Raw genomic sequence first — 54,281 nt, forward strand, 5'->3', positions numbered from 1 at the left:
AAGAGGAGGTCGCCGCGCTCGGCGGCCTCGCGCGCGCCCTCGACGTTGTCGAGGATCCACTTGACCTTGGGGCCGGAGAAGTAGGTCGCCAGCGGCAGGCCGACGATCGCCTTGTACTTCTCGGGGCCCTCGGAACCGCCGAGCTCGTCGACGATCGCCTGCGTGCGCGTGTCCTGCCACACGATGGCGTTGTAGACGGGCTTGCCGGTGTTCTTGTCCCACACGACGGCGGTCTCGCGCTGGTTGGTGATTCCGATGGCCGCGAGGTCCGTGTGCGCGAGGTTGCCGCGGGTGAGCGCGAGCCCGACGACCTCGCGCACGTTGCTCCAGATCTGCTCGGCGTTGTGCTCGACCCAGCCCGCCTTGGGGAAGATCTGCTCGTGCTCGAGCTGGCCGGTGGAGACGATCCGGCCGGAGTGGTCGAAGACGATGGCACGCGAGCTCGTCGTGCCCTGGTCGATGGCGAGGACGTAGTCAGCCATGGGGGATGCCCTTCACGTCGGTGTGGTGGAAGAGGGGGACCGGCCGGGCCCGGTGGGGGCCCGGCCGGCGGGGTCGGTCAGGAGTAGGCCGCGCCGAGCAGGCCGGCGAGCACGCCACCCACGAGGGGCCCGGCGACGGGCACCCAGGAGTAGGCCCAGTCGCTGGAGCCCTTGCCCTTGATGGGCAGGAAGGCGTGCGCGATGCGGGGCCCGAGGTCACGTGCAGGGTTGATGGCGTACCCCGTGGGTCCACCGAGGGAGGCGCCGATGCCGACCACGATCAGTGCGACCGCGAGCGGCCCGAGCCCGGAGGGGGACTTGCCCGAGACGACGACGAAGAACACCAGCACGAAGGTCGCGATGACCTCGGTGATGAAGTTCCAGCCGTACGAACGCAGCTCCGGCCCGGTCGAGAACACCGCCAGCTTGGTGGCGGCGGGGGCCTCCTGGTCGAAGTGCTTCTTGTACACGATGTACGCGAGCACGGCACCGATGATCGCGCCGATCATCTCGGCGCCGAAGTAGATGAACATGTTGCTCACGGTGGGCTCGATCGTCGCGGTCACGCGGCCCTCCGGGCCGGTGAGCGTGGCGAACGGCAGCTGTGCCGAGTAGAGGCCGATGGTGACGGCCGGGTTGAGGTGGGCGCCCGACTTGTACGCGGTGAACACACCCGCGAACACCGCGAGACCCCATCCGAAGTTGATGAGGAGCCAGCCGCCGTCGAAGCCCTTGGTTCTCGGGAGTATCACGTTGGCGACGACGCCGGCTCCCAGCAGGATCAGCGTCGCGGTCCCGAGAATCTCGGACCAGAACGCCTGCATGATCAATGAGTCCATCGTCGGTTCTCTTTCTCTTGAGGGACCACGTTGTCCTCTCCGGGACCGGAGAGCCCGCGACGGGCGGCGACGCCCTGCGGGTGCCCGGCCGGTCGCCCGGCCGGGATCGGATCAGCCCCGCAGGGGCTGCATGGCGGCGACGTCGGGCGCACGGAGGCGGACGGCCTCCGCGCTCGTGTCGTCGGGCTGGAGCTCCGCCTGGTCCTCGGCCTGGGCCCGGGCGGTGTAGGCGTCGACCTCGGCCTGCCGCGCGGCGGCGTCCCAGCCGAGGAGCGGCGCGGCGATGTCGGCGATCTCGTCGAGCGCGGCCAGGCCGCGGTCGGACACCTCGTAGACGAGGCGGGTGCGGTGCAGCAGCAGGTCCTCGAGGTGCAGGGCGCCCTCGTGGCTGACGCCGAAGTGGATCTCGGCGCGCAGGTAGGCGGGGGCGTGGTCGAGCGGGCGGGCCAGCGACGGGTCCTGCTCGCACAGGTCGACCAGCTGGCGCAGGGACGACCCGTACCGGTGCAGCAGGTGGTCCACCATCGCGGGCTTCCACCCGAACTTGGCCGCCCAGGTCCGTGCCAGGCGCCGCGTGGCCTGCAGGCCGACCGCGCCGAGCAGCGGGATCTGGTGGGTGATCGACGGGAGCGCGGCCGCGCGCTGCCCGATGGCGAAGTCCACGGCGTCCTTCGCCATCACGCGGTAGGTGGTGAGCTTGCCGCCGGCGATGACGGTGAGGCCGGGCACGGGGCTCGCGACGGTGTGCTCGCGCGACACCTTGGCGGAGCTGGTGCCTTCCTTGGTGCCGGGCTGGAGCAGGGGGCGCAGGCCGGCGTACGTGCCGATGATGTCGTCGCGGCTCAGCGGGTGGGCGAGCACGGCGTTCGCGTGGTCGAGGATGTAGTCGATGTCCTGCGCCGTGGCGATGGGGTGCGTCGGGTCCTGGTCCCAGGGGGTGTCGGTGGTGCCGACCACCCAGTACCGGGACCACGGGATCACGAACAGCACGGACTTCTCGGTCTGCAGGATGAGGCCGACGGTGCCCTTGATGCGCTCGCGCGGGACCACGATGTGCACGCCCTTGGACGCCAGCACGCGCAGGCCGCCCTCGTCGCCGGCGAGCGCCTCAGTGTCCTCGGTCCACACGCCGGTCGCGTTGATGACGTGCCGGGCGCGCACGGTGATCTCCTCGCCGCTCTCGAGGTCGACGAGCACGGCACCGTTCACGGCGCCCGTCGCGCCCTTGGTGAGCCCCACGACCTGGGTGCGGGCGGCGGCGTGCGCGCCGTAGCTCACGGCCGTGCGCACGAGCGTGGTGACGAGGCGGGCGTCGTCGACGGAGGCGTCCCAGTACTGCACGGCCCCGATGGCGGCGTCGTGGGCGAGGTCCGGGAACTTGCTCGACATCTGGCGCCGGCTGAGGTGGCGGTGCAGCGGCATGGCGCGGCGGCCCGGGGCCAGCGAGGCGAGGGTGTCGTAGAGGGCGATTCCGGCGCCGACGTACGCGCGCTCCCACACCCGGTGCTCCAGGGGGTAGAGGAACGGGACGGGCTTCACCAGGTGGGGCGCGATGTCCTTGAGCAGGAGGTCCCGCTCGGTCAGCGCCTCCTTCACCAGGTGGAAGTCGAGCATCTGCAGGTAGCGCAGTCCGCCGTGGACCAGCTTGCTGCTGCGGCTCGACGTGCCGGAGGCCCAGTCCTGGGCCTCGACGATCGCGGTCGACAGGCCGCGGGTGGCGGCGTCGAGCGCGATGCCGGCGCCGGTGACGCCGCCGCCGATGACGAGGACGTCGAGCTCACCGCTCGGGGACTGGGAGTCCTTCAGCGCGGCGAGCGCCTGGGTACGCGACTCGGCCGTGAGGCGGGTGGAGGCCATCGGGGGGTTCCTTCCGATCGACGACGACGCTCCCAGGGCAGCATCCCCAGCACGTCCGCGCAAGCCAGGTGCACGAACGTGCAGGATGAGAAACTGGGGCCATGGCGAGCTACCGGGAACGCGACGTCGTCATGGCGGCGACCATGTACTACCTGCAGGACATGAAGATGGAGACGATCGCGCGCCATCTGCGCACCTCGCGGTCCACCGTCTCGCGGCTCATCAAGCGGGCCCGGGAGACCGGCGTCGTCGAGATCACGTTGCGTCCCGGACCGTCCCGGGCACCCGGCCTCAGCCAGGAGATCGCCGAGCGGCACGGCATCGACGCCTACGTGGTGCCGGTCGCCGACTCGGCCAACGACGACGACCGCCTGCAGCAGGTGTCGATCACCACCGCCCGACTCCTGGCCCGCTGGTTCGACTCCGACATGGTGCTTGGCGTCGCCTGGGGCACGACCCTCGCCGCCATCACCGAGCACCTGCCGCACAAGCCGACCCGCGGGGCCGCCGTCGTGCAGCTGAACGGCGCCGCCAACACCAGGACCTCGGGCATGACCTATGCCGGCGACCTGATCGCGGGCTTCGGGACCGCCTTCGACGCGTCCGTCCACTACTTCCCCGTCCCCGCGTTCTTCGACTTCGCCGAGACCAAGGCGGCGATGTGGCGCGAGCGCTCCGTGCGCCGCGTGCTCGACGTCCAGTCCCGCGCCGACATCGCCCTCTTCTCCGTCGGCGCGCTCACCGGCGGCGTCCCGTCGCACGTGTACTCGGCCGGGTACCTCGACCCCGACGACGTCGCCGTCCTCGACGCCGAGGGGGTGGTGGGCGACGTCTGCACCGTCTTCATGCGCTCGGACGGCACCTACCGCGACATCACCCTCAACGCCCGCGCCACCGGACCCGCGCCGGCCGAGCTGCGCCGCATCCCGCGGCGGCTGTGCGCCGTCGCGGGCGACAACAAGGTCGTCCCGCTGCAGGCGGCGCTCGCCGCCGGCGTCGTGACCGACCTGGTCATCGACGAGGCCACCGCCGTCGCACTCGTGGAGGAGTCGTGAACGTCCGTGCACCGGGACGCCCGCGCCCGCCGCGGCCCACGCTCGTAGAGTGACGCCGTGCCCCAGGACCACGGCGCGTCGTACGCCGTCCGCCCCGCTCTGCCGGCCGACATGCGGGCGGTGCGCCGCCTGGTGGAGCCGTACGCCGAGCGACGCATCCTCCTGGCCAAGGAGATGGTCGGGTACTACGAGGCCGTGCAGGAGTTCCTGGTGGCCGCCGACCCCGACGGCGAGGTCGTGGGCTGCGGCGCCCTGCACGTGATGTGGGACGACCTCGCCGAGGTGCGCACCCTCGCCGCCGACCCGGCGTGGCGCGGGCACGGCGTCGGGCACGCGATCGTCGAGGGGCTCGTCGGCCGAGCACGCCAGCTCGGGCTGCGCCGCGTCTTCTGCCTCACCTTCGAGGTCGGCTTCTTCCGCACCCACGGCTTCCGTGAGATCGACGGCACGCCCGTGACGACCGACGTCTACGCCGAGCTGCTGCGGTCCCACGACGACGGCGTCGCCGAGTTCCTCGACCTCGCGCGGGTCAAGCCCAACACCCTCGGCAACACGCGGATGCTGCTCGAGCTCTGACCGCCTCGCCCGGCCGCCCGCGACCCGCCTAGGTCGGCAGGTGGTACCGGCCGGCGTCGTCCTGCTCGACGAGGCCGTCCTCGACGAGGCCCGCGAGGCAGCGGTCCACCTGCGCCTGGTCGGGGCCGGAGTCGGCGAGGAGCGCGCGCGGCAGCGGGTCGGTGGCGGTGCGCAGCGCGGCCATGACGCGGCCCCGCACCTGGCGGTCCGTGCCGTGCCAGGCCTGGGTGCGGCGGCGGTGCGCGTGGGCGTCGGGCGGGTGCCCGGCGGCGCGCCACGCGCACAGGTCGGCGACGGGGCAGGCGCCGCAGCGGGGCGCGCGGGCGGTGCACACGACGGCGCCCAGCTCCATCGAGGCGCCGGCCCAGCGGGCGGCGGTCGCGTCGTCGCCGGGCACGACCGCGGTGGCGAGGGCGCGCTCCGCGGCCGTGGGCGACGGCGCGCCGAGCGCCGTGCCACCACGGGTGCGGGCCAGCACGCGCCGCACGTTGGTGTCGACCACCACGGAGCGGCGGCCGAACGCGAACGCGCGCACCGCCGCGGCCGTGTACTCGCCGATGCCGGGCAGCGCGCGCAGCTCCTCCTCGTCGTCGGGGACGGCGCCGCCGTGCCGCTCGACGATCGCGGCCGCGCACTGCTGCAGGCGCAGCGCCCGGCGCGGGTAGCCGAGCCGGTCCCAGGCGCGCAGCACGTCGGCGGTGGAGGCGGCGGCGAGGTCGGCGGGCGTCGGCCACCGCTCCAGCCACGCGCGCCACACCGGCTCGACCCGCACCACCGGGGTCTGCTGCAGCATCACCTCGCTGACCAGCACGCCCCACGGCGTGCGGTCGGGGCGTCGCCACGGCAGGTCGCGGGCGGCGTCGTCGAACCACGCGACCGTCCGCGCGACCAGCGGGTCGGGGGACACGGTGGCCGACGTCGGCGGGGCGGGGTGGACGGGCGGCACGGTCGCCCATTGTGTCCCATGAGGTGTCAGACCTCGCCGCCGGCAGGTCACGGGTGCGGTGGCCGGCGGCGCGGCTCCGCGAGCGGCGAACCGGCGCGTCGTACGGTGGCGCCGCAGCACGGTTCGAGACGGAGGAGTGGCCCGTGGCACGTGCGGACGACGGGCGTCGGGGTGGCAGCACCTCGCGCGGCGCCGGCGCGCGCTCCGGCGCAGGTCGGGCGGGCGGTTCCGGCGCGTCCGGGCGCTCGGGCGGCACGTCGTCGGGCAAGCGGACCTCGGCCGGGTCGTCGCGGTCGACGACGTCGCGCGGGTCGACCACCGGCGCGGGCAAGGGCGGCGCGAAGCCGGCCGCGAAGAAGCCCTCGACGGCCGCCCCCCGGAGCGGTTCGAAGGCGACGCCGAAGCCCGCCCCCCGGAGCGGCTCGAAGGCGACGTCGAAGCCCGCCGCGAAGCAGGGACCGAAGGGCGCTGCGCGCGGCGCGGGCGCCCGGTCCGGGTCCGCGGCCGGCGCGCGGTCCACGGGGACGAAGGCCTCGTCCGCGCGTCCGTCGTCGACACGCTCGTCCTCGACACGTTCGTCGTCGACGAGGTCGTCGGGGTCCCGCGGCGGCAACCGCCGGGTGGTCACGGCGTCGCAGTTCGTCGCGCCCGGTGCGTCGCGCGGCGGTGCGCGCTCGGCGTCGGCCGGCCGCACGGCGTCCCGGCCCGCCAGGTCGCGGACGGCGCCGCGTCGTTCACGCCGTTCGACCGTGGTGTCGCTCCTCGTGGTGGTGCTGCTGTGCGCGACGGGCGTGGTCGGCGGCTACGGCGTCGGGCGTGCGGTCGACGGCGTGCGGGGGATGCTCGCCGGGCCGGAGAGCCTGCCTGCGGACAAGGTCGCCGCGCCCGAGCCGCTGAACGCCGGCGGCCCGTGGACGACGTGCGCCCCGGAGAACGTGGAGCTGCGCCTGTCGTCGAGCGCGTCGACCGTGACGGCCGGCTCGCCGCTGTCGTTCATGGTGCGGGTGACCAACGTGGGCCGCGTGCCGTGCACCTTCAACGGCACCGCCGCGAGCCGCGCGGTGACGATCACCGACGCCACGGGCAAGGAGCGCGTCTGGTCGTCGTCCGACTGCGCGGACGGCTCGCGGATGCTGCTCCTGGGGCCGGGTGACCTCAACGCGGGCGAGGTGCACTGGAAGTCGCAGACGTCCGGGAAGGGCTGCACGGGGCAGCCCGCGGTGCCCGCCGGCACGTACCAGGCGACGGCGTCGCTCGTCGACGTGCCCGGCGCGAAGAGCGACCCCGTCACCTTCACCGTCGCCGCGAAGGCGAAGGCCAAGGCCGGCACCGCGACGGACGACGCCGACACCCAGGACGCGAAGGGTGACGGCGCCGCCGCGACCGATGACGCCGCGGATGACGCGAAGACCGGTGACGAGAAGGCCGGTGACGAGAAGACCGGCGACGCGGCCGACTCGTCGTCCGACGGCGCCGAGGGCGACGACGCGCAGGGCGAGGACACCGACCGGGGCGGGAAGGACGAGGGTGCCGGGCGCGCCGCCGACCGCAAGGCGGCGGCCGACGAGAAGGCGTCCGAGCGGGGCTGATCCCGACGTGGCCGACGGGCTGCCCGACCTGCGTGCGCGACCCGCAGGCCGACGCCGGGCGCCGGGTCAGGTGCGGCTCAGGTCAGACGTAGCGCTCGAGGATGCTGGACTCGGCGAGGCGCGACAGGCCCTCGCGCACGGCGCGCGCCCGCTGCTCGCCGACGCCGTCGACGGCCATGAGGTCGTCGACGCTCGCCGCGAGGAGCTTCTGCAGCCCGCCGAAGTGCCCGACCAGTCGCTCGATGATGGCGGCGGGCAGGCGCGGCACCTTGGACAGGAGCCGGTAGCCGTGCGGCGCCACCGCGGCGTCGAGGGCGACGCCCCCGCCGGGCAGCTCCAGCACGCGGCCGATGTGGCCGAGGTCGAGGAGCTGCGCGGAGTCGAGGGCGGCGAGGTCGGCCTGGACCCCGGTGAGGGAGCGGCCGCTGCGCTCGAGCTCGACGTAGTCGCGGACCACGAAGTCGCGGTCGGCGCCGATGCCGCCGATGAGCTCGTCGAGCTGCAGGGCGAGGAGGCGGCCGTCCGCTCCGAGCTCGACGACGTACCCGTCGATCTCCTCCGAGATGCGGCGCACCATCTCCAGGCGCTGGACGACGGAGCAGACGTCGCGCACGGTGACGAGGTCCTCGATCTCCAGCGCGGACAGGGTCCCCGACACCTCGTCGAGGCGGGAGCGGTAGCGCTCCAGGGTGGCGAGGGCCTGGTTCGCGCGGCCGAGGATGGTGTCCGGGTCCTCGAGGACGTGCCGGTGCGACCCGACGTAGATGGCGATGATCCGCATCGACTGGCTGACGGAGATCACCGGCAGGCCGGACTGCTTGGCGACGCGCTCCGCGGTGCGGTGGCGGGTGCCGGACTCGCTGGTCTCGATGGACGGGTCCGGCAGCAGCTGCACGGCGGCGCGGCGGATGCGCGTGGCGTCGTGGTCGAGGACGCACGCGCCGTCCATCTTCGACAGCTCGCGCAGGCGCGTGGCCGAGAACTGGACGTCGAGCTCGAAGCCGCCGGAGCACATCTGCTCCACGGTCTTGTCGAGGCCGAGGACGATGAGCGCGCCCGTGCGGCCGCGCAGGATGCGCTCGAGGCCGTCGCGCAGCTCGGTGCCGGGGGCGACCGCGGCAAGCGTCTCCCGGAGCAGGGCATCGGAGTGCACGGAGGAGGGAGCCACGGGGGAATCCTACGACGCGGAGGGCCGCTCGCCCCGGCGATCCGCCGATCGGACGCCGACCCCCGCGAGGTCGACGGCCTCGGCGAGGTGCCGGGCCTCCAGGAGCTGCATCCCCGCGGGCGCCTTGACCGACGCGCCGGCCGGCACGACGGCCCGGACGAAGCCGAGGCGCGCGGCCTCGCCGACCCGCCGGTCGAGCCCCGTGACGGGCCGGATGTCGCCCGCCAGACCCACCTCGCCGAGCGCGACCGTGCCGGTGGGCAGCGGCTCGCCGGTGCGCGCCGACACGATGGCGAGGGCGGTGGCCAGGTCGGCGGCGGGCTCGGTGACCCGGGCGCCGCCGATCGTCGAGACGTACACGTCCTGGTCGGCGAGCCGCAGGCCGGCGTGCCGGTGCAGCACCGCGAGGATCATCGCCAGGCGGGACGACTCGACGCCGCTCGTCGTGCGCCGCGGGTTCGCCAGGGGCGACGGCGCGACCAGGGACTGCAGCTCCAGCGCGAGCGGGCGCCGGCCCTCGAGCGTCACCGTGACGCAGGTGCCCGGCACGCCCGCGCCGAGGTGGGAGAGGAACAGGCCGCTCGGGTCGCTGAGGCCGATGATGCCCTTCTCGGAGAGCTCGAAGCAGCCGACCTCGTCCGTGGGGCCGTAGCGGTTCTTCACGGCGCGCACCATGCGCAGCCGCGAGTGCCGGTCGCCCTCGAACTGGCACACGACGTCGACCAGGTGCTCGAGCGTGCGCGGGCCGGCCACCGTGCCGTCCTTGGTGACGTGCCCGACGAGCAGCACCGGCACCTGCCGCTCCTTCGCGACGGCGATGAGCGAGGCGGCGACCTCGCGCACCTGGCTCACGCCCCCGGGCGCGCCGTCCACCTCCGCCGACGCGATGGTCTGCACGGAGTCCACGACCAGCAGGTCGGGCTGGTTGGCCTCGATGTGGCCCAGCACGGTGCCGAGATCGGTCTCCGCGGCGAGCAGCAGCGTCGGCGCCAGCGCGCCCACCCGCTCCGCGCGCAGGCGGACCTGCCCGGCGGACTCCTCGCCCGTCACGTAGAGCACGGTGCGCGCGTCGCGGCCGTCGGCCCCGCGCGCGTAGCTGGCCGCGACGTCGAGCAGCAGGGTCGACTTGCCGACGCCCGGCTCGCCCGCCAGCAGCACGACCGCCCCGGGCACGAGCCCGCCGCCGAGCACGCGGTCCAGCTCGGGCACCTGCGTGGGCGCCGCCTGCGCGGCCGCGACGTCGATGTCCCCGATCGGGCGCGCCGGGGCGCGGCCCGGGCTGGTCGCGACCGTGCGCGGCCCGGCCGACGCCGGGCCCTCGTCGGTGACCGTGCCCCACTCCTGGCACTCGCCGCAGCGGCCCACCCACTTGGGGGTGGTCCACCCGCACTCCGTGCAGCGGTAGCCGGGGCGGGACTGCTTGGCGCGGCTGCGGGACGACGTCGTGGTGCTCACGTCGACAGACGCTAGGCCCCGGCACCGACACCGGCGCGGGCGGCGCGCGATGATGGCCGGGTGGCCCCCGAGAACCCCGACGTGACCCGGTTCCTGCACGACGGGCGCCTGCTGGCGATGCCGCGGCGGTGGGAGCACCGCAGAGCGGTGGCGCGCTGGCTCGCGCACGCCACGCTGCCCGACCTGCTGGAGCCGCTGGGGGAGCGCGAGCTCACGGACCGGCTGGCGGAGCTCGCCGCGGACCCGGTCGGCGCGCGGCGCGCGATGGTCGACCTGGGGACGGTGCACCGCACCCGCGACGGCGCCGAGTACTGGCGCACGGAGCTCACGGAGTACGACGGGCTCACCCCGGACGAGGTCGTCGAGGACGTGGACACCTCCGAGGGCCTGCACCGCACGCTGCACCTCGACGGCCGCCGGGTCGTCTCCGTCGCCACGTTCTACGACGAGCTGAACCGCGTCTTCATGGCGGGCGAGGACTGGGACCTCGGGCCGAGCCTCGACGCCCTGGACGATCTGCTGCACGGCGGGTTCGGCGCCGCGCACGGCGCGGACCGGGTCACCGTCGTCTGGCACGCCTTCGACCGCTCCCGCGACGCCCTCGGCTTCGCCGCGACGCGCGCGTACTACCTGGCGAAGCTCGGCGACCCGCGGTTCGACGCCGCCCTGTTCCGCGGGCGCCTCGCCGACCTCGAGGCCGGGCGCGGCCGGACGTACGCCGAGCTCGTCCTGGAGGTGTTCGCCGACCACCCGGACGTCGAGCTCGTGCTGCGCTGAGCCGGGGCGCCTCGACACGCGCCGGAGGAGCCGCCGACACCGGGACGCGCGCCCTAGGCTGCGTCGTGCACCGCCGCCGACCCCGCAGGAGGACATCGTGAGCCAGGCACGCACGGGCGGGAACGGGCGCCCGTCGCCGGAGGTGTTCCGCCGTCGTCGGATCGTGGTGGCGTCGGCCGCGGGCGCGCTCGTGCTGGTGGTGGTGCTGCTGACGGCGTTCGTGTGGCCGGGGTTCGCGCGCGAGGAGCCGGAGCCGCAGGCCACGGTGACGGCGCCGGTCCCGACGCCGACGATCGCGCCGAGCGGGCGCCCGGAGTCGCAGACGGCGTTCCTCAAGGCGCAGCCCGACACCGTGCTGGCGCTGGCGCTGCAGGGCGTCACGGAGGACAAGGACCGCGAGAAGGAGGCCGACGCCGTCGAGGCGTGGCAGCTCACGTACGCGGACGGCGCGGGCGACGCCGCGACCACGGTGCAGGTCGAGGCCGGCCAGTGGGAGGACGACGACGCCGCGTCCGCGGCGTACGAGGCGCTGGTCAAGGCGGCCGGCGAGCCCACCGGCGAGGGCGACGTGACGGTGGACGGCAAGACCGTCGGGGCGTACGTCGTCACCCCGGGCTCGGCGACGGGCACCGCCGTCGTCACGTGGCGCAACGGCACGGCCGTGCTGCAGGCCACGGGCCCGGCGGACCTGGTCGAGGACTTCTACTCCGCGTACCCCCTGTAGCCCGCGCGTCGGCCCCGAGGGCCGCGCGGGACGTACCGTGGTGCCCGTGAGCGAGCAGACTGACGAGCAGGCCGGCGCCCCGACGAACAGCCGGACGGACGGCGTGAAGATGGCGTTCCTGGGGACGGGCAACATGGGCGAGGCGGTGCTCGCGGGGGCGCTGTCCGCGGGGGTCGCGCCGCAGGACGTGGTGGCCACCTCCCGCCGTGCCGAGCGCGGCGCCCACCTCACCGAGCGCTTCGGGGTGCGCGCGACGACGGACAACGTCGCCGCCGTCGAGGGCGCGCACGTCGTCGTCGTCGGCGTGAAGCCGAAGGACGCGGGGGCCATGCTCGACCGCGTGGCCGACGCGCTCGAGCCGGGCGCCGTCGTGGTGAGCGTCGCCGCCGGCCTGCCGCTGTCGTTCTTCGAGCAGCGCCTGCCCGCCGGCACCCCCGTGGTGCGGGCGATGCCCAACACCCCCGCCCTGGTGGGCGCCGGCGTGACCGCGGTCGTCGGGGGGTCGGCCGCCCGCGAGGACGACGTCGCCCTGGTGGAGCAGGTGCTCGCCGGCTCCGGCCACGTCTTCCGCGTCGCCGAGAAGGACATCGACGCGTTCGGCGCGCTCGCGGGCTCGGGCCCGGCCTACGTCTTCTACGTGGTCGACGCGATGGCGGAGGCCGGCGTGCTGCTCGGCCTCACCCGCGACGTCGCGCGGCGCCTCGCGGTCGAGACCGTGCTGGGCTCGGCGAAGCTGCTCGACGAGACGGGCGAGCACCCCGTCCTGCTCCGCGAGAAGGTCTCCTCGCCCGGTGGCACCACGGTGGCCGCGCTGCGCAAGCTCGACGACGGCGGCGTGCGCGCCGCGTTCCTCGACGCGCTCGAGGCCGCCCGCGACCGCTCGCGGGAGCTGGCCGCCGAGCACGGCTGACCCGGCGCACGGCCGACCCGGCGCGCTGCGGGGAGAGCGGGCCCGCCGGGGAGCACAATCCTCCTCATGGGGAACGACGACGACGTCGCCGTCCGGGTCCGCGGCCTGCGGGTCGAGCGGGGCGGCCGGCCGATCATCGACGGCCTGGACGTCACCGTGCCCGCGGGCCAGGTGGTGGGGCTGCTGGGGCCGTCCGGCTCCGGCAAGACGACGCTGCTGCGCGCGGTCGTCGGGGTCCAGGCCCGGGTCGCGGGTGAGGTGACCGTCCTGGGCGAGCCCGCGGGTGCTCCGGCCCTGCGCCGCCGCGTGGGCTACGTGACGCAGGCCGCCTCGGTGTACACCGACCTCACGGTGCTGCAGAACCTGCGCTACTTCGCCCGGCTCGCGGGGCTGCCGGCCGCGGGGGCGGAGGCGGCGGTGCGCCGCGCCGTCGCCGCCGTCGACCTCGGCGGGCACGAGAAGCAGCGGGTCGCCACGCTGTCCGGCGGCGAGCGGTCGCGCGTCTCGCTCGCGGCCGCCCTCGTCGGCGACCCCGAGCTCCTGGTGCTCGACGAGCCCACGGTCGGCCTCGACCCCGTGCTGCGCCGGGACCTGTGGGCGATGTTCCGCCGCCTCGCCGGGGACGGGCGGGCGCTGCTGGTCTCGAGCCACGTCATGGACGAGGCCACCCAGTGCGACCGGCTCCTGCTGCTGCGCGACGGGGCGCTCGTCGCCGACCTCACGCCCCCCGAGCTCCTCGCCCGCACCGGCGCCCCCGACGCCGAGCGCGCGTTCCTCGCGCTCATCGACCAGCAGGCGGAGGAGGCCCGATGACCCTCACCCTCACGACCGCGAGCCGGGTCCTGGCGCAGCTGCGCTTCGACCACCGCACCGTCGCGCTCATCCTCGTGCTGCCGTGCCTGCTGCTGGGGCTCATCGCCTGGATGTTCGACGGCACGCCAGTGCTCGACCAGTTCGGCCCGATGCTCGTCGGGCTGTTCCCGCTGATCGTGATGTTCCTGGTGACGAGCGTCGCCACCCTGCGCGAGCGGCAGTCGGGCACCCTCGAGCGGCTCATGACGACGCCGCTGCGCAAGGGCGACTTCGTGGCCGGCTACGCGCTGGCGTTCGCGGCGCTCGCGCTGCTGCAGTCGCTGGTGGTGGTGGGCTTCGCCCTCGTCGTCGGGATGGACGTGCTCGGCCCGCTCTGGCTCGTGATCGCCGTCGCGATGCTCGACGCCGTCCTCGGCTGCTGCCTGGGCCTCGCCGCGTCCGCGCTCGCCCGCAGCGAGTTCCAGGCCGTGCAGATGATGCCCGCGGTGATCTTCCCGCAGCTCATCACCTGCGGCCTGCTCGTGCCGCGCGACCAGATGCCCGAGGTGCTCGAGTGGCTCTCGCGCGTCTTCCCGCTCACCTACGCGGTGGAGGCCATGCAGACGCTCGCCGCCGGCGGCGAGTGGGCGGACGTGCAGGGCGCGGTGGGCGCCATCGCGCTGTTCATCGTCGGCGCCGTCGTCCTCGGCGTCGCCACCCTGCGCCGTCGGACCGCCTGAGGGTCCCGTCTCCCCGCGGGCCTCAGGGGCGGGCGGAGAACCGCTCCAGCAGGTCGGCGTGGCCGGAGCAGACCAGCAGGTCGTTGGCGCTCACGCGGGTCTCGGGCGTCGCGTAGGTGAACTCGACGCCGGGCGACTTCACGCCGATGACGGTGACGCCGTAGCGCTTGCGGATGTCCGACTGCGCGAGCGTGAAGCCCTGCATCTCCTTCGGCGGGCGCATCTTGACGATCGTGAAGCCGTCCTCGACCTCGATGTAGTCGAGCATCTTGCCGCTCACGAGGTGCGCGACGCGGGAGCCGGCGTCGGCCTCGGGGTAGACGACGTGGTGCGCGCCGATGCGGGTGAGGATGCGGCCGTGCTCCGCCGAGATGGCCTTGGACCAGATCTGCGGCGTCCCGAGGTCCACGAGGTTGGCCGTGATGAGCACGGACGCCTCGAGCTCCGTGCCCACGCCGACGACGGCGACGCCGAAGTCCTTGGCGCCGAGCTGGATCAGGGCCTCCGACTCCGACGCGTCGGCCTCCACCAGGGGCAGGCGGCCCGACCACTGCGCCACGAGCTTCTCGTCGCGCTCGACGGCGAGCACGTCCTGCCCGAGCCGGTCCAGCGTCGTCGCGAGCGACGAGCCGAAGCGCCCCAGGCCGATGACGAGCACGCCCGCGTCGCGCGCGGGAGCCTTCTTGTCCGCCACGGTTCTCCTCTTTCCGGCAGGTCGTCTTCACGCAGGTCGTCAGGTGGGGTCACCCGATGATCGGGCGTTCCTCGGGGAAGCGTACGATGCGTCGCCGGTCGCGCAGCGCCAGGGCGCCGAGCAGCGAGATGACGCCGACGCGCCCCACGAACATCAGCGCGCACAGCAGGTACTTCGCGGCGTCGGGCAGGCCCGCGGTGACGCCGGTCGACAGGCCCACCGTGGCGTACGCGGAGATGACCTCGAACAGCGCCTCGGACAGGCGCAGGTCGGTGAGACGCAGCAGGGCCAGGCACGACACGAGCACGGCCGTGGCGCCCACGAAGACGACCGCGATCGACAGGCGCAGGGTGTCTCGGGGGATGCGGCGGCCGAACACCTCGGTGTCGGCGTCGCCGCGGGCCTCGGCGACGATGGCGAGGAGCATCACGGCGAAGGTCGTGACCTTGATGCCGCCCGCGGTGGACGCGGAGCCGCCGCCCACGAACATCAGGGCGTCGGTGAGCAGCCAGGTCTCCTGCGTCATCTCGTGCACCGGCACGGAGCTGAAGCCCGCCGAGCGCGGCATCACGGACGCGAAGACCGACGACAGGATCTTGGTCGCGAAGTCCTGGTCGCCGAAGGTCGCGGGGTTGTTCCACTCCATCGCGCCGATGAGGATCGCGCCGGCCACGAGGAGCGCGAGGCTGGTGGTGACCGTCAGCTTGGTGTGCAGCGACAGGGCCCGGACCCAGTGCTTGTGCTTGCGGCGGCGGTTGGTGATGACGTTGAGGATGACGGGGAAGCCGAGCGAGCCGATGAACACGCCGAGGGCGATCGGCACCAGGACGAACCAGTCGGACGCGAACGGGAGCAGCCCCTCCTGCGTCGGCACGAACCCCGCGTTGTTGAACGACGAGATGCCGTAGAAGAGCGCGTGCCAGGCCGCGGTCCCCGCGTGGTCGCCGAGGGCGAGGAAGCGGGGGAAGAGCAGCAGCGACAGGCACAGCTCGATGGTCGTGGCGGTGATGATGATGGTGCGCAGCAGCGCGCCGACCTCGCCGAGCCGCTCGGTCTTCGTCTCCGACGCCGTCAGCAGCTTCTGCGTGAGGCCTAGCCGGCGCGACACGGCGAGGCCGAGCAGCGACGCCAGCGTCATCACGCCCAGGCCGCCCACCTTGATGCCGACGAGGATGACGACGTGCCCGAACTCCGACCAGTAGGTGGCGGTGTCCTGCACGACGAGGCCGGTGACGCAGACCGCCGACGTCGCGGTGAACAGCGCGTCGACCATGGAGGCGCCGCGGCCGGACGCCGTCGCCCACGGGGTGAGGAGCAGCAGCCAGATCACGGTGATGACGGCGGCGAACACCGTCATGGCGAGCCTCGCGGGGTACTCGCGGGCGGCGCGGTTGGCCCAACCGCGCAGCGAGAGCCCGCGACCGCCCCACGTCCCCGGCACCCTGTCCCCTCTCGCCCTTCAGTCGCTGGGCACAGCCTGCCACGCCGTCGGCTACCGTGACGGGATGCGCGTCGCCCGGCTGCTGTGGAGCCCTGAGCTCCTGCGCTACGACTTCGGCCCCGGGCACCCGATGGCGCCCGCCCGGCTCGACCTGACCATGCGGCTCGTGGCGGAGCTCGGCCTCCTCGACGAGCCCACGCTGGAGCTGGCCGACGTCGAGCCGGCCCCCGACGAGGTCATCGAGTCGGTGCACGACGCCGCCTACGTCGCGGCGGTGCGCCGCGCGGCCGCGACCGGCGCCCCGGACCTCGCGCGCGGGCTCGGCACCGAGGACGACCCGGTGTTCCCGACCATGCACGAGGCGGGCGCCCGGCTCGTCGCCGCGTCGGTGGACGCCGCGGAGTCGGTGTGGTCGGGGCACGTGCAGCACGGCGTGAACATCGCGGGCGGCATGCACCACGCGCAGCGCGGCGCGGCGTCCGGGTTCTGCATCTACAACGACGCCGCGGCGGCCGTGCAGCGGCTGCTCGACCTCGGTGCGGAGCGCGTCGCGTACGTCGACCTGGACGCCCACCACGGCGACGGGGTCGAGTCGATCTTCTGGGACGACCCGCGCGTCCTCACGGTGTCGGTGCACCAGGACGGGCACACGCTGTTCCCGGGCACCGGCAACGCGGGCGACACGGGCGGCACCGCGGCGCAGGGCACGGCGGTGAACGTCGCGCTGCCGCCCCGCACCGACGGGGCGCACTGGCTGCGGGCCGTGGACGCCGTCGTGCCGGCGGTGGTCCGCGAGTTCCGGCCGCAGGTGATCGTGTCGCAGCACGGGTGCGACGCGCACGGCAACGACCCCCTCACGGACCTCGACGTGGGCGTGGCGGCGCAGCGCACCGCCGCCCGGTGGGTGCACGCCCTCGCGCACGAGCTCGCCGACGGCCGCTGGGTGGCGCTCGGCGGCGGCGGGTACGCGGTGGTCGACGTCGTGCCGCTGGTGTGGGCGAGCCTCGTCGCGGAGGCCGCGCACGCGCCCCTGCCCGCGTGCCTGGAGCTGCCCGAGTCCTGGCGCCGCGAGGTGGAGGAGCTCTCCGGGCTCGACCCGGCCGAGCGGCTCGCCGGCGGCGAGATCTCCTGGCGCCCCTGGGGGGACGGCTACGACCCGGCCGACGACGTCGACCGTGCGATCCTCGCCACCCGCCGGCACGTGTTCCCCACGTGGGGGCTGGACCCGTACCGGGACTAGGGGACCGGCCGGCCGGACGGCCCCGCGGCCCCACGAGGGTCACGTGGTCCGGCGCCCGCGCGGTCCCCGCCGCGGTGCCGCGAGGAGCAGGGCGGCGGCCGTCACGAGCCCGGCGACGATCGCGGCGGCGCTGAACACCCGCAACGAGGCGGTGCCGACGACGACGCCGGCGAGCAGCGGGCCGACGGCGGAGCTGGTCTGCCCGAGGGCGGTGACGACGCCGAACACGTGGCCCTGCTGGTGGCGCGGCACGGTCGCGTACTCGACGTTGACGAACATCGTGCCGTAGACCCCTCCCGCGGTCCCGAAGACGAAGGCCACGGGGAGGAGGACGCCCAGCGGCGCGGCGGTGCCGAGCGCCAGGAACATCGGCACGACCGCCGTCACGACGGCGAGCGGCGCGAGGCGGCGGCGGGACAGGCGGCGCTCGACCCGTGCGCTCGACCACGCACCCAGGATGCTGCCGACACTCTGCGCGGTGAGCACGAACCCGAGGGCGGCCGGGCTGCGCAGGACCTCCGTCCCGTACACGGGAGCGATCACGGTGGCCCACGCGGACGACAGCAGCCCCAGCACCAGGGACCCCGCGAGCATCAGCCGCAGCACCGGGCTCCGCCCGATGACGCGCAGCGCGCCGGCGACCGTCGGCGGCCGCTCCTGCGTGTCCTCGGGCTCGAACCGGGGCAGGAAGCCCCGGACCAGCAGTGCGGACACCAGGAACGTCACCGCGTCCCCGACGAGGACCAGCGGCGCGCCCGCCGCGGCGATCGCCGCGCCCGCGACCGGTGCCCCGATCGCCCCGGCGAGCGCGAGGGACGCCAGGTACGGCCCGCTCACGGCGCCGGTCGTCGTCCCGCCGCGCTCGGCGGCTCCCGCGAGCAGCAGGTAGCTCGCCGCCACCGCGGGAGTCCGCAGGAACCCGTTGACGGCGACGAGGGCGAGCAGGAGCCCGAAGGGGAGCGCGCCGAGCTCGAACAGCGCGGGGACGGCCAGGACGGCGACGCCGCTGACCACGTCCGACAGCACGCGCGTGCCGCGGGCGCCGAGCCGCTGGATGAACCACCCTGCGCAGGCCGAGGCGACCACGACGGCGGTGAACTCGCACGCGGCGACGACACCGGTGAGGGCGGGGTCCCGGGTGATCGAGAAGGCGAACCACGGCAGCGCCACCAGGCTCATCGCGCCGCCGACGGTGGACACGAGGTTGGCCACGACCAGCATCACGAGCGGCACGCGCGACGGCGCACGCACGAGCTCGGGGAGTCCGGACCGGGTCATGCGTACACTGTATACATGACGGGGAAGAAGCAGCAGACGGCCGTCCGGCGCGAACAGATCCTCCGGGCGGCGCTCGAGCTCACGGACGAGGTCGGGGTGGAGCGGCTCTCCATGCGGACCGTCGCCGAGCGGGTGTCGCTGTCGGCCATGGGGCTCTACCGGCACTTCGCCGACAAGGCGGAGATCCTCGACGCCCTCGTCGGCCGGGTGCTCGCCGACGTCGCCACCGGCGACCTCCCCGCCGAGTGGCGGCCCCGCCTGCACGCCGTCGCGCAGCAGCTGCTCGACGCCGCCGTCCGGCACCCCGAGGCGTTCCTGCTCGTGCTCAACCGGCCGTACCGGGCTCCCGAGGCGATCCGCGTCATGGAGGCGACGTACGGGATCCTGCGGGACGCCGGCGTCGACCCCGACCAGCTGCCGCGCGTCGAGCGCCTCGTGAGCACCGCCCTGATCGGCTACGCCGCCGCGGTGGGCAGCGGGGCGTTCTGGTCGGGCGGTTCCCCCGACGGCCCCCCGATGGAACCCGGGGCGCCCGAGTGGAGGGACGAGCTGCGCCGGAACGTCGACGACCTCGGTGCCGTCATCCTGCGCGCGCGGTAGCCGCCGGGTCAGGCAGCCCCTCAGCATCGGGTACCCTGGGGGACGGACTTTTCCGCGTTGGTCGGCTGCTCCTGGAGACAGGGCTCCTGGGACCAACCGTGTTCCACCGACCGACAAGCATTGTGAGGACCTCATGGGCTCCGTCATCAAGAAGCGCCGCAAGCGCATGGCGAAGAAGAAGCACCGCAAGCTGCTGCGGAAGACGCGTCACCAGCGTCGCAACAAGAAGTGAGCTCGTCCGCCGGCTGATCCCGGCGGGCAGCGAGCACGAACGGGCCCGGCACCTCCACGGAGGCGCCGGGCCCGTTCGCACGTCCGGACCGGTGTCGCCCGTCCGGACGTGCCGCCGGCGTGGCGAGGGTGCCGTCAGCGGCCGCGCAGGCGCTTCTGGATGCTGCGCAGGGCCAGGCCCGCCACCCAGGCGGCGCCCGCCCACGACGCGGTCTTCATGCCCCGGCCCGCGACGCGGCGCCCGCGCCCGCGGAACTCGCGGATGGGCCAGCCCACCTCCTTGGCGTGCCGGCGCAGGCGGGTGTCGGGGTTGATGGGGCACGGGTGCCCCACGGTGCGCATCATCGGCAGGTCGTTGAGCGAGTCGCCGTACGCGTACGAGGCGGACAGGTCGATGCCCTCGCGCTCCGCGAGCTCGCGCACGGCGGCGGCCTTCGCCTCCCCGTGCATGAGGTCGCCCACGAGGCGGCCGGTGTAGAAGCCGCCGGAGTGCTCGCCGATGGTGCCGAGGCAGCCGGTCGCGCCCAGGCGGCGCGCGATGAGGCCGCCGATCTCCACGGGGGTCGCGGTCACCAGCCACACCTGGTCGCCGGCGGCGAGGTGCTCGTCGAGCAGGCGCTTGGTGCCCGGGAAGATGCGCAGCTCGAGGACGGTGTCGTACACGTCCTCGCCCACGGCGGTGATCTCCGCCACGGAACGGCCGGCGATGAGCGACAGGGCACGGCTGCGCACCGACTCGATCTGCGTGCGCGACTCCCCGAACACCAGGTACTTCGCCTGGATGAGCGCGAACCGCACCAGGTCGCGGGTCCCGAAGAACCGGCGCTGGTAGAGGGCGCGTGCCAGGTGGAACGCGCTGGCGCCGCGGATGATCGTGTTGTCGACGTCGAAGAACGCTGCGGCGCGCACCGGCGTGGACGACTCGGCGGGCGACGGCATGCGGTCCACTGTATCGGCGCGGCTAGGCTTGGTAGGTGAGCATGCCGCAGGGATCCGCAGGTGAACCCCGGGTGCTGCTGTACACGAAGCAGGGCTGCCACCTGTGCGAGGACGCTCGGGCGGTCGTCACGGACGTGTGCGAGGCGGCGGGGGAGGCATGGCGCGAGATCGACATCGAGGTCGACGACGCGCCGGGCGGTGATCTGGTGGGAAGGTACGGGGACTACGTGCCCGTCGTCGAGGTGGACGGCGTGCAGCAGGGTTTCTGGCGGGTGGACGGCGCGCGGCTGGCGCGCCGGCTGGCGCGCTGAGCCCGGGGAGGACGACGGAGTGATCGAGCTCGGTGAGGCGACGGTGCCGGCCGCGACGGTGGCGCGGCTGCCGTACTACCTGCGCGCCCTGCGTGACCTGGCGGAGGCCGGGGTGACGACGACGTCGTCGTCGGAACTGGCGGAACGGTCCGGGGTGGGGTCGGCGCAGCTGCGCAAGGACCTGTCCTACCTGGGGTCGTTCGGCACGCGCGGGGTGGGCTACGACGTGCAGTCGCTGGCGCAGTACATCGCGACGGCGCTGGGGCTGGAGTCCGAGCACCGGCTGGCGATCGTCGGCATCGGCAACCTGGGGCACGCCCTGGCCAACTACTCGGGCTACGCGGCGCGCGGCTTCCAGGTGGTGGCGCTGCTCGACGCGGACCCGCAGGTCGTGGGCCGGACGGCGGCGGGCCTGACCATCGAGCACGTCGACCGGCTCGAGGAGGTGCTGGCGCGCACGGGGGTGTCGATGGTGGTCCTGGCCACCCCGGGGCCGGTGGCGCAGCCGATCGCCGAGCGCATCGTGGGCTGCGGCGTGCGCGAGATCCTGTCGTTCGCGCCCGTCGCGCTCCAGCTGCCCGACGACGTGGTCGTGCGCTCGGTGGACGTGGCCGGCGAGCTGCAGATCCTGGCGTTCCACGCCGCCGCCCGCGCGGCGACGAACGGCACCGCCGCGAGATAGCGGTCGCGCCGGGCCGGTACGAGAGAGCGCCGAGGTCGTCCGGCTCGGACGACCTCGGCGCTCTGCGAGCTGCCTCGCGGGGAGGGAGCGGGCTCAGGCCTGCTTGATGGCCGAGACGTCGAGGGCGATCTTGACCTTGTCGCCCACCAGGACGCCGCCGGTCTCGAGCGCGGCGTTCCACGTGAGGCCGTACTCCTTGCGGGAGATCTCGATCTGCGACTCGAACCCGGCGCGGGCGTTGCCGAACGGGTCGGTGGCGGTGCCGGTGAACTCGGTCGGGAGCTCCACGGAGTTGGTCACGCCGTTGATGGTGAGGTCGCCGGCGATCGTGTAGTCGTCGCCGTCCGTCGAGATGCCCTTGGAGACGAAGCTCCAGACCGGCTTCTCCTCCGCGTGCCAGAAGTCGGCGCTGCGCAGGTGGTTGTCGCGGTTCTCGTCGTTCGTGTTGACCGACGCCGCGTCCAGCTCGGCCGCGACGTTGGAGGACTCGAGGTCGTCGCCCACGGTGATCGAGCCGCCGGTGATCGCGATCGTGCCGCGCACCTTGGCGATCCCCGCGTGACGCACGGAGAAGGAGGCGGTGGAGTGGGCGGTGTCGATGGCGTAGGTACCGGTGTTCAGGCCTGCGGGCAGCGCGGTCATGGGTGTCTCCTCGGAGTAGGTCGTGCGGTCGGTGTCACTAGGTAGTTGAGCACTCAACTACCGTCACGAGGGGGAGAACACGCCGGTCTCGTAACCTATTCCCGTGGGCGGGACGAACGAGGCGCGGCAGCGCGAGGACGCGGAGACGCGATGGCTCGACGAGAGCCAGCAATGGGCGTGGCGACGCTTCCTGGAGGGGACGGCACGCTTCTTCGAGGCGCTGGGCACCGCGCACGACGAGGGGCTGCCGGTGACGCTCGGCGAGTACCACCTGCTGGTCCAGCTCTCCGAGGCGCCCGAGCGCACGCTGCGGATGTCGGCGCTCGCGGAGTTCCTCGCCCTGTCGCGCAGCCGGCTCACGCACACCGTCGACCGCATGGAGCAGCGCGGGCTCGTGGTCCGCACCCCCGTGCCGGGCGACCGGCGCGGCGTGAACTGCGTCATGACCGACACCGGGTACGCCGCGCTCGTCGACGCCGCGCCGGGCCACGTCACCGCCGTCCGGCGGCTGCTGGTCGACGCCCTCGACCCCGCCGAGATGGCGGTCCTGGGCCGCGCGATGGCGAAGGTCGCCGCCACCGCGAAGGGTCTCGACCCCGCCGTGGAGCTCGCGGGCGAGCCGGGTGCGGGCGTGCCTCCCGCCGAGTCGCCGCAGGACGGTCCCGCACCCGGGGCGTGAGCGCCGTCACCCCTGGCTGGACGGGACCTGGGTACCCCGGAGTTCTGGGACACTGGGACCCATGGCCACCACCACCGTCCATCTCGTGCGGCACGGCGAGGTCCACAACCCGGACGGGGTCCTCTACGGGCGCATCCCCGGCTACCGCCTGTCCGATCGCGGTCAGGCGATGGCGCGCCGCGTGGCGGAGCACCTGTCCGGGACGGGCCACGACGTCGCCGGCGTCGTCGCGTCCCCGCTGCAGCGCGCGCAGGAGACCGCGACCCCGACGGCCCAGGCCTTCGGCCTGACCCTCGCCACCGACGACCGCCTCGTCGAGGCCGGCAACCACTTCGAGGGCACGACGATCGGGAGCAACCCGGCGCAGCTTGCCCACCCCCGCTACTGGCGCTTCCTGTGGAACCCGCTGCGCCCGTCGTGGGGCGAGCCGTACGCCGCGCAGGTCGCGCGCATGCGCGCCGCGGTGGACGACGCCCGCCGCGCGTACGCCGGCCACGAGGTGGTGCTGGTCAGCCACCAGCTGCCCGTGTGGGTGACGCGGCGCTCGTTCGAGGCCCGCTCGCTGGCGCACGACCCGCGCCGGCGCGAGTGCTCCCTGGCGTCCATGACGTCGCTGCGGTTCGAGGGCGACACGTTCGTCGGCCTGCACTACACCGAGCCCGCCGCCGACCTGCTCGCGGGCGCCGACCCGGTGCCGGGGGCATGATGCGCACCACCTCCTCGCGCGCGCTCCGGCGCGCGTCCGCGGCGGTCGGCGCCGTCCTCGGCCTCGGCCTCCTCGCCGCGTGCGGCGCGCAGGACTCGGGCGCCGGCGACGTCGTCGGCCAGGGCTTCGTCTCCGGCGACGGCTCGGTGAAGCAGTGGGACGCGGGCGACCGCGGCGACGTGGTCACCGTGCAGGGCACCACCTTCGAGGGCGACGACGTCAGCACCGCCGACTGGCTCGGCGACGTCGTCGTCGTGAACACCTGGTACGCCGGCTGCGCGCCGTGCCGCGCCGAGGCCCCCGACCTCGTGGCTCTCGCGAACGACCGCGAGGCGGACGGCGTGCGCGTCCTGGGCATCAACACGGAGGACGAGGCAGGCGCCGCCACCTCGTTCCAGCGCACCTTCGACGTCCCGTACCCGTCCGTCGCGGACAGCACCGGGAAGGTCGTGGCCAAGCTCTCGGGCGTCGTGCCGCTGCAGGCCGTCCCGTCAACCGTCGTGCTCGACGCCGAGGGCCGCGTCGCGGCGCGCGTCATCGGGCAGGCGGAGGCGTCCACGCTCGACGCGATCGTCGACGAGGTGCTCGCCGAGTCGTCCGGCGGCTCGGGCGACGGCGCGGCGAAGGGCGCCTGATGGGTGACACCTTCGCGGTCACGGCGTTCAGCGGCTCGATGCTGCTGGCGCTGCCGGTGGCGTTGATCGCCGGCCTCGTGTCGTTCGCCTCGCCGTGCGTGCTGCCGCTCGTGCCCGGCTACGTCGGGTACGTCAGCGGGATGGCCGCCGCCACGGCCGGCGGGTCGCAGGCCCGCCCCGGGGCGCCGCGGGACCCGGGCCGCCGGCGCGTCGTCGCGGGCGTGGCCCTGTTCGTGCTCGGTTTCACCGCGGTGTTCGTGGCGCTCATGGCCGCGGCCGGGGCGCTCGGCTCGTACCTCGTGCAGTGGGAGACCACGATCATGCGGGTCCTCGGGGTCGTCGTGATCCTCATGGGTCTCGCGTTCCTCGGGGCGATGCCGTTCCTGCAGCGCGAGCGGCGCATGCACCTCAGCCCCCAGGCGGGCCTGTGGGCAGCGCCCCTCCTCGGCGTCGTGTTCGGCCTGGGCTGGACGCCCTGCATCGGCCCCACCCTCGCCGCCGTCCAGGCGCTGTCGCTCGACCAGGCGTCCGCCGGGCGCGGCATCGCGCTGGGCATCGCGTACTGCATCGGGCTGGGCGTGCCGTTCCTCCTGGTCGCGCTCGGGCTGCAGTCGTCGCAGCGCATGCTCGGCTTCCTGCGTCGCCACCGCCTGGCCATCCAGCGCGCCGGCGGCGCCCTGCTGGTGCTGGTCGGCCTGGCGCTGGTCACGGGCCTCTGGGCCGCGTGGACCAGCCAGCTCCAGGGCTGGGTCAGCGGATTCGCGACGGTGGTGTGATGAGCGAGAAGGCGACCTACCGCCCCGAGGGCATCAACGACGCGTTCGTCGAGGGCCGTCCGGACGACGCCCCGTCCGCGCCCGCGGACGGGCCGCAGAAGCCCGGTGGCACCCCGACCCTGCCCTCCCTGGGCTGGCGCGGCACGCTCCGCTGGACGTGGCGTCAGCTGACGAGCATGCGCGTGGCGCTCATGCTGCTCATGCTGCTCGCCGTCGCGGCCGTGCCCGGCTCGATCCTGCCCCAGCGGGGCCAGGACGCCGCGGCCGTGCTCGAGTACCTCGGCGACCACCCGACCCTGGGGGAGTGGCTGGACCGCTTCGGCTTCTTCGAGGTCTACAGCTCCGTCTGGTTCTCCGCGATCTACCTGCTGCTCTTCATCTCGCTGGTGGGCTGCATCCTGCCGCGCACGATCGCGCACGCCCGCGCCCTGCGGAACCGCCCGCCGAAGACCCCGGTGCGGTTCGGCCGCTTCCCCGCGACGGCGGAGGCCGGCACGACGGCGTCGCCGGACGAGGTGGTCGACGCCGTCGCCACCCACCTGCGCGGGCCGCTGCGCCGGCTGCCCACCTTCCGGGTGGACGTCGGCGCCGAGGAGCCCCGCCTCGGGCGCCCGGCCACCCGCACCGTCGCCGCCGAGCGCGGCTACCTGCGCGAGTCCGGCAACCTCCTGTTCCACCTGGCGCTGCTCGGCCTGCTCGTCTCCGTCGCCCTCGGCCAGCTCATGCACTACCGCGGCCAGGCGATCGTCACGGAGGGCCGCGGCTTCGCCAACGCCGTCGTCGACTACGACACCTTCGACAAGGGCGCCTGGTTCCGGCCGTCGTCGCTGTCGCCGTTCTCCATGACCCTCGACTCGTTCGAGTCGACGTTCGCCTCCGACACGGTGGCGTTCGCCCAGGCGCGCGACTTCACCGCGTACGTGACGGCCACCGAGCCCGACGGCTCGTCGCACGCCGAGACGATCAAGGTGAACGAGCCGCTCACGGTCGACGGCGCCAAGATCTACCTGCAGGGCAACGGCTTCGCGCCGGAGATCACAGTGAAGGACGGCGCCGGCGAGCTGGCGTTCTCCGGCCGGGTCCCATTCCTGCCCGAGGACACCATGTACACGTCGCGCGGCGTCGTGAAGGTGCCGGACGTGTCGAAGGGCCAGGAGCAGATCGGCCTGGTCGGCTACTTCCTGCCCACCGCCGTCGTCGACGCGGACGGGTCCGCCCGTTCCGTCTTCCCGCAGCCGCAGAACCCGCTGATGGTGCTCGAGGTGTACCGCGGCGACCTGGGCCTGGACGACGGCGTGCCGCAGAACGTGTACCGCCTCGACACCGCGAGCCTCACCCCGTCGGTGGACGAGGACGGCGCGACGATCAAGCTCCTGGTGAAGCCGGGGGAGACCGTCGAGCTGCCGGACGGCCTCGGCACGGTGACGCTCGGCGAGGACGTGCCGCGGTACGTCGCGCTCGACCTGCGCCACGACCCGTCGCTCGCCTGGGTGCTCACCTTCGCCCTGCTCGCCCTGGGCGGCCTCGCGATCTCGCTGTTCACGCCGCGCCGTCGCGTGTGGGTGCGATCATGGGAGACCACGGACGACGACGGTCGGTCCGTCACGCACGTCGAGCTCGCCGGGCTCGCGCGCGGTGACGACGCCGGCCTGCAGCGTGAGGTCGACAAGGCCCTGGCGGCGGTGCCGGGCCGGGTGGACGACACGCCCGACGACAACCCGAAGACAGCCACGGAGGACTGACCATGCAGATCGCCGAGCTGAGCGTGCTGCTCGTGTGGGGCGCGGCCACGGCGCTCACGATCGCGCTCGTCGCGTTCGCGATCGACCTCGGCCGCCGCACCGAGCAGCGGGCCGACGCCCGCGCCGAGGCGCGCACCCCGGTCGCGGTGGGGGCCGGTGCTCCGGCGCCGGAAGCTCCCGCCGACGCGAAGGGCGGTGGGGCGGCGCCGCCGGCCCCCGCCCGCCGACGCGCGGCCGGGATCGCGATGTCGACGACGTGGCTGGGCACCGCCATGCTGCTCGTGGCGATCGTGCTGCGGGGCATCGCCGCGGGCCGCACGCCGTGGGCCAACATGTACGAGTTCACGCTGGTGGGCTCCTTCATGGCCCTCGCCGTGTTCCTCGGCATGAACGTGCGCAAGGACTTCAAGTTCCTCGGCGCGTTCGTCACCGGCCTGGCGGTGCTGTTCCTCGTGCTCGGCCTGAACGTCTTCTACGTGGCGGCCACCGGCGTGCAGCCGGCGCTGCAGAACTACTGGCTCGTCATCCACGTGGGCGTGGCGATCAGCGCCACCGGCATCTTCACGGTGGCGTTCGTCTCGTCGGTGCTGCAGCTCGTGCGCGACAGCCGCGACTCGGGCTCGCCGTACCTCCAGCGCCCGGGCTTCCGCTGGCTCGACCGCGTGCCGACGCCGACGTCCCTGGAGGCGCTGTCCTTCCGCCTCAACGCGGTGGGCTTCGTGCTGTGGACCTTCACCATCATCGGCGGCGCCATCTGGGCCGAGCACGCCTGGGGCCGCTACTGGGGCTGGGACCCCAAGGAGGTCTGGAGCTTCGTCATCTGGGTCGTCTACGCGGCCTACCTGCACGCCCGCACCACGCGGGGCTGGGACGGCCGCCGCGCCGCCTGGTTCGTGATCGTCGGCTACCTGTGCGTGCTGTTCAACTTCACCGGCGTGAACCTGATCTTCAACGGCAAGCACTCGTACTCGGGCCTCAACACCGACGCCTGACCCACCAGGGCTTCGGGGCACGACAGTTCGGGGCACGACAGAGGGGACCGTCCGCACCGGACGGTCCCCTCTGTCGTGCCCACGGTTCAGGGCCGTCGCCCTCACGCCTCAGGGGCGTCGCCCCCAGTGCCCCAATGCCCTCAGGGGGCGTCGCCGTTGCCGCCGGACTCGCGCTGGCGGCGGCGCTTCTCCTGCTCCAGGCGCCAGAGGAACTCGGGGTCGTCGTCGGGGGCCACGGGCCCGGAAGGGCGGCGCGGGCCGGAGGGGCCGCGACGGCCCGGCCGCGAGGAGTCCCCACGGCCGCCGGAGGCGCGGCGGCTCGCCTGCTTGACGACGATCCACGCGACGGCGCCGAACAGCGGCAGCAGCACGATGATCACCGCCCACAGCCACCGGGGGAGGCCACCGCGCTCCTCCTCGTCGGAGCCGGCGAGGTCGAGGAGGGCATACAGGGCGAGCCCCACCACGAGCAGCGGCAGGATCACACGCGCGAACATGCCCCCAGCCTAGTTCGGCGTCGGAGTGCTCAGGAATCGCGCCTACCCTGGACGGGTGCCCCTCGTGATGTACACCGTCTGGCGGATCCTGCTGTTCGTCGCCGCGCTCGGCGCCGGCTACGTGCTCGGCCTGCGCAGCTGGCTCCTCGTCCTCGTCGCCGCCGTCGTGGCGTTCGCCGTGTCCTACCTGGCGCTCGCCGGGCCGCGCGAGGCCGCGGCCGTCTGGCTCGCGGAGAAGGAGCAGCGCCGCAAGGACGGCTCGGCCAAGCACGACGTGGACACCGACTTCGAGGACGCCGTCATGGACCGGGAGTCCGCTGAGTCGGCTGAGTCGGCTGAGTCCGCTGAGTCCGCTGAGCCCACGGAGCCCGCGGACGGTGCCGGCAGCGCCGGGACCGCCGCAGGCGGTTCCGAGCGCCGGGCCTAGAGCGCCAGGCCCAGCCCCAGCAGCACGCCGTACGCCAGCTCGAACATGCCGGTGCCGGCGAGCACCCGCACCAGCAGCGGCCCGCGGGCCCCGGCCATGACGGGGACCACCAGCAGCGCGGCCGGCAGCAGCAGCACGGTGACGAGCATCGCCCACGGCGACCACGCCGCGCACACCATCCCCAGCACCACGGGCAGCACGATGCACGCCGCGTACCAGCGGCGTGCGCGGTGGTCGCCCAGCCGGACGGCGAGGGTGCGCTTGCCCGCGACGACGTCGGTCGGGATGTCGCGCACGTTGTTCACCATGAGCAGGCCGCAGGCGATCATCCCGACGCCGACGGCGCCCAGCACGGACGGCCAGGTGAGGGTGTCGGCCTGCGTGTACGTGGTGCCGAGCGTCGCGACGAGCCCGAAGAACACGAACACGCCGACCTCGCCGAGGCCCGCGTACCCGTAGGGGTGCTTGCCGCCGGTGTAGAACCAGGCCGCGAGCACGCACAGCACGCCCACGGCCAGCAGCCACCAGTGCCCGGTCACGGCGCACAGGGCGAGCCCCAAGACGCCGGCGACCGCGAACGAGCCGAACGCGGCGCCCTTGACGCGGCCCGGCGCCGCGATGCCGGAGGCCGTGAGCCGCAACGGGCCCACACGGTCGACGTCGGTGCCGCGGACGCCGTCCGAGTAGTCGTTGGCGTAGTTGACGCCCACCTGCAGGGCGAGCGCGACGCCGAGCGCGAGCACGGCGGGCAGCCAGGCGAAGGCGTCGATGTCGGCCGCGGCCCCGGAGCCGATGAGCACGGGGGCCGCCGCCGCCGGCAGCGTGCGGGGTCGTGCGCCGGCGATCCACTCGCTCGAGCTGGCCATGGTTCTCCGTCCGTCGGTGCGGCGCCCGGGCGTCGCGGGTCGCGAGCAGGTCAGGCGCGCGCCTCGTGCTCGCGGACGAGGGCGACGACGCCGCCGCGGTCCACCTTGCCGGGACCGCGCAGGGGGAGCGCGGGCGCCCGGTACACGCGGCGGGGCGCAGACGGCGCACCCAGCCTAGTCGCGACGGCGGCCCGCACCCGCGCCACGTCGTCGGGGGCGAGCGGCGCGAGCACGCTCGATGCGGAGGGGAGCGCGACGACGGCGACGAGGGCCTGCCCCCACTCCGGGTCCGGGACGCCGACGACGCACGCCTCGCCCCCCAGCAGCTCGCCGACCAGCGCCTCCACGGGCGCGGGGGCCACGTTCACGCCGCCGGTCACGACGACGTCGTCCGCGCGACCGAGCACCTGCAGCGTGCCGTCGGGGGCGAGCCGGCCGAGGTCGGAGGTGCGGAACCAGCGCGACCCGTCGTCGTCGGTGCGGAACGCGGCGGCCGTGGCGGCGTCGTCGCCCAGGTACCCCGCGGCGAGCGTGGGCCCGCCGAGCTCCACGACCCCCACGGCCCCCGAGCCGTCAGGCTCGGTGCTCGGTACACCCCGCGCCGGACCTGACGGGTCGGCGGGACGCACGCGGACCCGCACGCCGCGCAGGGGCGCGCCGTCGTAGACGCACCCGCCGGCGGTCTCGGACATGCCGTACGTCGTGACGACGCGCACCCCGGCGTCCGCGGCCTGCGCCAGCAGCGCGGGCGGGGACGCGGCGCCGCCGAGCAGCACCGCACCGCACCGGGCCAGCGCCGCCAGGCCGCGGGCGGCGCCGTCGCGGGCCGCGGCCAGCAGCCGGTGCACCTGCGTGGGCACGAGGGAGACGTACACGGGCCCGTCGCCGGCGAGGGCGGGCTCCAGCAGGTCGGCCAGGCCGTCGGGCGTGAAGCGGGCGTCGGGGTCGGCGGCCGTCAGCGGCGTCCCGGCCAGGGCCGACCGCACCAGCACCTGCAGGCCGGCCACGTGGGTGGGCGGCAGCGTCAGCACCCAGTGCCCGGCACCGCCGAGCCGCTCGTGCGTCGCCGTCGCCGACGCGCGCAGGGCGTCGGCCGTCAGCGCCACCTCGCGGGGCGTGCCCGTCGAGCCGGACGTGCGCACGACGAGGGTCGTCCCGGCGGGCGGCGCGCCCGTCGTCGTCCGGGGGAGCGGGACGACGGCGGGGCCGCCGTCGAGGGCGGCGCGCAGGGCGTCGCGGAGCGCGCCGACGGGCGGGGGGAGCGAGGGACCGGGCACCGCACCAGGGTAGGTCCGGGCCGGCGGCGGGCTGCCGTAGGGTGGTCCGGTCCCGGCCCGGGGAGCCCGCGGGCCGACGCCGGACGCACGTCGAGGAGGACGTCGAGGATGCCCACGATGCCCCGCACCCCGGCCCGCGGTGCCCGCCGCGCCCGGACCGGAGCCGCCGCCGCGCTCGTCGCGCTCGCGCTGGTGACCACGGCCGCCTGCGGCGCGGGCAAGCCGGCCGCCCCGCCCACCGTCACCGCGGCCCCTGACGTCGCCGTGCCCAAGGCGACCCCGCCCGACCCCGTGAAGCCCAAGCCCAAGCCGAAGCCGAAGCCGGTGGTGTGGCCGCTGACGGGCAAGCGGACGGGGACCGCGAAGGTCCCGGCCCGCCCCGCCGTCGCCGTGAAGATCGAGAACTCCACCGCGGCGCGCCCGCAGCGTGGCCTGCAGTCGGCAGACATCGTGTGGGAGCAGGTGGTCGAGGGCGGGATCAGCCGCTACGTCGCCGTCTACCACTCGTCCCTGCCGTCCACCGTCGGCCCGGTCCGGTCCGTGCGCCCGATGGACCCGGCGATCGTGGCCCCGATGCACGGGATCCTCGCCTACTCGGGCGGGCAGCCGCCGTTCATCCGCGCCGTGGGGAAGGCGGGGGTGCAGTCCGTGACGATGGACAGCGGTGACCCGGGCTTCTGGCGCAGCGGGGACCGCTACGCGCCCCACAACGTCTACGGCTCGGTGAAGACGTTCGCCAAGCAGGCGAACAAGAGCCGTGCGACGCCGCCGCGCGCGCAGTTCTCGTACGCGGCGAAGGCCGGGCAGGGGTCGGCCGCGACCCACGACCGCCGCGGTCACGTCGCCGACGTCCGGCTCTCGCCGGCGCAGCGCACGGTGTGGCGGTGGAAGGCGAAGACCGCGACCTACGCGCGCTACGACGGCTCCACCCCGTCGATCTCCTCCGGGAGCCAGCTGCGGGCCCGCAACGTGCTGGTCCTGTCCGTCGCGATGAAGAACACGAAGTACCGCGACCCCAGCGGCGCCCCCGTCCCCGAGACGCAGATGGTCGGCACGGGGAAGGGCGTGCTCCTCACCCGGGGCAAGGCGCTGAGCGTGACCTGGAAGAAGAAGGGCACGCGCTCGCGGATCGTCCTCACGACGCCCGGCGGGAAGCCGGCGAAGCTCGACCCGGGCAACCTGTGGATCGAGCTGGTGCCGCGCGGGAGCGGGTCCTGGCGGGTGAGTTGACGCCGGAACCGGGGGCCGGCGACATACGGTGAGGTGTGACCGCGAGCACAGCCCGCCGCCCTCCGGAGGACGCATGACCGCCACGCACCGCACGCCCCACGTCCGCGCCGCGGCCGCCCTCGCGGTGGCCGCCGTCCTGGCGCTCGGGGCGTGCTCGTCCGGCGGGCCCGCGCCCACCGCGTCGCCGGACACGACCGCGGACAAGGGCGCTCCGCCCGCGCCGGAGATCCCGCCGGCCTGGCCTCTCACCGGCGTGCCGTCGGACGAGGTCGCCGCCCGTCCGGCGCTCGCCGTCAAGATCGAGAACGCGCCGCAGGCCCGGCCGCAGACGGGCCTCGAGGACGCGGACATGGTCTGGGAGGAGGTCGTCGAGGGCGGCATCACGCGCTTCGTCGCCGTCTACCACTCGCACGTCCCGAAGACGGTGGAGCCCGTGCGCTCGGTGCGGCCGATGGACCCCGACGTCGTCGCCCCGCTCGGCGGCATCCTCGCCTACTCGGGCGGGCAGGCGCCCTTCATCAAGGAGGTCGAGAAGTCCGGCACGCAGTCCGTGATCATGGACCGCGGCGACGCCGGCTTCTCCCGCGACCCGGACCGCGCCGCCCCGCACAACGTCGTCGGCGACATGCAGGCCTTCCTCGACCAGGCGGACGGCGACCGGAAGGCGCCCCCGCCCGCCCAGTTCCGGTACGCGGACGCGGCGGGAGAGGGCACGGCGAGCGCGGACGGGTCGGCGGCCGCCACCGTCGACGCGAAGCTCAGCCCGGCTCAGCACAGCGTGTGGGACTGGTCGGGCAAGCAGAAGCAGTGGCTGCGCAGCGAGGGCTCGCAGGAGTCGGTCTCGTCGGCGGGGAAGCGGCTGGCCGCCACCAACGTGCTGCTGCTGTCCGTCGACGTGGTGAACACGACGTACAAGGACCCGGCCGGCAACCCCGTGCCCAAGACCGAGCTGGTCGGGAAGGGCAAGGGCGTGCTCGCCACGGGCGGCAAGACGGTCCCGGTGCAGTGGTCGAAGAAGGACCAGAAGTCCCCCGTGGAGCTGACGCGGGACGGCGAGCCCGTGGAGCTCGACCCGGGCAACACGTGGATCGAGCTCGTCCCGAAGGACGGCGGGAGCTGGGAGATCTCCTGAGCGCGCCGCCCCTGCGCCGCCCTCAGCCCAGCCCTCAGCCCAGCCCGGACACGGTCTCGCCGCCGGTCACGAGGTGGCCGCCCACCGCGTACATGCCCCACAGGTCGTGGTCGTCGGCGCGCGACTCCCACGCGATCGTGCCGTCCCGGAGGTCCACGGCGACCAGGCGGAAGCCGGACCGCGTCTCGCCGGTCTCGGCGTCCTGGGCCGTGGGCGACGGGATCGCCAGGAGCAGCCGCGTGCCGTCGGTCGCGGTCCCGGTGACGTACTCCCCGGCCTCGGGACTGTCGGAGAGCAGATCGGCCAGGCGCCACCGCTCCTCCCCGGTGGCGGCGTCGAGACCGGCGACCGACGTCTCGTCCACGACGACGAGCGTGTCCCCGACCCGCGCGAGGGGCAGGGTGAGCATCGTGATCGGGTGGGCCCACAGCGCCTCGTCCTCCTCGCCGACGGCGACGAGCGCCGTGCCGTCACCGTCCGTGCCGGCGCGCAGGGCGAGCACGGGACCGCCGGGCTCCGTGTCCAGGGCGGGCGTCAGGACCCACCCGTCGACCGTCGACCGGACCGTGCCGTCGGCGTCGAGCAGCGTGCTGGTGTCGCCGGGCACGAGATAGCCGCCCTCGGCGATCGAGGAGATCGACGTCGCGACGTCGTCGCCCTCGATCTCCGCCCCGGTCGTCGTGAGGACGCGGTGGACCTCGCACACGCTGAGGACGGTGTAGGTGGGCGCGGTCATGACCCAGGCGTCGGGGGTCAGGCGCGACTCGCCCGCCTCCTCGACGACGGAGCCGCACCCCGCGAGGTCCTCGGGGCTCAGCACGACCGTGACCTCGGCGCGGACCTCGCCGGTCAGGGCGTCCTCGAGCCGCAGGGTCGGGTCGTGCCAGCCCGCGGCGCGCAGGCTCCGCAGCGCGGCCGCAGGGTCGTCCCCCTCCTGCCACTCGACGGAGGACGTGCCGTCGGTGCGGGTGTCGAGCAGCGCGACGGCCCCGCCCGCCGCCGGCCACGCCTGTCGGTCGCCGGGGGCGGCGTCGGGCGGGGTGAGGCCGTCCCAGTCCAGCTCGCGCTCGGCGACCACGGCGCCCACCGCGTCGAGGACGGTCACGGTGGATGCGTCGTCGCTGACGCAGGCGACTGTCTCCACGGTCACCGGCATCTCGGTCCGGAAGGCGGGAGAGGTCCCGCACCTGCCGCCCCCGTCGAGCGGGTGCTCCCAGACCGTCTCGCCGGTGCCGGCGTCCACCGCGGTGACGCCTCGCCCGTCACCGGCGACGAGCACCCCGTCCGGGAGCACGGCTTCCAGGTCCGAGCCCCCGGGCAGCGACCAGGTCGGGGCGACCGGCTCCGACAGGTCGTCGACGGCGCCGGGCAGGCCGCGGACGGCGTCGGCGCGCTGGCGCTGGTCGTGGGCGTCGAGCACGCCGGGGCCGACGGCGGCGGTGGTCGCGGCGAGCAGGACGACGGCGGTGGACGCGGCGATCGTGGCACGGCTGCGTCGGGACAGGCGCCGCCATCGTGTGACGGCGCGGTCGCGGAGCGCGGCGAGGCGGCGGGGCCGGTCGTCGTCGGGGTCGGGCATGCCGGGCAGGTCGTCGGGCTCGCGCTCGTCGTCGGGCACGAGCTCGAACGTGGTCATCGGCTCGGGGCGACGGAACCTCGGCGGCATGGAGGGAGGGTATCGACCCTGCTCAGCCGAGGCCGCGGGCGCCCGTCCCGGTGCCCGAGATCATCACCACGTGCCCGTCGACGGCGACGAGCGTGCCCAGGTTCCCCCGGAGGTCCGCCTGCCAGACGGTGCGGCCGTCGCGGGCGTCGAGGGCCAGCAGCCGCGGGTCGGAGCCGGTCTCGTCGGAGATCGCGAGCAGCACGCGGGTGCCGTCGGTGACGACGCCGTCGACCTGTTCGCCCACACCCTGGTCGTCGCGCTCGAGGGTGTCGTCGAGCGACCAGCGCTCGGCTCCGGTCGCGGCGTCGACGGCGAAGACCCGGGCGTCGTCCGTGACCACGACCGTGCCGGCCACCCGTGCCGCCACCGACGGGAAGCCCTCGGTCGGCACCGACCACAGCGCGCTGCCGTCGCGGCCGGACGCCGTGAGGCGGAGGCCGCTGCCGCCGTCCCCCGTGGCGGCCCCGCTGTCCACACCGAGGCCGGCCTCGTCCTGCGCAGGGCCCTCCAGCGAGAGGAACGCGCCGTCGGGGTCGGTGTCGACCGGCGGCGGGAGGGGCCAGCCGGGCACCGTGGCGACCTCGTCCCCGGCGGCGTCGTAGTAGGTGCTGCTGCTCTCGCCGGGAACCACGGTGCCCCCTCCGGGCAGGGTCTCGGGAGCGCCTCCGGCCGTGGCGAGGTCGCGCACCGCGCCGTCGGCGGCGACGCTGACGCCCCCGCCGCAGACGTAGAGGTTGGTCCAGGTGGCCGACGTGTCGACCCACGGCACGGCTTCCACGGTGACCTTGCCGTCGTGCTCCTCGTAGCGCTCGCAGCCTTCGAGCTGGTCGTTCAGCAGCCGCACCGTGGCCTCGGCGACGGTCTCGCCGGTGAGCGCGTCCTCGAGCCGCAGGGTGGGGTCGGCCCACCCCGCGCCGCGCAGGGCGCGCACGAGGGCGTCCGGGGAGTTGTCGTCGGGCTTCGGCACGGTGACGGCGGTCAGGGGGGCGACGACGGCGATCGTCCCGTCCGCCGCCGGCCACGCCTGCGGCTCGGTGGAGGCGACCCCGACGAGAGGGTCTCCCACGCCGTCCAGGTCCCGCGTGCCGACGACGGTGCCCGCGGCGTCGAGCACGGTGACGACGCGGCTGCGGTCGGGGCCGCCGAAGCACACGACGCGCTCCGCCGGGAGTGCGCCGCGCGGCCCGAACGTCTGTCCGGGCGCGCAGGTCGGGTTCTCCCCGACGTCCTGCTGCCAGATCTCCGTGCCGGTGCCGGAGTCGATCCCGGTGAGGACCGTGCCCTCGGAGGTGAGCAGCACGCCGTCGGCGAGGACGGCGACACCCCCCTCCCCGGCCGCCACCTTCCACGTCTCGGCGAGCGGCTCGGTCAGGTCGGTGACGACGCCGGGCAGGCCCCGCGCGGCGTCGGCGCGCAGGCGCTCGGCGCGGGCCTCGAGCATCCCGGGGACCACGGCGGCGGCGGCCACGGCGACCACGACGACGGCGGCCGACCCCGCGACCAGGACGCGCCCACGGCGGGAGAGCCCGCGCCAGCGCTCGGCGGCGCGGTGCCGCAGCGGGGCCGCGTCGGGGGCGTCGTCACCCGCCGGGCCGGGGCGGCCGTCGTCCTCCCGCTCGTCGTCCGGCACGAGCTCGAACGTCGACATCGGCTCGTGGCGACGGAACCTGGGCGGCATGTCCGGAGGCTACCGGCGACGGGCGCCGGCAGCCCCCGCAGGGTCGGCCGTCAGAAGGCGTACGGGAAGCGCGACCAGTCGGGGTCGCGCTTCTCGAGGAAGGCGTCGCGACCCTCGACGGCCTCGTCCGTGAGGTAGGCCAGGCGGGTGGCCTCGCCGGCGAACACCTGCTGGCCCATGAGGCCGTCGTCGGCGAGGTTGAACGCGAACTTCAGCATCCGCACGGCCTGCGGGGACTTGCCCGCGATGGTCCGCGCGTACTCGATCGCGAGGTCCTCGAGGTCGGCGTGCTCGGCCACCTCGTTGACGCCGCCCCAGCGCTCGGCGTCGTCCGCGGAGTACTCGCGGGCGAGGAAGAAGATCTCCCGTGCCCGCTTCTGGCCCACCTGGCGCGCGAGGTACGCCGAGCCGTAGCCGCCGTCGAACGAGCCGACGTCCGCGTCGGTCTGCTTGAACCGCGCGTGCTCCCGGCAGGCGATCGAGAGGTCCGCCACGACGTGCAGGGAGTGCCCGCCGCCCGCGGCCCAGCCGTCCACGACGGCGACGACCACCTTGGGCATGGTGCGGATGAGGCGCTGCACCTCCAGGATGTGCAGCCGACCGGCGCGGGCGGGGTCGACGGCGTCCGCGCCGTGCTGCTCGCCGCCGCCGTCCTCGGCCGTCGTGTACTGGTAGCCGGACCGGCCGCGGATGCGCTGGTCGCCGCCGGAGCAGAACGCCCAGCCGCCGTCCTTCGGCGACGGCCCGTTGCCCGTGAGCAGCACGGTGCCGACGTCGGACGTCATGCGGGCATGGTCGAGGACGCGGTACAGCTCGTCGACGGTGTGCGGGCGGAAGGCGTTGCGCACCTCGGGCCGGTCGAAGGCGACGCGCACCACCGGCAGGTCGCGCACGACGGCACCGTCCGCGTCACGCTCCACCCCGCGGTGGTACGTGAGGTCGGTGAGCCCCTCGAACCCGGCGACCTCGCGCCAGCGGGCGGGGTCGAAGGTCTGGGACACGGGCCGGGGGAGTGGTGCGCTGCTCACGGCGTCACCCTAGCCTCGGGCCGGCGACGGCGGCGGGGTCAGGGCGCCGCCGGCTCGCCGGACGCGTGGCGGCGGTCGTACTCGGCGTGATGCCGCTCGATCTCGGGGTTGTGCTCGACGGCCCACTCGGCGAGCGTGACGGCGGGACCGATCAGGGTGCGGCCCGTGGCGGTGAGGTCGTACTCGACACGCGGCGGCACCTCGGCGTGCACGGTGCGCCGCACGAGCCCGTCGCGTTCGAGCCCGCGCAGCGTGCGCGTGAGCATGCGCTGGGAGATTCCGGAGACGCTTCGCTGGAGCTCGGTGAAGCGGAGCGAGCCGCCGTCGAGGGTGGCGATGACGAGCAGGCTCCACTTGTCCGCCACGCGGTCGAGCACCGCGCGGATGGTCCGGCCGCCGTCCCCCCGGATCAGGCAGGCCTTCTCGTACGACGACATGTGGACCTCCCTGGCCGTCACGCACACGGGTGTGCCTTTTGTGAGCTCTGCCCCACGGACTCATCATGGGGCCACTTACCAAGCGTAACCAAGGAGCTCGTCATGGCCGTCGCCTACTGGGTCGTCGTCGCACTGCTCGCCGTCGTCTACCTCTATTCCGGGGGGAAGAAGGTCGCGCAGAGCCGCGACCGGCTGCGCCCGATGATGGCGTGGGTCGACGACCTGCCGCTGGGCCTGATCCGGACGATCGGTGCGCTCGAGCTACTGGGCGTGGTCGGCCTCGTCGTGCCGCCCTTGACGGGCGTGGCGCCATGGCTCGCGCTCGTCGCCGCCGTCGGCCTCGTCGCGCTGCAGGTCGGGGCCACCACGCTGCACCTCGCGTCGGGAGGCCGGGGCGATCTGGCTCAACGTCGGCCTGCTCGTGCTGGGCGGGCTCGCGGCCTGGCTGGCGACGGTCTGGCTCTGACGGTCGCGACGAACGGGGTCGCGGCGCGCCCGACGTCATCCTGGTCCTGGGTGCTCCCGGGGCGCACCCTGGAGGCATGAGCACGCGGGAACCCGACGACGACGTGGTCGACCCGGAGGACGTGGCGCACGAGATCTTCGTGTACGACGCCGAGACGGTCCGCCGCGACGCGCAGCGCATCGGTGGACGCCCCGCTCCCAGCCCGCTGTCGTTCGAGCCGGGTCTGACGGAGTTCACCGACTGACCGGAGCGTCCCCGCGGACGGGGCCACCCGGCGTCCCGGCGCGCGCGCCGCGTAACCTGAACGCGTGCAGCTCCTCCGTGAACTGGTGTACCGCACCCCGCTGACCACCCGGTTCCGGGGCCTCGACGTCCGCGACGGCCTGCTGCTGCGGGGCGACGCCGGCTGGGGCGAGCTGTCCCCCTTCTGGGACTACGACGACGTGGAGTCCGCGACGTGGCTGCGCGCCGCGCGCGAGGCCGCCGACGTCGGCTTCCCCGCCCCCGTGCGCGACCGGGTTCCCGTCAACGTCACCGTGCCCGCCGTCGGCCCCGAGCGGGCCCGCGAGATCGTGCTCGCGTCCGGCGGCTGCCGCACCGCCAAGGTGAAGGTCGCCCAGCGGGGCCCCGTCGCGGGCGGCCGGCCCGGGCCCCTCGAGCCGCTCGCCGAGGAGGAGGCGCGCGTCGCCGCGGTCCGCGCCGCGCTCGACGAGCTGCACGGCCCGGGCGTCGGCGCGGTCCGCGTGGACGCGAACGGGGGCTGGTCCACCGCCGAGGCGCTGGCCCGCATCCCCGTGCTCGACGCCGCCGCCGGCGGCCTGGAGTACGTGGAGCAGCCGTGTGCCACCGTCCCCGACCTGGCGGCCGTGCGCCGCGGGCTGCGCGCGCCCGTCCCGGTCGCCGCGGACGAGTCGATCCGCCGCGTCGCCGACCCCTTGCGCGTGGTGCGCGAGGACGCCGCGGACGTCGTCGTGCTCAAGGTCCAGCCGCTCGGCGGCGTGCGCGCCTGCCTCGACCTCGCCGAGCAGGTGGGGCTCCCCGTCGTGGTGTCGTCGGCGCTGGAGTCGTCCGTGGGCCTCGCGGCCGGGGTGGCGCTCGCGGCCGCGCTGCCCGACCTGCCGTACGCGTGCGGCCTGGCGACCTCGCAGCTGCTGGTGCACGACGTCGTGGCCGAGCCCCTGCTCCCTGTCGACGGCGCCCTGCCGGTCCGGCGACCCGCGCCCGACGCCGACGCGTTCGCGGACGCCGAGGCCGATCCCGGGACCCGCGACCGCTGGCTCGCCCGCTACGGGCGCCTCGCCGCGCTCCTCGAGGAGGCCGCATGAGCGCTGCCCTGCCGCCGTCGGTCGTCGCCGCGCGGGCCGTGGTCGCCGACCTCGTGCAGCAGGGCGTGCACGACGTCGTCCTGGCGCCGGGCTCGCGGTCCGCGCCGCTCGCGTACGCCCTGGCCGAGGCGGCCGAGCGGCGGTGGCTCACACTGCACGTGCGCGTCGACGAGCGGTCCGCCGGGTTCCTGGCGCTCGGCCTCGCGCGGGGCAGCGAGCCCCTGCTGCGGCACGCCGGCGGAACGCCGGTCGAGGTGACGCGCCCGGTGGCCGTCGTGACGACGTCCGGGACCGCGGTGGCCAACCTCCACCCGGCGGTCCTGGAGGCGCACCACACGGGCGTGCCGCTGGTGCTGCTCACCGCCGACCGGCCCCACGAGCTCCGCGGCACCGGCGCCTCGCAGACCACCGACCAGGTGGGGATCTTCGGCACCGCCGTCCGGTACGCCGTCGACGTGCCCGCCCCGGACGGACGCGACGGCGAGGTGCGCGACCTGCTCGGCACGCTCGGTCGCGCGCTCGTCGCGGCCCAGGGGCTGCGCGACCGCCACCCCGGCCCCGTCCAGGTCAACCTCGCGTTCCGCGACCCGCTGCACCCGCCCGCCCCGCTGTCCCCGCTCCCGCCCGAGGAGACGTGGCCCGAGGGCTTCCGCCGCACGACCGTCGTCCCGCCCGCCCCCGGACCGGGGAGCGACCCGGCCCTGCAGGGCGACCCCGCCCGCACGCTCGTCGTGGCGGGAGACGGCGCCGGGCCGGACGCGCGCGCCGTCGCGGAGGCGCAGGGCTGGCCGCTCCTCGCCGAGCCGTCCTCCGGGGCGTGCGGAGGCCCGAACGCCGTCGCCGCGTACCGCTCGGTGCTGGGGGTCGCGGAGCTGGTCCAGGACGTGGAGCACGTGGTCGTCTTCGGCCGCCCCACGCTGTCGCGGCCCGTGCAGCGGCTGCTGGGGCGGCCGGGCGTCGTGGTCACGGTCGTGGCGCCCGACGGCGGACCGTGGCCGGACGCCGCCCGGAACGCGGAGGCCGTCGTGCCCCGGCTCGCCGACCGATGGTCGTCGCCCGCGACGAGGTCCGGGAGCGACGACGGCTTCCTCGCGCGCTGGCAGGCCGCCGGTCGGGCGGCGGCCGACGTCGTGGCCGCGGCGACGAGCGACGACGCCCTGGCGTCCGGGCTCCACGAGTCGCGGCACGCGGCGCTCGCCGTCGCGCGGGCGGTGGCCTCCGTCCTCGGCCCGGACGACGTCCTGGTCGTGGGGTCCTCCAACCCGGTCCGCGACCTCGACCTCGTCCTCGGGCTCGACCACCCGCAGGCGGGCGACCTGCCGGACGTGCTCGCCAACCGCGGCCTGGCCGGCATCGACGGCACGGTCTCGACCGCGACCGGCGTCGCGCACGCGGTCGCCCGCCAGGGCCGCCGCACGCGGGCGCTGGTCGGCGACCTCACGTTCCTGCACGACGTCGGTGGGCTGCTGCGCGGTCCGCACGAGCCGCCGGTCGACCTCGAGATCGTGGTGGTCAACGACGACGGCGGGTCGATCTTCGCCACGCTCGAGCACGGCGAGCTGGCGGCGTCGGACGACGGCGCGGCCACGTTCGAGCGGGTCTTCGGCACGCCGCACGGCGCGAGCCTCGGGCCGCTGTGCGCGGGGTACGGGGTCGACCACCAGCTGGTGCTGGACGTCGGGTCGCTGCGGCACGCGCTGCAGGCGCCGACCCGCGGCGTCCAGGTCATCGAGGTGCGGGTGCCGCGCGCCGACCGCCTCGCGGAGTCCAGGGACCTGGCCGCGAAGGTCGCGGCCGCGGTCCGTGCGACTCTCTGACCTGCTACGACATGATTCGCAGGAACTTCTCAGGTTGATTCAAGGACCACATCAGGATGGGCTGGTGTCCTAGGGGCACACATCGAGGAGGGCATCATGAGCACCGACAACCCGGGCGCACCGCAGCCGTCGGGCGCCGACGAGCCGAACCGCAGCGCGAACCAGCCCGCCGAGCACCCGGCCGAGCAGCCGGGCGCCGCGGAGCAGGCCGCCCCGCAGCCGGCCTCGCAGGACACCCAGCACCTCGCCGTGCAGCCGACCCAACAGCTGCCGACGACCCCGGCGCAGCAGCCGACGCCGCCGCAGCCCACGCAGCAGCAGCCCGCGCAGCAGGCCGCGGCGCACCAGCAGCCCGCGGCGCCGCAGCCGCGCTACGGGCAGATGGCCGGCGGATCGCCGTACTACGCGCAGCAGCAGCACCAGCAGCAGCCGTACGGTCAGCAGCAGCCTTACGGGCAGCAGGCCCAGCAGGCCCAGCAGGCCCAGCAGGGCCAGCACGGCCAGCACGGCCAGCAGCCCGGCCAGCCCTACGGCCGGCCCGGTGACCCGTACGCGACCTCGCAGCACCCGTCCCAGGGCGGGCCTCAGGGCGGCGCGACCGCGCAGCGCCAGCGCCCGGTGTGGGTGCCGGTGACGGTCGCCGCGGTCGCGGCCGCCATCCTGGCGAGCCTCGGCACCGCCGCCGCGACCGGCGCGTTCGACGCGGGCAACCCGTCGTCGCTGGCCAGCGTCGGCTCGTCGTCGAACCAGTCGGCCGACGAGGCACCGGTCAAGAACTCGACGTCGACCAACCCGAACTGGGAGGCCGTCACGACGGCCGTCGCCCCGTCCGTGGTGGCGATCCAGGTGCAGAGCCAGGCCGGCGGCGCCGAGGGATCGGGCGTGGTGTACGACGACAAGGGACACATCCTCACCAACAACCACGTCGTGTCCGGCGCCCAGAACGACACGGTGCAGGTCACCCTGTCCGACGGTCGCCTGTTCGAGGCGACCATCGTGGGCACCGACCCCACCACCGACCTGGCCGTCGTCCAGCTGAAGAACCCGCCGGACGACCTGAAGCCGGCGTCGTTCGGCACGAACGACGAGGTCAAGGTGGGCGACGCCGTGCTGGCCGTCGGCAACCCGCTGGGGCTGGCGAACACCGCCACGACGGGCATCGTGTCGGCGCTCGACCGGCCGGTGTCGGCCTCGGGCGAGGACGGCAGCACGCAGGTCGTCACCAACGCGATCCAGATCGACGCCGCGATCAACCCGGGCAACTCCGGCGGCCCGCTGTTCAACGCCCAGGGCCAGGTCATCGGCATCACGTCGTCGATCGCCACCCTGTCGGGCGGCTCGAGCAGCAGCCAGTCGGGCTCGATCGGCCTCGGGTTCGCCATCCCGGTGGACCTCGCGACCAACATCGCGGACCAGCTGATCAAGGACGGCACGGCGCAGCACGCCTTCCTGGGCGTGACGATGCAGGACGCGACGGCCACGGCCGACGGCGTCACGCGCCGCGGCGCCGAGGTGATCGACGTGTCCTCCGGGTCGCCGGCGGCCGACGCCGGCCTCAAGCAGGGCGACGTCATCGTCGCGATCGACGACAACGCCGTGAACGGCGCCGAGTCGCTCACCGCGTACGTGCGGGAGAAGGCGGCCGACCAGAAGGTGACGCTGACCTACGTCCGCGACGGCAAGACGCAGACCGTCGACGTCACGCTGGCGGTCAAGGACGAGTCGTCGACCACCGGCCAGGGCGGCCAGGACCAGAACGGCCAGAACGGCCAGGACGGTCAGGACGGCCAGAACGGTCAGGACGGCCAGGGGCAGGGACAGGACGGCCTGGACCAGGGCGGCCAGAGCCAGGGCGACGGCTCCGGATCGACCGACCCGGGCAGCCTGCCGAGCTGGCTGCAGGATCTCCTCCAGGGCGGCAACGGCAGCTGACCGGACCACAGACAGCCCCGCGGGCCCGCGACCACCTCCCCCTCCCCGTCGCGGCCCGCGGGGCTTTGCCGTGCCCGGCGCCGCGTCGACGTCGCGGCCGGCGGGGTCAGCCGGCGGTGGCGGGCGTCGGCCGCAGGGCGGCGAGGACGCCCAGGGCGCTGCGCTCGAGGAAGTCGGCGAGGTCCGACGGAGGGATGCGGGGGTCGGTCGCGGCCTCCACGAGAGCCTGCTCGGCGAACGAGATCCAGGCGTGGAGGGCCACGTCGAGCAGGGGGCTCGGGGAGACGCCGATCTCCTGGAAGGCGTCGCGCAGGTGGCCGGCGAGGACGTCGCGGGCGTGCTGCACCGTGGTGCGCACCTCCTCGTCGCCGGAGGCCGCGCCGCGCACCAGGGAGTAGAAGGTCGCGTCGTGGTCGTGCACGAACTCCACGAACCGGTCCAGGGTGTCGCGCAGGCGCTCGCGGGGCGGCAGCTCGGGGCGTGGCTGGGTCGCGTGCAGCATGGCGTCGCGCGCGGTGCGGACGATGGCGGAGTGCAGGCCCTGGCGGTTGCCGAAGTAGTAGTGCACGAGGCCGGGGGAGACGCCCGCCTGGGCCGCGAGGTCCTCGACGGTGACGGCCTCCAGCGGCCGGTCGGCGAGGGCCGCGACACCCAGGGCGACGAGCTGCTGCCGACGTTCGTCGGGGCTCATCCGGGTGCGTCGCGCGGCTGCCATGACCAGAGCATATGACCGTTCCGTGAGGTCGTGGGCGTGCCGGGACCCGGGCCGGCACATGCCGCTGGGGTTCTATTGACGGCGCCTCAGTAAGGGGCGTACCGTCGCCACTCGTCGGCGACACAGGGGTCGCCATGTCGTCTGTGGAGGGGAAATGAAGCTCAGCGCACTGACGCGCACGCGCCGAGGCCGTGCCATGCTCGCCGCGGTCCCGACGGTCGCGGTCATCGGTGTCCTCATGGGCGGCGTCGCCCAGGGAGCGGTGCCCGTGTCGATGGCCATCTCGGGCCAGCAGTTCAAGATCGCCGCGGACTCCCTCGAGGGCACCGGCTTCTCGCAGTACGCCGGCCAGGCCAAGGACGCCGACGGCAAGGCGCAGCCGGTCGCGATCGCGAACATCAAGGACGCGACGCTGCACAACCTCTGCCAGTCGGTGAAGGTGCCCGGCATGCCGCTGGGCCTGCTCATCTCGGCGGGCACCAACCCGAAGAACCCGGTGAAGGCCACGGACCTCCAGATCGGCATGAGCGACCTGCGCGGCACCGCGACGTTCAACCAGATCCGCATCGGCGTGGACGCCTCGACGGTGAACACCAAGGAGCACGGGAGCAAGGGCGACTTCGCCATGGACTCCGACGCCATCGACATCCAGAACCTCAAGCAGGTCTCGTCGAGCACGTCGGCCGCGGTCTTCAAGCTCACCGACCTGCACCTGAAGATCTCCGACGGCACCGAGTGCTTCTGAGCCGCCCCGGAGCCATGGAGGAGTCCGCGTGAGCGACGAGAACACCTCGACCCCCGAGGCGCCGGCCGCGACCCGCCGTCAGCGGTTCGCCGCCTGGCGGAGCGGCCGGCCCTTCTGGGGCGGCACGCTGGCGGTCCTGGCCGGCCTGGTGCTGTGGTTCTCCGGCCGGCTGCAGCTCGACAATTTCGAGATCCAGCTCGGCATCGAGGGCATGCAGACCACGCTGCTCCCGGTGGCCCTGGTGCTCCTCGGGGTGCTGGTCACGACCCAGCCGCAGTTCCGGGTGTTCTACGGCGTCATCACGCTGGCGATCTCGGTGTACTCCCTGCTGGCGGTCAACCTGGGCGGGTTCGGGGTCGGCATGATCCTGGGCGTCGTCGGCGGCATCCTCGCCGTGTCGTGGATGCCGCGCACCGCCGCGGGGCCCGAGGAGGCCACGGCCTCCGACGACGAGGCGGTCGCACCCTCGGCGGACCCCGCCCCCGAGGCGGGCGTCGAGCCCGCCGACCCGCGGGCCGACGGCGAGGAGGTCACGCTCGCCGAGCTCCTGCCCTTCGAGGAGAAGCCGGCCCGGAGCGGACGGCACGCGGCCGTCGCGGCCGCGGTGGTGGTGCTCGCCCTCGGCAGCACGGGTGCGACGGCGGTCCAGTCCGGCGCCGTCGTCCCGGCGCAGGTGCGCACCGCGTCGGACTGCTGGGACCCGCTCGGCTGGCTCGAGTGGATCTGCGGCACCGCCGACGAGCCGGAGGCGACGCCCAGCCCGTCGCCCTCGGCGACGGGCGACGCCGGCGGGTCCGGCTCGACCGACGACGGCACGGCGACCGACGGGGGCGCCGCCACGGAGCCTGGCGGCTCGTCGTCCGACGACGGCACCGCGACCGACGCCGGCGAAGGAGCCGACGGCGGCTCGACCGCCGACGCGGCCGGTGACGCGGCGGGCGGCAAGGACGCGAAGGGCGACAAGGCCGACGAGAAGGCCGACGGCGAGCAGCCGACGGAGAAGGAGGCGAAGGAGTCCGTCCAGGAGGAGGCCCGCCTCGAGCTCGGTCCGTGTGCGCGGATCACGTTCGGCGGCGAGTACGACATCAACGTCTCGCTCCCGGGCGACTGCGGGAAGCGCGAGGACGCGAACACCTTCTCGCTCGACGGCGACCTCGAGACGCGCGACCTGCAGCTCCCGCTCACGGGCATCAACGGGATCGACGTCGTCAACGTCCCGGTGACGAACGACGGCCCCCGGCGCGACGCGCTGCGGCTCTCCGTCGACTCCGTCAAGGTGCCCGGGTTCTGGCTCAAGACGTACGCCGACAACGACGGCACGCTGGGCGGCACGGTCACGGACGCCGACTACGTGTCGATGCAGGGCAACGCGCAGATGTACATCTCCTCCATCCACGCGAACCTCCCGGACGGCGACGACTGGGCGGAGCTGGGGGAGCAGCTGACCAGCGGCGCGTCGCTGGTCGAGATGCTGCTGGCCCTCACGGACGCGCGGATCGGCCTCATGGGCGCCACCTCCGACGTCCAGGTCTGGTCCGACTTCCGCGAGCAGGTCTGGGAGGACTGACCGCCGAGGAGGTCCGAAGGGCGTCGAGGTAGCTCGCGCCGGCGGGTGGGCATCGTGCCCCACGTCGGCACGCGAACCACCTCGACGCCCTTCGTGCTCCCCCGGCCTCGGGGGAGCGGGCGGGTCAGTCCGCGCCGAGCGCCCAGCGCATGGGGACGAGCTTGGCCTCGGACTCGGCGAGCTCGGCCTCCGGGTCGGAGGCGGAGACGATGCCGCACCCGGCGAACAGGCGCACGTGCCGCGGGTCGGTGGGGGAGAGCTCCGCGGAGCGCAGCGCGATGCCCCACTCGCCGTCGCCGTCCGCGCCGACCCAGCCGACGGGCCCGGCGTACCGGGACCGGTCCATGCCCTCGATCTCGCGGATGAGGTCGCGTGCGACGACGGTCGGCGTGCCGCAGACGGCGGCCGAGGGGTGCAGCGCGGCCGCGAGCGTCAGGGACGACGGCGGCCGGTCGTCACCGCCCGGCGCCACGCGGTCGAGGACGCCCGTGACGTCGGACGCGAGGTGCATGACGTTCGGAAGGTGCAGCACGAACGGCGCGTCGGGGACGTTCATCGAGGAGCAGAAGGGCTCCAGGGCGCGGGCCACGGAGCGCACGGCGTACTCGTGCTCCTCGAGGTCCTTGGAGGAGCGCGCGAGCTGCGCGGCGTGCAGCAGGGCGTCGTCGTCCGACATCCCGGCCTCGCGACGGATCGTGCCGGCCAGCACGCGTGAGGTGACCAGCCCCTTCTCGCTGCGCACCAGGAGCTCCGGGGTGGCGCCGACCATGCCGGAGACGGAGAACGTCCAGCAGGCCTCGTACCGGTCGGCGAGGCGGCGCAGCAGCCACCGGGGGTCCAGCGGGTGCTCGGTGGTCGCGAGGACGTCGCGGGCGAGCACCACCTTCTCGAGCGCGCCCGACTGGATGCGGGCCACGCCCTCGCGCACCACCGCGGGCCAGTCGTCCGCCGCGACGGCGCCGTCGGAGAACCGGACGCGGCCCGGCGCGGGCACCTCCGTGCGGGGCTCCCGGCGCAGCGCCTCGGTGCCGGGGGCGGCGTCGATGCTCGCGCCGGGGGCGATGGTGGTCATCCACGTCACGCCGCCGCGCCGTCCCACGACGACCCGCGGCACCACCAGGGATCCGTCGGGTCGTCCGTGACCGACGTCGTCGCCGTCCTGGTCGTCGAGCTGGCCGGCGTCGTCGAAGGCGAAGGTGCCGAAGGCGACCGGGCCGGTGCCGGGCAGGTGCACCTCGTCGCGGACGACGGCGCGCGCGAGCGTGGCCTGCCAGGCGGCCTCGGCGTCGGCGAACCGGCCGGGCCCGAACGTGTCGAACCGCAGGGCCTCGCCCCAGCCGACGATGCCGTCGCCGCGCCGCACCCAGCTGAGCGGCCGGGCGTCGGGCAGGAGGTCGACGAGGGCGGTGAGGCCGCCGGGGAGGTCGTCGATCCGGGAGGTGCGGACCAGGAGCGCGAGGGGCTCGGTCGCGGGATCCGGGGTGGTGCCGGTGGCCGCGCCCGGGAGGGGTCGCGGAGCCGGCAGGGGCGTGGCGGACATCGGCTCCAGGGTACGCCCGGAGGCCCGCCACGCCCCGCTCACGGTGCGCTGCTCACCCGCGCCGCGCGGGTCAGGAGGTGGACGCGCCGTCGCGCCGCTCGTTCGAGCGGTTGAGGACTCCGTCGTCGGCCAGGTCCTCGAGCTGGTCGTCGTCGACGGCCTTGCTCGCGGTGCCCTTGACGAACACCGAAGGGTTCTCCGGCGTGCCCGCCTTGATGTGGTTGAACAGGATGTTCAGCAGGATCGCCATCAGGGCGGCCGAGCTGATCCCCGAGTGGAAGATCGTGCCGAACCACGTCGGGAACTGGTCGTAGAAGTCGGGCTTCGCGATCGGCACCATGCCGAACGAGATCGACGCCGCCACGATGACGAGGTTCATCGAGTTGCTGTAGTCCACCTTGGCGAGCGTGCGGATGCCCGACGCCGCGACGGAACCGAACAGGACGACGCCGGCGCCGCCCAGCACGGGGGTCGGGACGGCGGCCACGACGCGGCCCAGGATGGGGAGCAGGCCGAGGACGACGAGGATCGCGCCGCCGGCCGACACCACGAACCGCGACTTGATGCCGGTGATCGCGACCAGGCCGACGTTCTGCGCGAACGCGGACTGCGTGAACGAGCCGAACACCGGCGACACGACCGACGACGCCATGTCGGCGCGCAGGCCGTTGGCGATCCGCTTGCGGTCGACCTTGGTGCCCACGATCTCGCCGACGGCGATGATGTCCGCCGTCGTCTCCGTGAGCGTCACGAGGATGACGATGAGCATCGACACGATCGCGGCGACCTCGAAGGTCGGGGTGCCGAACGCGAACGGTGCGGGGAAGGCGAAGATCGGGCCCTCGCCCACGCCGGCGAAGTCGGCCTTGCCGAGCGCGAGGGCGATGAGCGTGCCGGCCACGATCGCGATGAGGATCGACAGCCGCGAGACCGTGCCGGAGCCGACCTTTGACAGCAGGATGACGATCGCGAACGTGAGGAACGCGAGGCCGATGTTCCCCACCGAGCCGTAGTCGGGTGCGTCGGCGTTGCCGCCCATCGCCCAGTTCGCCGCCACCGGCATCAGCGTGAGGCCGATGGTCGTGATGACGACACCGGTGACGACCGGCGGGAAGAACCGGATGATCTGCGCGAAGAACGGCGTGATGAGGAACCCGATGGCGGAGGCGACCAGCACCGCGCCGAGCACGGCCCGGATCCCGCCGCCGCCGCCCACGATGGCGACCATCGTCGACACGCCGGCGAACGACACCCCTTGCACCAGCGGCAGCTGGGAGCCGAAGAACTTGATGCCCCACGTCTGCAGGACGGTCGCGAGCCCGCCCATGAACAGCGAGGCGGCGACGAGCGTCCCGATCTCGGCCGGGGTCAGGCCGGCCGCGCTCCCGACGATGAGCGGCGGGGCGATGATGCCGCCGTACATCGTGAGGACGTGCTGGAAGCCGTACCCGAACGTGGCGCCGAGCGGCAGGCGCTCGTCCTCGGGACGGGTCGGGCTGGTCGCCGGCCGGGTGGTTGCGGACCGTGACATAGCGGACCTCCTTGTTCGCTATCAGAGTCGTCTATCTTCCGGCTAGTGGAAGAAGCCTTCCACTATTCGACCGGCAAAGTGTGATCTGTGTCAACCCCTTCCGGATCGCGGATCGGGGTCTTCGTGCGGTGTGCGGTGGGGGGCGCCGCGTGTCAGCCGGCGACGAGGCGGCGTGCGGCGTCGCGGTGCTCGGCGAGCAGCGCGGGCAGGTCGAGGTCGACGACCGCGCCGTCGACGACGCGCCAGTCGCCGCCGACCATCACGCGGTCGGCGCGGTCGGCGCCGCACAGGAGGAGGGCGGCGACCGGGTCGTGCGAGCCGGAGAACCTCGGCTCGTCCAGGCGCCACAGTGCGAGGTCCGCCTGCCTGCCGACGGCGAGCACGCCGAGGTCGTCGCGGCCCAGCACGCGGGCCGAGCCGCGGGTCGCCCACCCGAGGGCGCGCGCCACCGGCACCGACGCGCCGTATTTGAGGCGCTGCAGGTAGAGGGCCTGGCGCGCCTCGAGGATCATCGTCGACGCGTCGTTCGAGGCCGAGCCGTCGACCCCGAGCCCGACGGGCACGCCCGCGTCTTCGAGCTCCAGGACGCGCGCGATGCCGGACGCGAGCCGCATGTTCGACGTCGGGCAGTGCGCCACGCCCGTGCCCGCCGCGCCGAGGCGCGCGATCTCCTGGTCGTCGAAGTGGATGCCGTGGCCCAGCCAGGCGCGGTCGGTCAGCCAGCCCACCGACTCCAGGTAGTCGACGGTGCGCATGCCGAAGCGCTCGCGGAGGAAGTCCTCCTCGTCGATCGTCTCGGCGAGGTGGGTGTGCAGGCGCACGTCGAGGCGGGTGGCCAGCTCGGCCGTGTCCTGCATGTTCTGCGTCGTCACCGAGAACGGCGAGCACGGCGCCAGCGCGATCTGGACCCGCGCCCCCGGGCCGCGCTCGTGGTAGGCCGCGACCAGGCGCTCGGAGTCCGCCAGGATCGTGTCGGCGTCCTGCACCACGGACTGCGGCGGCAGGCCGCCGTCGTCCGTGCCGAGCGTCATCGAGCCGCGCGTGAGCGTCGCCCGCATCCCGAGCTCGCGGACCGCCGCGACCTGGATGTCGATCGCGTCGTCCAGGCCCGCGGGGAAGACGTAGTGGTGGTCCGCGGCGGTCGTGCAGCCGGACAGCAGCAGCTCGGTCAGCGCGACCTTCGTCGCGAGCTCGTGGGCGCGCGGCGTGAGGCGCGCCCACACCGGGTACAGGTTGACCAGCCAGGGGAACAGCTCGGCGTCCGCGACGGGCCCCCAGGCCCGGGTGAGGGTCTGGTAGAAGTGGTGGTGCGTGTTGATCAGGCCGGGCGTGACCACGTGCTCCGACGCGTCGAACGTCTCGTCGACCGTGGTGGCGGGGGTCCCGCCGGCGGCGACCAGCTCGGTGATCACGCCGTCGTCCACGACGACGCCGCCGCGCGCGTCGGGCGCCTCGGGGGAGTCGTCCGCGGTGAAGACGGCCAGCGGGTTCTTGATCCAGGTGCTCATCGGTGCCTCCTGACGGCGGCGTCCTGGGACCGGCGCCGCGTCGCGCCGGCTCAGTGGGCCTGTCTGCCGATCCAGGGAGCCACGGCCGCACGCCGTCCTCGACCCGGACGCTAGGCGAGGCGCGCGGCGCCGTCAACGGGTCGCGCGGGTCGTGCGGGCCGCCGTGCGACGATGACGTCCATGTCGCGCGCCAGCCTGGAGAAGAAGCCCGCCGAGGTCGCGTCCATGTTCGACGGCATCGCGCGGCGCTACGACCTCGTCAACGACCTCGTCTCTCTCGGGCAGGACCGCCGCTGGCGCCGGGCCGTCGTCGAGGCCGTCGCCGCCGTCCCCGGCGAGAAGGTGCTCGACCTGGCGGCCGGCACCGGCACGTCCAGCGAGCCGTTCGCCGCCGACGGCGCGCTCGTCGTCCCCTCCGACTTCAGCCTCGGCATGCTCACGGTGGGCAAGGCGCGCCGCCCCGACCTCTCGTTCGTCGCGGGCGACGCCACCCGGCTGCCGTTCGCCGACGGCGCGTTCGACGCCGTGACGATCAGCTTCGGGCTGCGCAACGTGGTCGACACGGACGCCGCGCTGCACGAGATGCTGCGGGTCGTGCGGCCCGGCGGGCGGGTCGTCGTCTGCGAGTTCTCCACGCCCACCTGGGCGCCGTTCCGCGTCGTGTACCAGGAGTACCTGATGCGGGCGCTGCCCGTGGTGGCGGGCGCCGTGACCCGCGACCGGGGCTCGTACGACTACCTGGCGGAGTCGATCCGCGCCTGGCCCGACCAGGCCGCGCTCGGCCGCCGGCTCCTCGCCGCCGGGTGGGAGCGGGTGTCGTACCGCAACCTCGCCGGCGGCGTCGTCGCCCTGCACCGGGGGGTCCGCCCGGCCTGAGGCGGCGCCGGGGCCCGGCGTTGCTCTTCGGCAGGTGGCGGATCTCTTCGGTCCGCGGTCGTGCCGAACAGGTCCACCACCTGCCGAGCGGATGCCCTCAGCTGCCGGCGGTGCGCTCCTTGGCGAAGTCCGTGACCGTCGAGGTGACGTCCGAGACCTTGGCCTGCACGCGCGGGTCGTTCCACGTCTCCGTCGCCCAGTCCTTGGCCTTGTCGAGCTGCTGCCGGCCCTTCTCGGTGCCGAGCAGGTAACCGAGTGCTGCGCCGACGACGAATGCGGGTCCTGCCTTCATGGGTGGAGCCTCCTGGAGATCTCGCTGCGGTCGATGTCGCGGGTCGTGGGCACGACCGTAGGCACGTCGTGGCGGGCACGCACCCCGCGACATGCCGATGTCCGCACCCTTGCGGACCTGCGGCGACGCAGGCCCGGGGCCGTGCCGGGGGAGGGGCCGCGGCAAGGAAGGGTTACCTTCCTACACATCGCCCCGCGAACGTGACTAGAGTGCTCGACAAGAGTTGTGATGGGGTTCACAAATCGACTCCGGCACCGTCGCCGGGGCGCTCGAGGGAGCGAGGTGAGCACGTGCGCGCAGGTCGTTCGGACGACGCTGACGTGATCGTGGTGGGCGCCGGCCCGGCCGGGACGTCCACCGCTCACTGGTGCGCGTCCGCGGGCCTCGACGTCCTCGTGCTCGACAAGGCGTCCTTCCCCCGCGACAAGGTCTGCGGCGACGGGCTGACGCCCCGCGCGGTGGGGGAGCTGGCCCGCATGGGCCTCGGCACCCGCGCCGAGGACGGGTGGATCCGCAACGAGGGCCTGCGGGTGGTCGCCGGTGCGCGCTCGTGGGAGCTGCCCTGGCCCGACCTCGACTCCTACCCCGGCTACGGCATGGCCCGGGCCCGCATGTCGCTCGACCACCGCCTCGCCCAGCACGCGCAGGCCAGCGGCGCCAAGCTCCTCGAGCGCACCAAGGTGACCGGCCCGCTGCTCGACGACCGCGACGGCCGGGTCGTGGGCGTCCGCGCGCAGCCGCTCGACGGCCGGGGCCGCGCCGACGGCGACGAGGCCGTGTACCGCGCGCCCGTCGTCGTCGCGGCCGACGGCGTCTCGTCGCGCTTCGCGACCGGGCTCGGCATCACGCGCCGCGACGACCGCCCGCTGGGCACGGCGGTGCGCACCTACTTCCGCACGGAGGGCACGTCCCGCCACGAGGACGCGTGGATGGAGTCGCACCTCGAGCTCTGGGACGGGGCGCCCGGCGCGTCGAACCTGCTGCCCGGCTACGGCTGGATCTTCGCCCTCGGCGACGGCACGGCCAACGTCGGCCTCGGCTCCGTGAGCTCGACGCCCGCCCGCCAGTCCGCCACCGGGCACGACTACCGCGGCATGCTCCAGGCCTGGATGCGCAACGCCCCCGAGCACTGGGGGTTCACCCCGGAGAACCAGGTGGGTCCGGTGCGCGGCGCGGCGCTGCCGATGGGCTTCAACCGCAGCCCGCTGTACTCCGGCGGCGCGCTCCTGGTGGGCGACGCGGCCGGCATGGTGAGCCCGTTCAACGGCGAGGGCATCGCCTACGGCCTCCAGGCCGGGCGGGTCGCCGCCGACGCGATCGCGCAGGCGCGCACCCGCACCACCGACGACGCGCGGGAGCGGACGCTCGCGTCCTACGCGGACCGGATGCGGGCGGACCTCGGCGGCTACTACACGCTGGGCCGCTGGTTCGTGCGGCTCATCGAGCACCCGCAGATCATGCGGCTGTGCGTCCGGTACGGGCTGCCGCGGCCGGTGGTCATGCGGTTCGTGCTCAAGCTGCTGTCCGACTGCTACGAGCCGCGCGGCGGTGACTGGGTGGACCGGGTCATCGCGGGGCTCACCAGGGTGGTCCCGGCGGCATGAACGCACACGAGCACAAGGGAGTGGTCGAGATGCACGAAGTCGGTCGCGGCAGCGGCGAGGCGGCGCGGACGGGGGGCCTGCGATGACGAACCCGTACGTGCCGGTCCTCATGCTCATGGGCGTGGCCCTGGTGCTCGCCGTGGGCGGCGTGGCGGCGAGCGCCGTCATCGGCCCCAAGCGCTACAACCGCGCCAAGCTCGACGCGTACGAGTGCGGCATCGAGCCGACGCCGCACGCGGTGGGCGGCGGGCGCCTTCCGGTCAAGTACTACCTGGTCGCGATGACGTTCATCGTCTTCGACATCGAGGTGGTCTTCCTCTATCCGTGGGCGGTGGACTTCGCGGCGCTCGCCGGCTTCGGCGTGGTGGCGATGCTGTCCTTCCTCGCCCTCATCACCGTGCCCTTCGTCTACGAGTGGCGACGCGGCGGCCTGAGCTGGGTCTGACCCGGCGCACGGCAGCACCACCCGGCACGACCTGCACGACCTGCACGACCAGCACGACCCAGAACGACACGGCACTACGGACGGCGACGATGCCGGCACGATCCGGCACCGATGCTCACGAAGGGGAGGGGTCATGGGCCTGGAAGAGGCTCCGTCGGGCTTCCTGCTGACGACGATCGAGG

56 protein-coding genes (2 of these 56 only partly in view) are annotated in these 54,281 nt (G+C 74.4%); 33 read left to right on the top strand and 23 right to left on the bottom strand.

The annotated features are described in order from the left end of the window. The 3 genes from glpK to ACFU5J_RS12955 form a co-directional block, all read right to left on the bottom strand. Positions 1-482, bottom strand: partial view of a glycerol kinase GlpK gene (gene glpK, locus ACFU5J_RS12945; RefSeq protein WP_430574453.1) — the start only. It extends 1,033 nt beyond the left edge of the window; only the first 482 of its 1,515 coding nucleotides appear in the window; it begins with the start codon at positions 480-482; its stop codon lies beyond the left edge, outside the window. A 77-nt stretch (positions 483-559) separates the two neighbouring features. Next, on the bottom strand, positions 560-1,321 hold the full coding sequence (locus ACFU5J_RS12950; RefSeq protein ID WP_430574454.1) for an MIP/aquaporin family protein: 762 nt from the start codon (positions 1,319-1,321) through the stop codon (positions 560-562). Positions 1,322-1,432: 111 nt separating this feature from the next. Then, complete coding sequence (locus tag ACFU5J_RS12955) at positions 1,433-3,178, bottom strand: FAD-dependent oxidoreductase (RefSeq protein WP_430578975.1); 1,746 nt, start codon at positions 3,176-3,178, stop codon at positions 1,433-1,435. A gap of 101 nt (positions 3,179-3,279) precedes the next feature. Between ACFU5J_RS12955 and ACFU5J_RS12960 the strand changes: the two genes are divergently transcribed. Then, positions 3,280-4,233: a sugar-binding transcriptional regulator gene (locus ACFU5J_RS12960; RefSeq protein ID WP_430574456.1), complete on the top strand. Its 954-nt coding sequence runs from the start codon at positions 3,280-3,282 to the stop codon at positions 4,231-4,233. Between the two features lie 57 nt (positions 4,234-4,290). Beyond that, positions 4,291-4,809 carry an amino-acid N-acetyltransferase gene (locus tag ACFU5J_RS12965; protein WP_430574457.1) on the top strand — a complete coding sequence of 173 codons (519 nt, stop codon included), beginning with the start codon at positions 4,291-4,293 and terminating at the stop codon, positions 4,807-4,809. 28 nt (positions 4,810-4,837) lie between these two features. Here ACFU5J_RS12965 and ACFU5J_RS12970 read toward each other — a convergent pair whose 3' ends face one another. Beyond that, positions 4,838-5,716: an A/G-specific adenine glycosylase gene (locus ACFU5J_RS12970; protein WP_430579009.1), complete on the bottom strand. Its 879-nt coding sequence runs from the start codon at positions 5,714-5,716 to the stop codon at positions 4,838-4,840. A gap of 788 nt (positions 5,717-6,504) precedes the next feature. Here ACFU5J_RS12970 and ACFU5J_RS12975 point away from each other — a divergent pair. Next, the gene (locus tag ACFU5J_RS12975; protein ID WP_430578976.1) at positions 6,505-7,344 is read left to right on the top strand and encodes a hypothetical protein; all 840 of its coding nucleotides are present in this window, start codon (positions 6,505-6,507) and stop codon (positions 7,342-7,344) included. Between the two features lie 82 nt (positions 7,345-7,426). On the opposite strand, the gene disA is transcribed toward ACFU5J_RS12975, so the two are convergent. Both disA and radA read right to left on the bottom strand, forming a co-directional pair. Next, the gene (disA, locus tag ACFU5J_RS12980; RefSeq protein WP_380321471.1) at positions 7,427-8,512 is read right to left on the bottom strand and encodes a DNA integrity scanning diadenylate cyclase DisA; all 1,086 of its coding nucleotides are present in this window, start codon (positions 8,510-8,512) and stop codon (positions 7,427-7,429) included. 9 nt (positions 8,513-8,521) lie between these two features. Beyond that, entirely contained in the window at positions 8,522-9,967 is a 1,446-nt protein-coding gene (radA, locus tag ACFU5J_RS12985; protein ID WP_430574460.1) for a DNA repair protein RadA, read from the bottom strand. Between the two features lie 60 nt (positions 9,968-10,027). Between radA and ACFU5J_RS12990 the strand changes: the two genes are divergently transcribed. The 5 genes from ACFU5J_RS12990 (at position 10,028) to ACFU5J_RS13010 (ending at position 13,910) form a co-directional block, all read left to right on the top strand. Further along, positions 10,028-10,744 carry a DUF2087 domain-containing protein gene (locus ACFU5J_RS12990; RefSeq protein WP_430578977.1) on the top strand — a complete coding sequence of 239 codons (717 nt, stop codon included), beginning with the start codon at positions 10,028-10,030 and terminating at the stop codon, positions 10,742-10,744. A gap of 97 nt (positions 10,745-10,841) precedes the next feature. Continuing rightward, positions 10,842-11,468 carry a hypothetical protein gene (locus tag ACFU5J_RS12995; protein ID WP_430574462.1) on the top strand — a complete coding sequence of 209 codons (627 nt, stop codon included), beginning with the start codon at positions 10,842-10,844 and terminating at the stop codon, positions 11,466-11,468. Between the two features lie 46 nt (positions 11,469-11,514). Further along, on the top strand, positions 11,515-12,378 hold the full coding sequence (proC, locus tag ACFU5J_RS13000; RefSeq protein WP_430578978.1) for a pyrroline-5-carboxylate reductase: 864 nt from the start codon (positions 11,515-11,517) through the stop codon (positions 12,376-12,378). Between the two features lie 66 nt (positions 12,379-12,444). Further along, positions 12,445-13,191, top strand: a complete 747-nt coding sequence (locus tag ACFU5J_RS13005; protein ID WP_430578979.1) for an ABC transporter ATP-binding protein — start codon at positions 12,445-12,447, stop codon at positions 13,189-13,191. Further along, complete coding sequence (locus ACFU5J_RS13010) at positions 13,188-13,910, top strand: ABC transporter permease (RefSeq protein ID WP_430578980.1); 723 nt, start codon at positions 13,188-13,190, stop codon at positions 13,908-13,910. Before ACFU5J_RS13005 ends, ACFU5J_RS13010 begins: the two co-directional genes overlap by 4 nt. Positions 13,911-13,932: 22 nt before the next feature. Here the strand turns inward: ACFU5J_RS13010 and ACFU5J_RS13015 are convergent, their stop codons facing one another. Both ACFU5J_RS13015 and ACFU5J_RS13020 read right to left on the bottom strand, forming a co-directional pair. Then, entirely contained in the window at positions 13,933-14,604 is a 672-nt protein-coding gene (locus ACFU5J_RS13015; protein ID WP_430574467.1) for a potassium channel family protein, read from the bottom strand. Between the two features lie 49 nt (positions 14,605-14,653). Next, positions 14,654-16,045 carry a TrkH family potassium uptake protein gene (locus ACFU5J_RS13020; protein WP_430574468.1) on the bottom strand — a complete coding sequence of 464 codons (1,392 nt, stop codon included), beginning with the start codon at positions 16,043-16,045 and terminating at the stop codon, positions 14,654-14,656. A gap of 64 nt (positions 16,046-16,109) precedes the next feature. On the opposite strand from ACFU5J_RS13020, the gene ACFU5J_RS13025 reads away from it, so the two are divergent. Further along, on the top strand, positions 16,110-17,285 hold the full coding sequence (locus tag ACFU5J_RS13025; protein WP_430574469.1) for an acetoin utilization protein AcuC: 1,176 nt from the start codon (positions 16,110-16,112) through the stop codon (positions 17,283-17,285). Positions 17,286-17,324: 39 nt separating this feature from the next. Here the strand turns inward: ACFU5J_RS13025 and ACFU5J_RS13030 are convergent, their stop codons facing one another. Further along, the gene (locus ACFU5J_RS13030; RefSeq protein ID WP_430578981.1) at positions 17,325-18,563 is read right to left on the bottom strand and encodes an MFS transporter; all 1,239 of its coding nucleotides are present in this window, start codon (positions 18,561-18,563) and stop codon (positions 17,325-17,327) included. A gap of 15 nt (positions 18,564-18,578) precedes the next feature. Between ACFU5J_RS13030 and ACFU5J_RS13035 the strand changes: the two genes are divergently transcribed. Together ACFU5J_RS13035 and ACFU5J_RS13040 are read left to right on the top strand one after the other, a co-directional pair. After that, positions 18,579-19,163: a TetR/AcrR family transcriptional regulator gene (locus tag ACFU5J_RS13035; protein WP_430578982.1), complete on the top strand. Its 585-nt coding sequence runs from the start codon at positions 18,579-18,581 to the stop codon at positions 19,161-19,163. A 133-nt stretch (positions 19,164-19,296) separates the two neighbouring features. After that, positions 19,297-19,395 (top strand): 30S ribosomal protein bS22, encoded by a 99-nt coding sequence (locus ACFU5J_RS13040; RefSeq protein ID WP_003792170.1) that lies wholly within the window; start codon positions 19,297-19,299, stop codon positions 19,393-19,395. Between the two features lie 134 nt (positions 19,396-19,529). On the opposite strand, the gene ACFU5J_RS13045 is transcribed toward ACFU5J_RS13040, so the two are convergent. Beyond that, on the bottom strand, positions 19,530-20,333 hold the full coding sequence (locus ACFU5J_RS13045) for an HAD family hydrolase (RefSeq protein ID WP_430574472.1): 804 nt from the start codon (positions 20,331-20,333) through the stop codon (positions 19,530-19,532). Between the two features lie 41 nt (positions 20,334-20,374). On the opposite strand from ACFU5J_RS13045, the gene ACFU5J_RS13050 reads away from it, so the two are divergent. Both ACFU5J_RS13050 and ACFU5J_RS13055 read left to right on the top strand, forming a co-directional pair. Beyond that, positions 20,375-20,644: a glutaredoxin family protein gene (locus tag ACFU5J_RS13050; protein ID WP_430579010.1), complete on the top strand. Its 270-nt coding sequence runs from the start codon at positions 20,375-20,377 to the stop codon at positions 20,642-20,644. A 19-nt stretch (positions 20,645-20,663) separates the two neighbouring features. Continuing rightward, positions 20,664-21,326 (top strand): redox-sensing transcriptional repressor Rex, encoded by a 663-nt coding sequence (locus ACFU5J_RS13055; protein ID WP_430574474.1) that lies wholly within the window; start codon positions 20,664-20,666, stop codon positions 21,324-21,326. A 93-nt stretch (positions 21,327-21,419) separates the two neighbouring features. Here ACFU5J_RS13055 and ACFU5J_RS13060 read toward each other — a convergent pair whose 3' ends face one another. After that, the gene (locus tag ACFU5J_RS13060; protein WP_430574475.1) at positions 21,420-21,968 is read right to left on the bottom strand and encodes a YceI family protein; all 549 of its coding nucleotides are present in this window, start codon (positions 21,966-21,968) and stop codon (positions 21,420-21,422) included. Positions 21,969-22,071: 103 nt separating this feature from the next. On the opposite strand from ACFU5J_RS13060, the gene ACFU5J_RS13065 reads away from it, so the two are divergent. The 6 genes from ACFU5J_RS13065 to ccsB all read left to right on the top strand — a co-directional run bounded on the left by ACFU5J_RS13065 (position 22,072) and on the right by ccsB (position 27,498). Then, a complete protein-coding gene (locus ACFU5J_RS13065) occupies positions 22,072-22,647 on the top strand; it encodes a MarR family winged helix-turn-helix transcriptional regulator (RefSeq protein ID WP_430574476.1) in 576 nt (191 codons plus the stop codon). 61 nt (positions 22,648-22,708) lie between these two features. Then, positions 22,709-23,353, top strand: a complete 645-nt coding sequence (locus ACFU5J_RS13070) for a histidine phosphatase family protein (RefSeq protein ID WP_430578983.1) — start codon at positions 22,709-22,711, stop codon at positions 23,351-23,353. Continuing rightward, positions 23,350-23,988, top strand: a complete 639-nt coding sequence (locus ACFU5J_RS13075) for a TlpA family protein disulfide reductase (protein ID WP_430574478.1) — start codon at positions 23,350-23,352, stop codon at positions 23,986-23,988. Before ACFU5J_RS13070 ends, ACFU5J_RS13075 begins: the two co-directional genes overlap by 4 nt. Beyond that, on the top strand, positions 23,988-24,764 hold the full coding sequence (locus tag ACFU5J_RS13080) for a cytochrome c biogenesis CcdA family protein (protein WP_430578984.1): 777 nt from the start codon (positions 23,988-23,990) through the stop codon (positions 24,762-24,764). The genes ACFU5J_RS13075 and ACFU5J_RS13080 overlap by 1 nt, the downstream gene beginning before the upstream one ends. After that, on the top strand, positions 24,764-26,506 hold the full coding sequence (locus ACFU5J_RS13085; protein WP_430578985.1) for a cytochrome c biogenesis protein ResB: 1,743 nt from the start codon (positions 24,764-24,766) through the stop codon (positions 26,504-26,506). Before ACFU5J_RS13080 ends, ACFU5J_RS13085 begins: the two co-directional genes overlap by 1 nt. Before the next feature lie 2 nt (positions 26,507-26,508). Then, the gene (ccsB, locus tag ACFU5J_RS13090; protein WP_430574481.1) at positions 26,509-27,498 is read left to right on the top strand and encodes a c-type cytochrome biogenesis protein CcsB; all 990 of its coding nucleotides are present in this window, start codon (positions 26,509-26,511) and stop codon (positions 27,496-27,498) included. Positions 27,499-27,638: 140 nt separating this feature from the next. On the opposite strand, the gene ACFU5J_RS13095 is transcribed toward ccsB, so the two are convergent. Next, entirely contained in the window at positions 27,639-27,995 is a 357-nt protein-coding gene (locus ACFU5J_RS13095; RefSeq protein ID WP_430574482.1) for a PLD nuclease N-terminal domain-containing protein, read from the bottom strand. Between the two features lie 55 nt (positions 27,996-28,050). Between ACFU5J_RS13095 and ACFU5J_RS13100 the strand changes: the two genes are divergently transcribed. Continuing rightward, complete coding sequence (locus ACFU5J_RS13100; RefSeq protein WP_430578986.1) at positions 28,051-28,422, top strand: DUF4229 domain-containing protein; 372 nt, start codon at positions 28,051-28,053, stop codon at positions 28,420-28,422. Here ACFU5J_RS13100 and ACFU5J_RS13105 read toward each other — a convergent pair. Both ACFU5J_RS13105 and ACFU5J_RS13110 read right to left on the bottom strand, forming a co-directional pair. Continuing rightward, entirely contained in the window at positions 28,419-29,288 is an 870-nt protein-coding gene (locus ACFU5J_RS13105) for a 1,4-dihydroxy-2-naphthoate polyprenyltransferase (RefSeq protein WP_430574484.1), read from the bottom strand. The genes ACFU5J_RS13100 and ACFU5J_RS13105 overlap by 4 nt on opposite strands. Before the next feature lie 50 nt (positions 29,289-29,338). Continuing rightward, positions 29,339-30,565 carry an AMP-binding protein gene (locus ACFU5J_RS13110; RefSeq protein ID WP_430578987.1) on the bottom strand — a complete coding sequence of 409 codons (1,227 nt, stop codon included), beginning with the start codon at positions 30,563-30,565 and terminating at the stop codon, positions 29,339-29,341. 117 nt (positions 30,566-30,682) lie between these two features. Here ACFU5J_RS13110 and ACFU5J_RS13115 point away from each other — a divergent pair, with 117 nt between their 5' ends. Together ACFU5J_RS13115 and ACFU5J_RS13120 are read left to right on the top strand one after the other, a co-directional pair. Then, positions 30,683-31,795, top strand: a complete 1,113-nt coding sequence (locus tag ACFU5J_RS13115) for a DUF3048 domain-containing protein (RefSeq protein WP_430578988.1) — start codon at positions 30,683-30,685, stop codon at positions 31,793-31,795. 73 nt (positions 31,796-31,868) lie between these two features. Beyond that, positions 31,869-32,927, top strand: coding sequence for a DUF3048 domain-containing protein (locus ACFU5J_RS13120; protein ID WP_430574487.1), 1,059 nt, complete (start codon positions 31,869-31,871; stop codon positions 32,925-32,927). 34 nt (positions 32,928-32,961) lie between these two features. On the opposite strand, the gene ACFU5J_RS13125 is transcribed toward ACFU5J_RS13120, so the two are convergent. From ACFU5J_RS13125 to ACFU5J_RS13140, 4 genes are read right to left on the bottom strand one after another with little or no spacing between them, the layout of a single operon-like run. After that, on the bottom strand, positions 32,962-34,593 hold the full coding sequence (locus ACFU5J_RS13125; RefSeq protein WP_430578989.1) for a PQQ-binding-like beta-propeller repeat protein: 1,632 nt from the start codon (positions 34,591-34,593) through the stop codon (positions 32,962-32,964). 22 nt (positions 34,594-34,615) lie between these two features. Beyond that, positions 34,616-36,271, bottom strand: a complete 1,656-nt coding sequence (locus ACFU5J_RS13130) for a PQQ-binding-like beta-propeller repeat protein (protein WP_430578990.1) — start codon at positions 36,269-36,271, stop codon at positions 34,616-34,618. Positions 36,272-36,321: 50 nt separating this feature from the next. Beyond that, on the bottom strand, positions 36,322-37,299 hold the full coding sequence (locus ACFU5J_RS13135; RefSeq protein WP_430578991.1) for a 1,4-dihydroxy-2-naphthoyl-CoA synthase: 978 nt from the start codon (positions 37,297-37,299) through the stop codon (positions 36,322-36,324). Between the two features lie 38 nt (positions 37,300-37,337). After that, entirely contained in the window at positions 37,338-37,736 is a 399-nt protein-coding gene (locus tag ACFU5J_RS13140; protein ID WP_430574492.1) for a winged helix-turn-helix transcriptional regulator, read from the bottom strand. Positions 37,737-37,838: 102 nt separating this feature from the next. On the opposite strand from ACFU5J_RS13140, the gene ACFU5J_RS13145 reads away from it, so the two are divergent. The 5 genes from ACFU5J_RS13145 to ACFU5J_RS13165 all read left to right on the top strand — a co-directional run bounded on the left by ACFU5J_RS13145 (position 37,839) and on the right by ACFU5J_RS13165 (position 43,276). Beyond that, positions 37,839-38,282 carry a DoxX family protein gene (locus ACFU5J_RS13145; protein WP_430578992.1) on the top strand — a complete coding sequence of 148 codons (444 nt, stop codon included), beginning with the start codon at positions 37,839-37,841 and terminating at the stop codon, positions 38,280-38,282. Next, on the top strand, positions 38,279-38,446 hold the full coding sequence (locus ACFU5J_RS13150; protein WP_430574494.1) for a hypothetical protein: 168 nt from the start codon (positions 38,279-38,281) through the stop codon (positions 38,444-38,446). Before ACFU5J_RS13145 ends, ACFU5J_RS13150 begins: the two co-directional genes overlap by 4 nt. A gap of 64 nt (positions 38,447-38,510) precedes the next feature. Then, a complete protein-coding gene (locus tag ACFU5J_RS13155) occupies positions 38,511-39,527 on the top strand; it encodes an o-succinylbenzoate synthase (RefSeq protein WP_430578993.1) in 1,017 nt (338 codons plus the stop codon). Beyond that, positions 39,524-41,344: a 2-succinyl-5-enolpyruvyl-6-hydroxy-3-cyclohexene-1-carboxylic-acid synthase gene (gene menD / locus ACFU5J_RS13160; RefSeq protein ID WP_430578994.1), complete on the top strand. Its 1,821-nt coding sequence runs from the start codon at positions 39,524-39,526 to the stop codon at positions 41,342-41,344. The genes ACFU5J_RS13155 and menD overlap by 4 nt, the downstream gene beginning before the upstream one ends. Before the next feature lie 96 nt (positions 41,345-41,440). Further along, on the top strand, positions 41,441-43,276 hold the full coding sequence (locus tag ACFU5J_RS13165) for a S1C family serine protease (protein WP_430578995.1): 1,836 nt from the start codon (positions 41,441-41,443) through the stop codon (positions 43,274-43,276). 106 nt (positions 43,277-43,382) lie between these two features. Here ACFU5J_RS13165 and ACFU5J_RS13170 read toward each other — a convergent pair whose 3' ends face one another. Beyond that, a complete protein-coding gene (locus tag ACFU5J_RS13170; RefSeq protein WP_430574498.1) occupies positions 43,383-43,991 on the bottom strand; it encodes a TetR/AcrR family transcriptional regulator in 609 nt (202 codons plus the stop codon). A gap of 154 nt (positions 43,992-44,145) precedes the next feature. Here ACFU5J_RS13170 and ACFU5J_RS13175 point away from each other — a divergent pair, with 154 nt between their 5' ends. Next, entirely contained in the window at positions 44,146-44,736 is a 591-nt protein-coding gene (locus ACFU5J_RS13175) for a DUF6230 family protein (protein WP_430574499.1), read from the top strand. A gap of 28 nt (positions 44,737-44,764) precedes the next feature. Further along, positions 44,765-46,303, top strand: coding sequence for a DUF6114 domain-containing protein (locus ACFU5J_RS13180; RefSeq protein ID WP_430578996.1), 1,539 nt, complete (start codon positions 44,765-44,767; stop codon positions 46,301-46,303). 124 nt (positions 46,304-46,427) lie between these two features. Here the strand turns inward: ACFU5J_RS13180 and ACFU5J_RS13185 are convergent, their stop codons facing one another. From ACFU5J_RS13185 to ACFU5J_RS13195, 3 genes are all read right to left on the bottom strand, one after another. Continuing rightward, complete coding sequence (locus tag ACFU5J_RS13185) at positions 46,428-47,843, bottom strand: isochorismate synthase MenF (RefSeq protein WP_430574501.1); 1,416 nt, start codon at positions 47,841-47,843, stop codon at positions 46,428-46,430. Between the two features lie 70 nt (positions 47,844-47,913). After that, positions 47,914-49,374: a nucleobase:cation symporter-2 family protein gene (locus ACFU5J_RS13190; RefSeq protein ID WP_430578997.1), complete on the bottom strand. Its 1,461-nt coding sequence runs from the start codon at positions 49,372-49,374 to the stop codon at positions 47,914-47,916. 152 nt (positions 49,375-49,526) lie between these two features. Beyond that, positions 49,527-50,882, bottom strand: coding sequence for an 8-oxoguanine deaminase (locus tag ACFU5J_RS13195; RefSeq protein WP_430578998.1), 1,356 nt, complete (start codon positions 50,880-50,882; stop codon positions 49,527-49,529). A gap of 180 nt (positions 50,883-51,062) precedes the next feature. Between ACFU5J_RS13195 and ACFU5J_RS13200 the strand changes: the two genes are divergently transcribed. After that, positions 51,063-51,758: a demethylmenaquinone methyltransferase gene (locus ACFU5J_RS13200; protein WP_430574504.1), complete on the top strand. Its 696-nt coding sequence runs from the start codon at positions 51,063-51,065 to the stop codon at positions 51,756-51,758. A 97-nt stretch (positions 51,759-51,855) separates the two neighbouring features. Here ACFU5J_RS13200 and ACFU5J_RS13205 read toward each other — a convergent pair whose 3' ends face one another. Next, positions 51,856-52,050, bottom strand: coding sequence for a YtxH domain-containing protein (locus ACFU5J_RS13205; protein ID WP_430574505.1), 195 nt, complete (start codon positions 52,048-52,050; stop codon positions 51,856-51,858). A gap of 290 nt (positions 52,051-52,340) precedes the next feature. Here ACFU5J_RS13205 and ACFU5J_RS13210 point away from each other — a divergent pair, with 290 nt between their 5' ends. From ACFU5J_RS13210 to ACFU5J_RS13220, 3 genes are all read left to right on the top strand, one after another. Further along, complete coding sequence (locus tag ACFU5J_RS13210; RefSeq protein ID WP_430578999.1) at positions 52,341-53,654, top strand: geranylgeranyl reductase family protein; 1,314 nt, start codon at positions 52,341-52,343, stop codon at positions 53,652-53,654. Between the two features lie 82 nt (positions 53,655-53,736). After that, positions 53,737-54,099: an NADH-quinone oxidoreductase subunit A gene (locus tag ACFU5J_RS13215; RefSeq protein ID WP_430574507.1), complete on the top strand. Its 363-nt coding sequence runs from the start codon at positions 53,737-53,739 to the stop codon at positions 54,097-54,099. Between the two features lie 133 nt (positions 54,100-54,232). Then, a protein-coding gene (locus ACFU5J_RS13220; RefSeq protein ID WP_380245150.1) for a NuoB/complex I 20 kDa subunit family protein crosses the window boundary here: on the top strand, positions 54,233-54,281 show its start. The gene runs 503 nt beyond the window's last position; the window shows 49 of its 552 coding nt (coding positions 1-49); it begins with the start codon at positions 54,233-54,235; the stop codon falls past the right edge of the window.

It is taken from the genome of Isoptericola sp. NPDC057559, assembly GCF_042801555.1.
Taxonomy (GTDB): Bacteria; Actinomycetota; Actinomycetes; order Actinomycetales; family Cellulomonadaceae; genus Isoptericola.

Excerpts from the sequence above, each read along its gene's own strand:
- ACFU5J_RS12950 (WP_430574454.1), bottom strand. The coding sequence starts at position 1,321 with ATGGACTCATTGATCATGCAGGCGTTCTGGTCCGAGATTCTCGGGACC.
- ACFU5J_RS12955 (WP_430578975.1), bottom strand. The coding sequence starts at position 3,178 with ATGGCCTCCACCCGCCTCACGGCCGAGTCGCGTACCCAGGCGCTCGCC.
- ACFU5J_RS12960 (WP_430574456.1), top strand. The coding sequence starts at position 3,280 with ATGGCGAGCTACCGGGAACGCGACGTCGTCATGGCGGCGACCATGTAC.
- ACFU5J_RS13005 (WP_430578979.1), top strand. The coding sequence starts at position 12,445 with ATGGGGAACGACGACGACGTCGCCGTCCGGGTCCGCGGCCTGCGGGTC.
- ACFU5J_RS13010 (WP_430578980.1), top strand. The coding sequence starts at position 13,188 with ATGACCCTCACCCTCACGACCGCGAGCCGGGTCCTGGCGCAGCTGCGC.
- ACFU5J_RS13025 (WP_430574469.1), top strand. The coding sequence starts at position 16,110 with ATGCGCGTCGCCCGGCTGCTGTGGAGCCCTGAGCTCCTGCGCTACGAC.
- ACFU5J_RS13030 (WP_430578981.1), bottom strand. The coding sequence starts at position 18,563 with ATGACCCGGTCCGGACTCCCCGAGCTCGTGCGTGCGCCGTCGCGCGTG.
- ACFU5J_RS13035 (WP_430578982.1), top strand. The coding sequence starts at position 18,579 with ATGACGGGGAAGAAGCAGCAGACGGCCGTCCGGCGCGAACAGATCCTC.
- ACFU5J_RS13040 (WP_003792170.1), top strand. The coding sequence starts at position 19,297 with ATGGGCTCCGTCATCAAGAAGCGCCGCAAGCGCATGGCGAAGAAGAAG.
- ACFU5J_RS13045 (WP_430574472.1), bottom strand. The coding sequence starts at position 20,333 with ATGCCGTCGCCCGCCGAGTCGTCCACGCCGGTGCGCGCCGCAGCGTTC.
- ACFU5J_RS13050 (WP_430579010.1), top strand. The coding sequence starts at position 20,375 with ATGCCGCAGGGATCCGCAGGTGAACCCCGGGTGCTGCTGTACACGAAG.
- ACFU5J_RS13060 (WP_430574475.1), bottom strand. The coding sequence starts at position 21,968 with ATGACCGCGCTGCCCGCAGGCCTGAACACCGGTACCTACGCCATCGAC.
- ACFU5J_RS13070 (WP_430578983.1), top strand. The coding sequence starts at position 22,709 with ATGGCCACCACCACCGTCCATCTCGTGCGGCACGGCGAGGTCCACAAC.
- ACFU5J_RS13075 (WP_430574478.1), top strand. The coding sequence starts at position 23,350 with ATGATGCGCACCACCTCCTCGCGCGCGCTCCGGCGCGCGTCCGCGGCG.
- ACFU5J_RS13080 (WP_430578984.1), top strand. The coding sequence starts at position 23,988 with ATGGGTGACACCTTCGCGGTCACGGCGTTCAGCGGCTCGATGCTGCTG.
- ACFU5J_RS13085 (WP_430578985.1), top strand. The coding sequence starts at position 24,764 with ATGAGCGAGAAGGCGACCTACCGCCCCGAGGGCATCAACGACGCGTTC.
- ccsB (WP_430574481.1), top strand. The coding sequence starts at position 26,509 with ATGCAGATCGCCGAGCTGAGCGTGCTGCTCGTGTGGGGCGCGGCCACG.
- ACFU5J_RS13095 (WP_430574482.1), bottom strand. The coding sequence starts at position 27,995 with ATGTTCGCGCGTGTGATCCTGCCGCTGCTCGTGGTGGGGCTCGCCCTG.
- ACFU5J_RS13105 (WP_430574484.1), bottom strand. The coding sequence starts at position 29,288 with ATGGCCAGCTCGAGCGAGTGGATCGCCGGCGCACGACCCCGCACGCTG.
- ACFU5J_RS13115 (WP_430578988.1), top strand. The coding sequence starts at position 30,683 with ATGCCCCGCACCCCGGCCCGCGGTGCCCGCCGCGCCCGGACCGGAGCC.
- ACFU5J_RS13120 (WP_430574487.1), top strand. The coding sequence starts at position 31,869 with ATGACCGCCACGCACCGCACGCCCCACGTCCGCGCCGCGGCCGCCCTC.
- ACFU5J_RS13125 (WP_430578989.1), bottom strand. The coding sequence starts at position 34,593 with ATGCCGCCGAGGTTCCGTCGCCCCGAGCCGATGACCACGTTCGAGCTC.
- ACFU5J_RS13130 (WP_430578990.1), bottom strand. The coding sequence starts at position 36,271 with ATGCCGCCCAGGTTCCGTCGCCACGAGCCGATGTCGACGTTCGAGCTC.
- ACFU5J_RS13140 (WP_430574492.1), bottom strand. The coding sequence starts at position 37,736 with ATGTCGTCGTACGAGAAGGCCTGCCTGATCCGGGGGGACGGCGGCCGG.
- ACFU5J_RS13145 (WP_430578992.1), top strand. The coding sequence starts at position 37,839 with ATGGCCGTCGCCTACTGGGTCGTCGTCGCACTGCTCGCCGTCGTCTAC.
- ACFU5J_RS13150 (WP_430574494.1), top strand. The coding sequence starts at position 38,279 with ATGAGCACGCGGGAACCCGACGACGACGTGGTCGACCCGGAGGACGTG.
- menD (WP_430578994.1), top strand. The coding sequence starts at position 39,524 with ATGAGCGCTGCCCTGCCGCCGTCGGTCGTCGCCGCGCGGGCCGTGGTC.
- ACFU5J_RS13165 (WP_430578995.1), top strand. The coding sequence starts at position 41,441 with ATGAGCACCGACAACCCGGGCGCACCGCAGCCGTCGGGCGCCGACGAG.
- ACFU5J_RS13170 (WP_430574498.1), bottom strand. The coding sequence starts at position 43,991 with ATGGCAGCCGCGCGACGCACCCGGATGAGCCCCGACGAACGTCGGCAG.
- ACFU5J_RS13175 (WP_430574499.1), top strand. The coding sequence starts at position 44,146 with ATGAAGCTCAGCGCACTGACGCGCACGCGCCGAGGCCGTGCCATGCTC.
- ACFU5J_RS13185 (WP_430574501.1), bottom strand. The coding sequence starts at position 47,843 with ATGTCCGCCACGCCCCTGCCGGCTCCGCGACCCCTCCCGGGCGCGGCC.
- ACFU5J_RS13190 (WP_430578997.1), bottom strand. The coding sequence starts at position 49,374 with ATGTCACGGTCCGCAACCACCCGGCCGGCGACCAGCCCGACCCGTCCC.
- ACFU5J_RS13195 (WP_430578998.1), bottom strand. The coding sequence starts at position 50,882 with ATGAGCACCTGGATCAAGAACCCGCTGGCCGTCTTCACCGCGGACGAC.
- ACFU5J_RS13200 (WP_430574504.1), top strand. The coding sequence starts at position 51,063 with ATGTCGCGCGCCAGCCTGGAGAAGAAGCCCGCCGAGGTCGCGTCCATG.
- ACFU5J_RS13205 (WP_430574505.1), bottom strand. The coding sequence starts at position 52,050 with ATGAAGGCAGGACCCGCATTCGTCGTCGGCGCAGCACTCGGTTACCTG.
- ACFU5J_RS13215 (WP_430574507.1), top strand. The coding sequence starts at position 53,737 with ATGACGAACCCGTACGTGCCGGTCCTCATGCTCATGGGCGTGGCCCTG.